At 62.9% G+C, this 43,879-nt stretch carries 39 protein-coding genes, 1 tRNA gene, 1 other RNA gene and 1 pseudogene; 28 read left to right on the forward strand and 14 right to left on the reverse strand.

The features are described from left to right. The coding region (locus tag E4Q23_RS13650; RefSeq protein ID WP_211203763.1) for a histidine phosphatase family protein at positions 1-127 on the reverse strand (127 nt) is incomplete at its 3' end. A 471-nt stretch (positions 128-598) separates the two neighbouring features. On the opposite strand from E4Q23_RS13650, the gene E4Q23_RS13655 reads away from it, so the two are divergent. From E4Q23_RS13655 to E4Q23_RS13665, 3 genes are all read left to right on the forward strand, one after another. Beyond that, positions 599-772 (forward strand): hypothetical protein, encoded by a 174-nt coding sequence (locus tag E4Q23_RS13655; protein ID WP_169067145.1) that lies wholly within the window; start codon positions 599-601, stop codon positions 770-772. Between the two features lie 2 nt (positions 773-774). Further along, a complete protein-coding gene (gene dsr1 / locus E4Q23_RS13660; RefSeq protein ID WP_169067146.1) occupies positions 775-4,584 on the forward strand; it encodes an anti-phage defense-associated sirtuin Dsr1 in 3,810 nt (1,269 codons plus the stop codon). Between the two features lie 61 nt (positions 4,585-4,645). After that, on the forward strand, positions 4,646-6,166 hold the full coding sequence (locus E4Q23_RS13665; protein WP_169067147.1) for an NYN domain-containing protein: 1,521 nt from the start codon (positions 4,646-4,648) through the stop codon (positions 6,164-6,166). Positions 6,167-6,601: 435 nt separating this feature from the next. Here E4Q23_RS13665 and E4Q23_RS13670 read toward each other — a convergent pair whose 3' ends face one another. After that, positions 6,602-7,642: a GSU2403 family nucleotidyltransferase fold protein gene (locus E4Q23_RS13670; protein WP_169067148.1), complete on the reverse strand. Its 1,041-nt coding sequence runs from the start codon at positions 7,640-7,642 to the stop codon at positions 6,602-6,604. A gap of 57 nt (positions 7,643-7,699) precedes the next feature. Further along, complete coding sequence (locus E4Q23_RS13675) at positions 7,700-8,983, reverse strand: DUF3422 family protein (RefSeq protein WP_169067149.1); 1,284 nt, start codon at positions 8,981-8,983, stop codon at positions 7,700-7,702. Positions 8,984-9,352: 369 nt separating this feature from the next. Here E4Q23_RS13675 and E4Q23_RS13680 point away from each other — a divergent pair, with 369 nt between their 5' ends. The 16 genes from E4Q23_RS13680 (at position 9,353) to E4Q23_RS13750 (ending at position 20,997) form a co-directional block, all read left to right on the forward strand. Continuing rightward, on the forward strand, positions 9,353-9,826 hold the full coding sequence (locus E4Q23_RS13680; RefSeq protein WP_169067150.1) for a 4Fe-4S dicluster domain-containing protein: 474 nt from the start codon (positions 9,353-9,355) through the stop codon (positions 9,824-9,826). Between the two features lie 12 nt (positions 9,827-9,838). Next, complete coding sequence (locus E4Q23_RS13685) at positions 9,839-11,686, forward strand: aldehyde ferredoxin oxidoreductase family protein (protein ID WP_169067151.1); 1,848 nt, start codon at positions 9,839-9,841, stop codon at positions 11,684-11,686. 4 nt (positions 11,687-11,690) lie between these two features. Continuing rightward, on the forward strand, positions 11,691-12,938 hold the full coding sequence (locus E4Q23_RS13690; protein WP_169067176.1) for an FAD-dependent oxidoreductase: 1,248 nt from the start codon (positions 11,691-11,693) through the stop codon (positions 12,936-12,938). Between the two features lie 35 nt (positions 12,939-12,973). Continuing rightward, positions 12,974-13,228, forward strand: a complete 255-nt coding sequence (gene thiS / locus E4Q23_RS13695) for a sulfur carrier protein ThiS (RefSeq protein WP_169067177.1) — start codon at positions 12,974-12,976, stop codon at positions 13,226-13,228. 15 nt (positions 13,229-13,243) lie between these two features. Continuing rightward, positions 13,244-13,525 carry a hypothetical protein gene (locus tag E4Q23_RS13700; RefSeq protein ID WP_169067152.1) on the forward strand — a complete coding sequence of 94 codons (282 nt, stop codon included), beginning with the start codon at positions 13,244-13,246 and terminating at the stop codon, positions 13,523-13,525. 18 nt (positions 13,526-13,543) lie between these two features. Then, an RNA gene (gene ffs, locus E4Q23_RS13705) (signal recognition particle sRNA small type) lies at positions 13,544-13,642 on the forward strand. Positions 13,643-13,840: 198 nt separating this feature from the next. Continuing rightward, on the forward strand, positions 13,841-15,409 hold the full coding sequence (gene dnaX / locus E4Q23_RS13710; protein ID WP_423753343.1) for a DNA polymerase III subunit gamma/tau: 1,569 nt from the start codon (positions 13,841-13,843) through the stop codon (positions 15,407-15,409). Further along, entirely contained in the window at positions 15,393-15,566 is a 174-nt protein-coding gene (locus E4Q23_RS25240; RefSeq protein ID WP_423753344.1) for a hypothetical protein, read from the forward strand. Before dnaX ends, E4Q23_RS25240 begins: the two co-directional genes overlap by 17 nt. A gap of 29 nt (positions 15,567-15,595) precedes the next feature. Then, entirely contained in the window at positions 15,596-15,919 is a 324-nt protein-coding gene (locus E4Q23_RS13715) for a YbaB/EbfC family nucleoid-associated protein (RefSeq protein ID WP_169067153.1), read from the forward strand. Further along, positions 15,919-16,521 (forward strand): recombination mediator RecR, encoded by a 603-nt coding sequence (gene recR, locus E4Q23_RS13720; RefSeq protein ID WP_169067154.1) that lies wholly within the window; start codon positions 15,919-15,921, stop codon positions 16,519-16,521. The genes E4Q23_RS13715 and recR overlap by 1 nt, the downstream gene beginning before the upstream one ends. A 122-nt stretch (positions 16,522-16,643) precedes the next feature. Next, complete coding sequence (locus E4Q23_RS13725; protein WP_169067155.1) at positions 16,644-17,075, forward strand: hypothetical protein; 432 nt, start codon at positions 16,644-16,646, stop codon at positions 17,073-17,075. Between the two features lie 59 nt (positions 17,076-17,134). Continuing rightward, on the forward strand, positions 17,135-17,731 hold the full coding sequence (petA, locus tag E4Q23_RS13730; RefSeq protein WP_169067156.1) for a ubiquinol-cytochrome c reductase iron-sulfur subunit: 597 nt from the start codon (positions 17,135-17,137) through the stop codon (positions 17,729-17,731). 3 nt (positions 17,732-17,734) lie between these two features. Further along, on the forward strand, positions 17,735-19,054 hold the full coding sequence (locus tag E4Q23_RS13735) for a cytochrome b (RefSeq protein ID WP_169067157.1): 1,320 nt from the start codon (positions 17,735-17,737) through the stop codon (positions 19,052-19,054). A 23-nt stretch (positions 19,055-19,077) separates the two neighbouring features. Further along, positions 19,078-19,779, forward strand: coding sequence for a cytochrome c1 (locus E4Q23_RS13740; protein ID WP_169067158.1), 702 nt, complete (start codon positions 19,078-19,080; stop codon positions 19,777-19,779). 101 nt (positions 19,780-19,880) lie between these two features. Beyond that, on the forward strand, positions 19,881-20,477 hold the full coding sequence (locus E4Q23_RS13745) for a glutathione S-transferase N-terminal domain-containing protein (protein WP_169067159.1): 597 nt from the start codon (positions 19,881-19,883) through the stop codon (positions 20,475-20,477). Positions 20,478-20,556: 79 nt separating this feature from the next. Continuing rightward, a complete protein-coding gene (locus tag E4Q23_RS13750) occupies positions 20,557-20,997 on the forward strand; it encodes a ClpXP protease specificity-enhancing factor (RefSeq protein ID WP_248595445.1) in 441 nt (146 codons plus the stop codon). A gap of 1,096 nt (positions 20,998-22,093) precedes the next feature. On the opposite strand, the gene E4Q23_RS13755 is transcribed toward E4Q23_RS13750, so the two are convergent. Continuing rightward, positions 22,094-22,167: transfer RNA gene (locus E4Q23_RS13755), tRNA-Thr, on the reverse strand. A gap of 257 nt (positions 22,168-22,424) precedes the next feature. Between E4Q23_RS13755 and E4Q23_RS13760 the strand changes: the two genes are divergently transcribed. Beyond that, entirely contained in the window at positions 22,425-24,236 is a 1,812-nt protein-coding gene (locus tag E4Q23_RS13760; RefSeq protein WP_169067160.1) for a GGDEF domain-containing protein, read from the forward strand. Positions 24,237-24,278: 42 nt separating this feature from the next. On the opposite strand, the gene tcdA is transcribed toward E4Q23_RS13760, so the two are convergent. Together tcdA and E4Q23_RS13770 are read right to left on the reverse strand one after the other, a co-directional pair. Next, positions 24,279-25,091: a tRNA cyclic N6-threonylcarbamoyladenosine(37) synthase TcdA gene (gene tcdA, locus E4Q23_RS13765; protein ID WP_169067161.1), complete on the reverse strand. Its 813-nt coding sequence runs from the start codon at positions 25,089-25,091 to the stop codon at positions 24,279-24,281. After that, positions 25,088-26,194: an HD domain-containing phosphohydrolase gene (locus E4Q23_RS13770; protein WP_169067162.1), complete on the reverse strand. Its 1,107-nt coding sequence runs from the start codon at positions 26,192-26,194 to the stop codon at positions 25,088-25,090. Before E4Q23_RS13770 ends, tcdA begins: the two co-directional genes overlap by 4 nt. Positions 26,195-26,428: 234 nt before the next feature. On the opposite strand from E4Q23_RS13770, the gene E4Q23_RS13775 reads away from it, so the two are divergent. The 3 genes from E4Q23_RS13775 to E4Q23_RS13785 all read left to right on the forward strand — a co-directional run bounded on the left by E4Q23_RS13775 (position 26,429) and on the right by E4Q23_RS13785 (position 28,280). Next, positions 26,429-26,773, forward strand: coding sequence for an FKBP-type peptidyl-prolyl cis-trans isomerase (locus E4Q23_RS13775; RefSeq protein WP_169067163.1), 345 nt, complete (start codon positions 26,429-26,431; stop codon positions 26,771-26,773). Positions 26,774-26,776: 3 nt separating this feature from the next. Beyond that, complete coding sequence (locus E4Q23_RS13780; RefSeq protein WP_248595446.1) at positions 26,777-27,766, forward strand: pseudouridine synthase; 990 nt, start codon at positions 26,777-26,779, stop codon at positions 27,764-27,766. Positions 27,767-27,872: 106 nt separating this feature from the next. Beyond that, positions 27,873-28,280: a hypothetical protein gene (locus E4Q23_RS13785; RefSeq protein WP_169067164.1), complete on the forward strand. Its 408-nt coding sequence runs from the start codon at positions 27,873-27,875 to the stop codon at positions 28,278-28,280. Between the two features lie 128 nt (positions 28,281-28,408). Here E4Q23_RS13785 and murB read toward each other — a convergent pair whose 3' ends face one another. Together murB and metH are read right to left on the reverse strand one after the other, a co-directional pair. After that, positions 28,409-29,467 (reverse strand): UDP-N-acetylmuramate dehydrogenase, encoded by a 1,059-nt coding sequence (gene murB, locus E4Q23_RS13790; RefSeq protein ID WP_169067165.1) that lies wholly within the window; start codon positions 29,465-29,467, stop codon positions 28,409-28,411. A 73-nt stretch (positions 29,468-29,540) separates the two neighbouring features. Beyond that, positions 29,541-33,248, reverse strand: a complete 3,708-nt coding sequence (metH, locus tag E4Q23_RS13795; RefSeq protein WP_169067166.1) for a methionine synthase — start codon at positions 33,246-33,248, stop codon at positions 29,541-29,543. A 374-nt stretch (positions 33,249-33,622) separates the two neighbouring features. Between metH and E4Q23_RS23280 the strand changes: the two genes are divergently transcribed. From E4Q23_RS23280 to E4Q23_RS13825, 5 genes are all read left to right on the forward strand, one after another. Beyond that, entirely contained in the window at positions 33,623-34,180 is a 558-nt protein-coding gene (locus E4Q23_RS23280; protein ID WP_211203761.1) for a hypothetical protein, read from the forward strand. Between the two features lie 277 nt (positions 34,181-34,457). Continuing rightward, complete coding sequence (locus E4Q23_RS13810; RefSeq protein WP_169067168.1) at positions 34,458-35,120, forward strand: PEP-CTERM sorting domain-containing protein; 663 nt, start codon at positions 34,458-34,460, stop codon at positions 35,118-35,120. 73 nt (positions 35,121-35,193) lie between these two features. Continuing rightward, positions 35,194-35,592: a transposase gene (locus E4Q23_RS13815; protein ID WP_169067169.1), complete on the forward strand. Its 399-nt coding sequence runs from the start codon at positions 35,194-35,196 to the stop codon at positions 35,590-35,592. Positions 35,593-35,664: 72 nt separating this feature from the next. Continuing rightward, entirely contained in the window at positions 35,665-36,126 is a 462-nt protein-coding gene (locus E4Q23_RS23915; protein WP_169067170.1) for a type II toxin-antitoxin system RatA family toxin, read from the forward strand. A 32-nt stretch (positions 36,127-36,158) separates the two neighbouring features. Continuing rightward, a complete protein-coding gene (locus tag E4Q23_RS13825) occupies positions 36,159-38,006 on the forward strand; it encodes a glutamine--tRNA ligase/YqeY domain fusion protein (RefSeq protein WP_169067171.1) in 1,848 nt (615 codons plus the stop codon). A 15-nt stretch (positions 38,007-38,021) separates the two neighbouring features. Here the strand turns inward: E4Q23_RS13825 and arsC are convergent, their stop codons facing one another. The 6 genes and pseudogenes from arsC to E4Q23_RS13855 form a co-directional block, all read right to left on the reverse strand. Then, positions 38,022-38,375, reverse strand: coding sequence for an arsenate reductase (glutaredoxin) (arsC, locus tag E4Q23_RS13830; protein WP_169067172.1), 354 nt, complete (start codon positions 38,373-38,375; stop codon positions 38,022-38,024). Positions 38,376-38,463: 88 nt separating this feature from the next. Then, a complete protein-coding gene (locus tag E4Q23_RS13835; RefSeq protein ID WP_211203762.1) occupies positions 38,464-39,669 on the reverse strand; it encodes an ABC transporter permease in 1,206 nt (401 codons plus the stop codon). Further along, complete coding sequence (locus E4Q23_RS13840) at positions 39,666-40,970, reverse strand: type II toxin-antitoxin system HipA family toxin (protein ID WP_169067173.1); 1,305 nt, start codon at positions 40,968-40,970, stop codon at positions 39,666-39,668. The genes E4Q23_RS13835 and E4Q23_RS13840 overlap by 4 nt, the downstream gene beginning before the upstream one ends. Then, positions 40,967-41,320: a helix-turn-helix transcriptional regulator gene (locus E4Q23_RS13845; RefSeq protein ID WP_169067174.1), complete on the reverse strand. Its 354-nt coding sequence runs from the start codon at positions 41,318-41,320 to the stop codon at positions 40,967-40,969. The genes E4Q23_RS13840 and E4Q23_RS13845 overlap by 4 nt, the downstream gene beginning before the upstream one ends. A 473-nt stretch (positions 41,321-41,793) precedes the next feature. Next, the gene (locus E4Q23_RS13850; protein ID WP_169067175.1) at positions 41,794-43,002 is read right to left on the reverse strand and encodes an ABC transporter permease; all 1,209 of its coding nucleotides are present in this window, start codon (positions 43,000-43,002) and stop codon (positions 41,794-41,796) included. Further along, positions 42,984-43,701: pseudogene (locus E4Q23_RS13855) on the reverse strand (ABC transporter ATP-binding protein). Before E4Q23_RS13855 ends, E4Q23_RS13850 begins: the two are co-directional and overlap by 19 nt. Between the last annotated feature and the right edge of the window lie 178 nt (positions 43,702-43,879).

The raw sequence follows: 43,879 nt of genomic DNA on the forward strand, positions 1-43,879 counted from the left end.
GCGCAGCGGCCTCCGCCTGCGCCAGCCCCGCCTCATTCAGGCCAACGTCGATATTCCCCTGAATTCGCTTTTCCGCGTTCCAGGATGTTTCGCCATGACGGACAAGGCAGATGCGGGTCGCTTCCATAAGATATTCATTCACGAGCAGAGTTGGCGACCGCCATCGGCCGAGGGACGATCCGGCCGTCGCCAGCGTGCAGCCTCGCTCAGCCAGATTCGCAAGAAGCAGATTCTAAGCCATTTGCAAGGACCGCTCCGCACCTCGCTAGAAATCAAAAGCCCCCCGCCCACCCGCCGCCTGCTCCCCTCCCCCCTCGCGGGGGAGGGGTTGGGGGAGAGGAGGAGCGGCGACACAGTTGCCGTGCTGTCCTTAAATCTGTACGCCGCGCCCCAGCGTTGATCGTCGTCACTGGCTGGGAAATCGCCTGCCCCGCTACCCTTCGGCTCGCACCGTTTAATCACCTGCGAGCGGCTTCCGGACTTACGACTTCGGCATTTGTGCGCTACCATCTGCTGAAAGAGAAAGTACCGCTTAAGGCGCGGGACATCTCTCCGGAAGGTTCCGGATGCTATCTGGCGCGGGAGCTTTAAAATACGCATGACAGTCAAAGTGCCCGTGCCACCTCTGAATATTCAGAACGGCTTCGGCCGGCTGCTGCTTTGGTTCGGCCCGCTCAAAGCCAAACATACCGCCATCCGTAAAGCCATCCGTAAAGCCAACACTGTTCTGCGGTCGGCCACCTTGGCACGTGCCTTCCCCACGCCGAGCTGATCATGCAGTTCGTCAAGCACGGCCCCCACGTTCCCGAGCAGCTGTTGCAGGCGCACGAGAAAGGCCGTGTGGTGTTCTTCTGTGGCGCTGGAATTTCCTATCCGGCGGGGTTGCCAGGTTTTCGTGGTCTGGTCGACGAAATCTATGCCGACTTGGGAACGCAGCGCAATGCCGTTGAGGAACAGGCTTACTCTAGGCAGCAATACGATGCCACGCTGGATTTGCTTGAACGGCGAACTCCTGGGCAGCGACGCGCGGTGCGAACGGCGCTGATGAAAGTCCTGCAGCCGAAGCTGCGACGCAAGGGAGCGATGGACAACCATCGCTCCCTGATCCAGCTTGCACGCGACCGCGACAACGCACTCCGCCTCGTTACCACCAACTTCGACCGCATTTTCGAGGGGCTCATCGCGCGCGCGCAGCCAGTCATTCCGGCGTATCCAGCACCCTTGCTGCCGATCCCAAAAGACAGTCGCTGGAACGGAATCGTCTATTTGCACGGGCTCCTCCCCAAGACTCCGGACGAGAACGCACTGAATCGCCTGGTGCTGACCAGTGGCGATTTTGGTCTGGCCTACCTGACCGAGCGCTGGGCCGCTCGTTTCGTCAGCGAGCTGTTCCGCAACTACGTCGTGTGCTTCGTCGGTTACAGCATCAATGACTCGGTACCGCGCTACATGATGGATGCGCTCGCGGCAGACCGCATGCTTGGTGAGGTGACACCCGACGCCTATGCATTTGCCGACTACGACGGCGCTCAGGCGGGCCAGGAAGACCAGCAAAAGATCGAGTGGAAAGCCAAAGGCGTCACGCCGATTCTCTACGAAGTGCTATCGGGCGGCACTGACCATTCAGCCCTGCATCGCACTCTGAGGGCATGGGCCGACACCTATCGCGACGGTGTGCTCGGCAAGGAGCGTATCGTCGTTGAGTACGCGATGACGCGGCCGCAGGCCAGCACGCGGCAAGATGATTTCGTCGGACGAATGCTCTGGGCGCTGTCCGATGAATCCGGCCAGCCTGCCAGACGCTTCGCCGACTTCGATCCGGCGCCGTCACTGGATTGGCTGGAAGCGCTGAGTGAGGAGCGCTACCGGCACGCGGACCTTGACCGCTTCGGCGTGGCACCTCAGCCAACGCGTGACGACAAACTGACCTTTAACTTGATGTGCCGCCCGGCGCCCTACACGCATGCGTCAAGGATGACCCTGGTCGATGGGAGCGGTTTCGCTAGCCATTGCGATAAGGTCATGATGCAGTTGGGGCGATGGTTGACCCGCCATTTGGACGATCCGGCGCTGGCATTGTGGGTTGCCAGGCACGGCGGGCAACTGAACGGCCATTTCGCTTCGGCACTCGACGATCGTTTGAGCGAACTGGCCAGGCTTGAGCGCGACGAGAATGTCGAGGAACTCCAACGTATCCTGACCAATGCGCCGAAGGCCGTCCCAAGCCCGATGATGCGAACCCTTTGGCGCCTTCTCCTCTCCGGACGCGCGAAGTCCCCAGGGGACCACTTCGACCTGCAGCGCTGGCAGAAGCGCTTAGCTCATGACGGACTCACGCTCAGCTTGCGCCTGGACTTGCGAGAAATGCTGGCACCGCGGATAGCGCTGCGTCAGCCCTTCCTTTGGGGTGAACCGCCTGCGCCTGCGGGCCGACCGGAGCGGGTAAGAGATCTGGTCGACTGGGAAATTGTTTTAGCCACCAAGCATGTTCACGCATCGCTAAAACGTCTGGCGCACTCGCCAGCCTGGCGAGCAGCACTGCCGCAGCTACTGGCAGACGTTCAAGGTCTGCTGCGTGACGCGCTGGACCTGATGCGCGAAATGGGTGACGCGAACGACCGGCGTGATCGATCCTTTGCCGGCCAGCCCTCGATTAGCCCGCACGCGCAGAACAGGGGTTTCCGTGGTTGGGTGTCGCTGATCGAGATCCTGCGCGATGCCTGGCTTGAGACACTGGAAAGCGATCCCGCCCGTGCCCACCGCGTGGCGGCAGATTGGTGGGAACAACCCTACCCAGCCTTTAAGCGCCTGGCTCTGTTTGCCGCGACTCATGACGGCGTGGCCACCGACGGCGAGTGGGTAGAGTGGCTACTGAAAGACGACGCTTGCTGGTTATGGTCCGCGGAGACATACCGCGAAACGATGCGCCTGCTGGTGTTGCGAGGCGCCGAGCTAGAGGCGCAGCCACTCGGCCGCCTGCAAGCAGGCATTTTGGCGGGACCGCCCGGCGCGGTGGTGGGCAGCGACTCTGATTCGTCGCGGCTGTTACTGAATGGAAAGGTATGGCTACGCTTGGCCAAGCTGGCATTCGGTGGCTGCGTCCTCTATGGCGACGCAAAGACGCGACTTGAAGCCTTGACGTTGGATCACCCGGATTGGCAGCTTGCAAAAAATGAAAGTGACGAGTTCTCGTTCTGGATGAGTGGCACGGGAGATCCCGGCGACGAAGATCGGCGTCAATTCGAAAGGCTGCCACGCCAGCGGCGCCACTTAGTGAAGTGTCTGCGGCTTCCACCGTCATCAAACAGCTGGCACGAGGACGACTGGAGCGAGATCTGCCGAGACAAGCTTTCGACCGCAGCGTGCGCTTTGTGCGCTCTCGCACATGAGGATACATGGCCTGCCAAGCGCTGGCGTGACGCGCTAGAAGCCTGGAGCGAGGGCAAGCTGCTGCGCCGTTCCTGGCGGTACCTGGCAGCTACTCTGCAACGCATGCCCGACGACACACTGCTCGTCGTCGGCCAAGCCGGAACTAGGTGGTTAAAGGCGGTGGCAAAGATCCTTGACCGGGACGAAGCGGTCTTCCTCGCGCTCTGTCACCGCTTTCTGGCGATGGATCACGAGGACGATGAGACCACAGAGGAACTTGTCACGCGAGCCGTCAATCACCCAGTGGGCCACATCACTCAAGCCTTGCTTGCTTACTGCTTCAGTCGTCAACCCGAGGATGGACAGCGTTTGCCAAACGGTCTGGCACAGCTATTCGACATGCTCTGCGATCCTGAGGTGGCTCAGTATCGTCACGCCCGCGTTCTGCTCGCAGCTAACGTGATCGCGCTATTCCGGGTGGACCAGGACTGGACGACAAGGTGCCTGCTACCCCTGTTCAACTGGCAGCGATCGGTGATCGAAGCGCGCGCGACTTGGGAAGGCTTCCTTTGGTCGCCACGCTTGTACCGGCCACTGCTTGCCGCCTTAAAGAATGACTTTCTCGATACCGCCCTTCATTACCGCGAGTTCGGTGAGTATGGTCGCGCGTATGCGGACCTCCTCACCTATGCCGCACTAGACTTTGCAGACGTTTTCTCCACGGACGAACTGCGCCAAGCTACGGCCGATTTGCCGCAGGAGGGCTTGGAGGAGGCCGCACAGGCGCTCGTGAACGCTCTCGAAGGCGCTGGCGACCAGCGCGAAAGCCATTGGAACAATCGTATCAAACCCTATTGGCATAGGATCTGGCCAAAGTTTCTTGAACTCGCCTCCGAGCACATTGCGGAGCGACTCGCATGCCTCGCCATAGCTTCCGATGCCGCCTTTCCTGTAGCGCTGCAGACCCTGCATGAGTGGTTGATGCCGTTGGAGTACCCGGACTATGTCGTTGACCCTCTGCACGAGTCAGGCCTGTGCGGCCAACACCCGCAAGCTTCCCTGCAGCTTCTCGATACGATCATCGCCGACCAAGCTTGGGCACCAGGTGGGCTTCACCATTGCCTGGATACGATAGCGAAAGCCTGGCCAGAGGCCAGCGACGACTCCCGCTATCAACGGCTGATGGCGTTTACGCGGCGTCACGGGCAGCAATGAGACCGGTGTGAGGGAGCCTCCCCGTGTGCAATAGCAACACCAATCGTAAGGACCTGCCCTCGTGAAAAGCGCGCTATTCGTCGACTTTGACAACGTTTACTCCGGGCTGAGAAAGCTCGACCAAGCCATCGCCGACCGCTTTGCGCACCAGCCGCTGAAATGGATGAACTGGGTCGTCGAGGCTCTGGAATTGCCCGACCACTCCCCTGTCAATGCGCGCCGCCGCGTCCTCGTGCGACGCTGTTACCTCAATCCGCAGGCGTATCAACGCTTCCGACCCTCCTTCAACCTGGCCGGCTTCCAGATCATCGACTGTCCCGCCCTGACGAGCGAGGGAAAGACAAGCACGGACATCCACATGGTGCTCGACATCGTCGATCTGTTGCAGCACGAGGTCCACTACGACGAGTTCATCGTGTTTTCAGCGGACGCTGACTTCACCCCGGTGCTGCGCAAGCTCCGCCGCTGGGACCGGCGCACGACGGTGTTGGCGATCGGATTTCCTTCGGCAGCCTACCGGGCGTCGGCCGACCTGCTCATTGATCAGGACAATTTCGTTCGCCATGCGCTCGGTTTCAAGGACGACGACGAATCTCCATCGCCTGAACTTCCGGCTGCGCCCGCGACCCGCACGGTCGACGACCGTGCGCTCGCTGCTGCTGCACGCATCCTCGTCGAGCAAACCGTTACGGAATCGCCGATGCCGGTCGCTATGGCCAAGCTTGCCGCAAAGATTCTCTCCACCGTCGACGGGATGGACGCCTCAACATGGGCTGGCCACGGCAGCTTTCGGGCTCTGCTCGCGTCGTGGAATCTAACGCCACTGATGATCACCACCGCCGGCGGTGGCACCATCTACGACCCACGTCGCCACACCGCGCCTTCGCTCACAACAGCGGTGCCGAAGGCTTCCATCGATACCGAGCTGACGCGTATTACTCGACTCATCGAGGAAGAGGTCGCCAAATCGGAAATGCCGGTCCCATGCAGCCGAATCGCCAGCCTAATCACCACCCAGAACGGCGCCATCGCGGCAGACTGGAATGGCAAGAGCTCGTTCAGAAAATTTCTGGAAACGCTCCACCTCGGCGTCCTTCGAGTCGACTGGAGCGCAGGAGGCGGCTGCATATTCGACTCTCGCCGACGAATCAGTGCGCCGGCGATGAGTAGCACGTCCCTCAACGCCAGCGCTCAGAATTGGGGGTGCGACCAGGAGCTGCTGCCGATCGCCACGCAGGTTCATGAAGTGTCCGGGATACCGCTGCTGCCGCCTGTCGTCTACCAGACGCTCTTCAGAAACATCGCCCAGGATGTGGCCGAGCAGCCCTTCGACTTGAAAGAGACTGGCAAGCGAGTGCGCGATCAAATTCGTGAGGTTGGCCATGGCGTTAGCCGATTCGATGTGAACTGGATTTTGCGCGGGCTCCTGTTGCATGGACACGTCTTTGGGCGAGGTGAGGACGATGCCCACTCGCTGGCCCGAATGACCGCAAACAACGTCCAGTCCTTGTGCCTGCGAGAGCAGATGTTTCTCGACGCGAGAACCGACGCCGCAATTACACGGTGGCTGGAAGGTCAGTAGCAAGCTTGCGTGGTGGCGCGGCCGAAAAGCTACGCAGTGAAGTCGGACAATGACGTCATTCCGTCCATAGCGCGCTCAAAGCCAAATCAAGCACACACTGATCGGCCTCGAATTCATCGCCGTGCAGGATGTCGTTGCCACGAGCATTGGCCGGCCTTCCTTTGAGGGTTTAGGTCTTTTCGTGTGGAGGCGCCCCGGGTGAGGCAGATGCCTCTCCGAGCCCTTCGGGCGCCCCCACCCCTGGCCCCGCTCCCGAGGGCCTTGGCGAACTTCCATCTCGGCGCGGGTAATCCTATCCGGCCGAGGCTGGAGAGTCACTACGCGCAGAAGATTTTTGGAACCGGGCGTAGCGCGAACGGGCGTATTGACTGGAAAATGCCATGTAACGGGCGCGCAAGGAGCTACAGGAGCGGGAGGCGACTGCTTGAGCGGCGACTATTCCGCGTTGATCTCTTCCCAGGCGCGAACGTGCTCTGGCTCCAGCAGGTGCCGTATCTGGGCAACGGCAGATCGCAGGCGAGCGAGGATGGACAGGGGGACTCGTCGCCATGCCTCCTCGATGGCCCCGGGATGCTTTTCCCCAAGCACGGCAAGAAGGACCGCGGCCTGGAAAAGGTCCTTTTCCGACTGGCTCCCCCGATTTGTGCGCAGCTGGGACACCATCAGCTTGTGCAGGGCAAAGCGCTCGGGCAAGGGCACGCGCACCATGCAGCAGCCTTCCCTCGCCATCAACAGACTCATTTGTGAATCGGCCAGAAGATAACCCAGGTAGGGCAAAGCCGTGGCGTGAGCTTGCAGTTCAGGCACCGCTACCACCTGAAAATCTTCCCCGGCGGACGGTACCAGCAGATCCACATGGAAACGGCTTCTGCCCCTTTCCTTAAACGAGGTGGACGGCTGCCGAGCATCCAGCTGCGGTACTTCGATGAAGGGAATCCCGGTGGACTGCAGCATCTCCAGGAAACTGGCTTCTGGAAGTGCGGGAAAGGCCAGTTTCTCCCGCCGGGCAATGTCTATGTCTTCCGTGGCATAGGGAGTACCAGCCACACCGAGCTGGTTCAGGAGCAGGCCGTAGGCATGCGAGCCGATGAGTACCCCTCCCGCCTGAAATACGCCGTGGTTGTACAGGCTGGCCAGGGTCGCGTAGGTCTTGGCATTGACCAGTGCAAAGCCTTCCCGCCCCAGAAGCCGCAGTGAGATCGTGGCGGCTTTGGTGTCGGTGATGGCCAGCCGCAGAGCCTGGGCCAGCGAATCTGCTGCGGAGCTTCCAACGGGGCCAGCGAGGTAACGCTCCCGCTTCTTGCCGTCGCCGTCGTAGAACTGGTGGGCGTAAAAGCGAAACCCATCAGCATTGCTACGCTCCAGTACGCTCCCGGCCGTGCCGACAAACACCCTGGACTGCGCGCGGGCGTGATTTTCCAAATCGGCGAAAAGCAGAGCCAGGGCGGGTAGATGGGTGCGGTACAGTGTGGGCATGGGAGGTTTGCCGAGTATCCGTCAACGCATAAGAGTAGTGGGTACAGAAAACGCCCGTCAAGTGATCGCGCGTTGCACCAGTTGGCGTATGTGCCGAACGCCCAGCGCTGCAACGACGACCACGATCGGAATCGCGATCCCGGTGACGATTTCCGGATTGACCGGCGCGCCTGCCGCCTTGACGGCCTTGGCCGCATAACCGACCAGGCCGACCACGTAGTAGCTGACCGCGGCCACCGACAATCCTTCCACCGTTTCCTGCAGACGCAACTGCAGTTTTGCGCGGTGCGCAGCGGTGCTGAGCAGCGCCTGGTTCTGCCGCTGCAAGGCGATGTCGACACGCGTACGCAACATTTCGCTGGCGCGACTGATCCGTTCCGAGAGGCTGTCCTGGAGCCTGGCCACTGTTTCGCAGGTGCTCATCGCCGGCCGCAGGCGGCGTTCGACAAACTCGCCGATGGGTTGCACGCCTTCCACACGCACTTCCCGCAGTTCGGCAAGGCGGCGTTCGACCAGGTCCTGGTAGGCACGTGCCGCGCAAATCCGGCCCAGGGTGGACGAAATGGTGCCCTCGACGACCGCGGCAAGCCGCGTCAGCCGGTCAAGGAGGGCGGGCTCGTCCTCACTTCTGACCTCAACCATCTCGTTGAGCAGCGCCGAGAGCTGGCGGTCAGCATCGGCCAGCACCGGCAAGGTGGCCCTGGCCACCGGGAGGGTGAGCAGAGCACGCATCAGATAGGTTTCCACTTCCAGCAAGCGCTGCACCATTCGTCCCGCCTGGCGCGGGGTGAGGCTGATGTCGTCGATCAGGAAGCGGCTGAAGCCGTCTGCGTGGATGCGGAAGTCGGCGCGCACGCTGGCGACGCCGTCGCCGACGCGGCCGCCGACGAGTGGGTTGCCGTCAAACAGGCTGGCCAGTTCCTCGCTGTCCGGCGTTGCCGCCGGTGCCTTGCGCAGCGCGACGTGCGCTGCCACCAGCACCTGCCCCGGCAGCTGGTCGAGCCAGGCCCGGGGGACGCTGGCTATTACCGGCTGGGCGAAGGGCTCGCCGGACTCGCCCTGGCGAAAGAAAGTGTAGCTGCTGCACTCGGCGCGCCGCTCCCACTTGAGTCGGAAAGTGCCCAGATCGACCTTGAAGTGATTAACTTCCGGTGCCGGCGCAGTGACGCCGTAGCGCGTGCATAGCTCGACGATGCTTTCGTACTCGGCTTGCCTGTTCTCTGGGTCGGTGGCCAGAGCGAGATACGAGGCCTGTTCGGGGATGCTCAGCGCTTCCGGGGGGCGGGCATGCAGCTCATAGTTGAGCGCAAAGCGCAGCGGGTGATTGTCGGGTTTCGTCACATGAGTCCTTTGTTTGTTCGTGGCGGGATGCATGGCGGATTTACACCAGTGCTCACTCTAACGTCTGGCGACGGCGTTCGTTGACCTTACCATGTTGCGACGCAGCAAAAAAGTGATGGCAGTCAGCGTGGTTTCTGCAGCAGCCTGTGGTGGGATTTGCGGAATGCGGTTGCTGCGGGCGCACATGCAATGCCCGCGCGCTGAGCAGTTGCTCGCCGAGCTTGTCAATCCGCGCCGCCTTGTCTTTGCTGCAGCGCAACTTTTACAAGTGTCGGCAATTGCCTATAGTGATCAGTCAGTCGCAGCGGGAAGAGAGGACTGCGGCGTCGTTCAGCAGAATCTCATTGATCTGTTCATGGAGGAGACGTCATGCAGAAATCCTTGCACATCGACCCGGGCAAATGCACCGGTTGCCTGCAGTGTGAAATGGCCTGCTCGTATGAGCACACCGGGGCTTTCAACCCGTCGCGGTCATTGATCAAGGTTTTCGATTTTCACCACGAAGGTCGCAAGGTTCCCTACACCTGCACCCAGTGCGCCGAAGCCTGGTGTCTCAACGCCTGTCCGGTCGAGGCGATCAAGATCGACGTCACGACCGGCGCCAAAGTGGTGCTGGACGCGGTCTGTGTCGGCTGCAAGGTGTGCACCATTGCCTGTCCATTCGGCACGATCAATTACAGCCACGAAACCGGCAAGGTCCAGAAGTGCGACCTCTGCGGCGGCGACCCGGCCTGCGCCGAAGCCTGTCCGACGGACGCCATCACCTATATCGACAGTGACTGGACCGGCCTCGAGCGGATGCGCAAGTGGGCGCAGAAGACCGATAGTGCGGCACGGGTTTGAGGAGAGACGACCATGGCATGGACTCGCAAGATTCTTCGCATCAACCTCACCCAGGGCAGCTGTGTCAGCGAAGCGCTGAACATGGAGTGGGCGGCGCAGTACCTCGGCCAACGTGGGCTGGCCAGCAAGTATCTGGTCAGTGAAATCGACCCCAAGGTCGATCCGCTGGCACCCGAAAACAAGATCATCTACGCCACCGGTCCGCTGACCGGAACCATGGCCTCGACCGGCGGCCGCTATTCGGTGGTCACCAAGGGACCCTTGACCGGGGTCATTGCCTGTTCGAACTCGGGCGGCTTCTTCGGGGCCGAGCTGAAGTTCGCCGGCTGGGACATGATCATCGTCGAAGGCAGGTCGCCGACGCCGGTCTATCTGCACATCGAGAACGATCTGGCCGAGCTGCTGCCGGCGGACGATCTCTGGGGAACGACCGTCTGGTCGACCGAGGCGACCCTCAAGAAGCGTCACCAGGATCCCCTGCTACGCGTTTCGAGCATCGGTCGTGCAGGCGAAAACCAGGTTCTCTTCGCGGCCATCGTCAACGATTTGCATCGCGCCGCCGGTCGCTCCGGCGTCGGTGCGGTGATGGGCTCGAAGAATCTCAAGGCGATTGCCGTGCGTGGCACGCGTGGTGTTGGCAACATCGCCGATGCCAAGGCGTTCATGGCGGCAACGACCGCCGGCAAGAAAGTGCTCGCCGAGAACGCGGTCACCGGCCAGGGCCTGCCGACCTACGGTACGCAGGTGCTGATGAACGTGATCAACGAAATGGGCGCCTTGCCGACGCGCAACCATCGTGACGTCGAGTTCGAAGGCGCACGCAAGATCTCCGCCGAAGCGATGCACGAGAAACGCGCCAGCGATGGCCGCGCGCATCTGGTCACCAATCAGGCGTGTTTTGGCTGCACCATCGCCTGTGGGCGGATTTCGCGTATCGACGAAAGCCATTTTTCCGTGGAAACCAGGCCCGAGTACTGGGGCGCCAACGGCGGTCTCGAGTACGAAGCCGCCTGGGCGCTCGGTAGCGCCAACGGCGTCGATGATCTCGAAGCGCTGCAATTCGCCAACCTGCTGTGCAACGAAGACGGCATGGACCCGATTTCCTTCGGGGCCACCGTCGGCGCGGTCATGGAGCTTTACGACCTGGGCATCCTGAGCAAGGAAGAAATCGGCCTCGAGGTGCCTTTCGGCTCCGCCGAAGCGCTGTGCAAACTGGCTGAAATGACGGCGCGTGGCGAAGGCTTCGGCAAAATCCTCGGGCAGGGGTCGAAGCGGGTGTGTGCCAGGTACGGCAAGCCCGAGCTGTCGATGACCGTCAAGGGGCAGGAGTTCCCGGCCTACGACGGACGCGCCTTGCAGGGCATGGGGCTGGCCTACGCGACCTCGAACCGCGGCGCCTGCCATCTGCGCGGCTATATGGTTTCCAGCGAAGTGTTCGGCATCCCGGTCAAGACCGACCCCAGGGAAACCGCCGGCAAGCCGGAAATGCTGAAGGCGTTCCAGGATGCGACCGCGGTCGTCGATTCGAGTGGCCTGTGCGTGTTCACCACCTTCGCGTGGACCATGAACGACATCCAGCCGCAGATTCAGGCGGCCTGTGAAGGTGATTGGTCGCAGGATTCGCTGTTGCAGATGGGCGAGCGCATCTGGAATCTCGAACGCGACTTCAATCTCGCTGCGGGAATCACCGGCAAGGACGATACCCTGCCGCCACGGCTGCTCAATGAACCGTGCAAGACCGGTGGTTCGAAAGGCATGGTCGCCGAAATCGGCAAGATGCTTCCCGAGTACTACAGCCTGCGCGGCTGGACCGCCGAGGGCGTGCCGACGGCGGCCACCCGCTCGCGCCTGGGTCTGTGAAGTGATCAGGCACCTGATCATCGGCAACGGCCCGGCCGGGGTCGTTGCCGCCGAGACGCTGCGTCGTGCCGATGCGCAGGCCGAAATCACCCTGATCGGCGACGAAGCGGAACCGCCCTACTCGCGGATGGCGATTCCCTACCTGCTGAGCGGCAAGATTGGCGAGCCCGGCACCTATCTGCGCAAGGATGCCGATCACTTCGAGCGCTTGCGCATCCAGTTGCTGCACGGGCGCGTTGCCGGACTCGACGCCGGGCAGCAGACGGTCACCCTGAGCGACGGCAGCACGCTTGCCTGGGACAAGCTGTTGATCGCCACCGGCGCGCATCCACTACGCCCGCCGATCCCCGGCATCGACCTGCCGCAGGTGCTGTCGTGCTGGACCCTGGCCGATGCGCGCCGCATTGCCGCGGCGGTTGCCCCGGGGGCGCGCGTTCTGCAGATGGGCGCCGGTTTCATCGGCTGCATCATCCTGGAGTCGCTGGCCGCGCGCGGCCCGCAACTGACGGTCGTCGAAATGGGCGAGCGCATGGTGCCGCGCATGATGGACGAGGTGGCCGGGGCGATGATTCGTCGCTGGTGCGCGGGAAAAGGTGTGCTGGTTAAAACCGGCCGGCGGGTGGTTTCCATCGAGCCGGCGGGCGAAGCCTTGCGAGTCACGCTCGACGATGGTGAATGTGTCGAGGTTGACGCGCTGATCAATGCCACCGGCGTCAAGCCGAACGTCGATTTCCTCGCCGGCAGCGGGGTCGCCGTCGATATCGGCATCCTTGTCGATGATTCGATGCAGACCAGTGTCGCCGGCATTTATGCCGCCGGCGATGTCGCCGAAGCGGTCGAGTTCGGCACCGGTCGCCGCGTCGTCAATGCCATTCAGCCCGACGCCGTCGAGCAGGCGCGCATCGCCGCCCTGAACATGGCCGGCCAGTCGGCAGCCCTGCCCGGCACCTTCGTGTTCAACGTCCTCGACACCATGGGCCTGATCTCCGCTTCCTTCGGGCAATGGCAGGAGTTTCCCGGTTGCAGCTCGGCGCAGTTGCTCGACGAAGCCGAGTACCGCTACCTGCGGCTGGTCTTCGACGGCGAGCAACTGGTCGGCGCCAACAGCATTGGTCACAGCGAGAACATCGGTGTCCTGCGCGGCCTGATTCAGGGGCGGGTTCGCCTTGGCGAATGGAAAGCGCGTTTGCTGGCCAACCCGCTGCTGCTCAGTGAAGCCTACCTCGCCAAGGGTTTGGCGGCGACGCAGTAATGCCCATTGCCATACCCACGCCCATACCCACCCCCATGCCGATCACCCTCAAGCTGTACGCTTTTCTTTCGGATTACCTGCCCGCGGACGCGCGGCGCACAAACGCGGTCGCCATCGATGTTCCCGAGCAGACCACCGTCGCTGCGCTGATCGCCACCTGGGCGCTGCCGCCGCGTCTGGTGCATCTGGTGCTTCTCAATGGCGAGTTCATTCCCCCGCCAGCGCGTGCTGAGCGCGCGCTGATCGCCGGCGATGTGCTGGCCATCTGGCCGCCGATCGCCGGCGGTTAGGCCTCGGGAGCGTTGGTGCTGCAATTCGCCATGACCCTGGCGCTGCCCGAGTTCAAGCGCCAGCTACAACCGCTGCTACCTGACTGGCGGGTGCAGCAGCCGGCCGACGGCTGTTGGCATCTGCAACAGGGCGAGCGCAGCGTCGACATCCGCTGCCGTCCTCTGCCGGCCCTGCAGGTCGGCATCCTGCGCTTGCCGCGTCTCGATGTGGCGATCGAATTCTCGGGAGGCAGTGCCGAACAGCGGGCCGCTTTCATCGACGACTTTCAGCGCCATTTCCGACGTGGCGGCGGCTGATGTGATAGCATTCTTCGTGGCGGGTCTCCCCGCATCGCAGGATGGTCAACCTGGTCAGGTCCGGAAGGAAGCAGCCACAGCCGTCTTATGTGAGTGCCGGGGGTAAGGCTCGCCACCTTCATTTCTGCCTGCCGCTTGTTCTGCCGCGTCTTTCGTTGCTGCTTCCGCCGGCGCTTCTGCAGCTTTTTCGGCTTCTTCCGCCTTTCCAGCTTCCGCAAGCTTCCGCTCATGCCCCCGTTTCTGCAGGTCGCAAATCGTCAGCTTCTGTCCATTGCTGCTGCCGGAGTCGTCAGTGCCATCTGCTAGAATCCGCTCATGAGTTACCAAGTCCTGGCGCGCAAATGGCGCCCACGAAGCTTTGCCAGCCTGGTTGGCCAGGAGCACGTGGTGCGGGCGCTGACGCACGCGCTGACCTCCCAGCGCTTGCACCACGCGTATCTTTTTACCGGTACCCGTGGCGTCGGCAAGACGACGCTGGCCAGGATCCTGGCCAAGGCCCTCAATTGTGAAACTGGCGTCAGCGCCACGCCCTGCGGCATCTGTTCGGCGTGCCAGGAAATCGACAGCGGGCGTTTTGTCGATCTGCTCGAAGTGGACGCGGCGACAAACACCAAGGTCGACGAGATGCGCGAGCTGCTCGAGAATGCGGTGTACGCGCCGACCCGTGGCCGCTTCAAGGTCTATGTCATCGACGAAGTGCACATGCTCTCGAATTCGGCGTTCAATGCCATGCTGAAGACGCTCGAAGAGCCGCCGGAGCACGTCAAGTTCATCCTGGCGACTACCGATCCCCAGAAAATTCCGGTGACCGTTCTGTCGCGCTGCCTGCAGTTCAACCTCAAGCAGATGACGCAGCCGCTGATTGCCGGCCACCTCAAGCAGGTTCTCGAAGCCGAGTCGATCAGCGCCGAAGCCGGAGCGCTGCAGTTGCTGGCCCGCTCGGCCGCAGGCAGTATGCGTGACGCGCTGTCGCTGCTCGATCAGGCGATCGCGCATGGTTCCGGCAAGGTCGAGGAGGTGCAGGTGCGCGAGATGCTCGGTGCCGTTGATCTCGATCACCTGTTGTCGATTGTCGACGCCTTGCTGGCCGGCGATGCCGCGGCGATGTTGCGGGTGGCCGACGAGATGGCAGCCCGCAGCCTGTCCTTCGACGCCGCCCTTCAGGAAATGGCCGCCCTGTTCACTCGCCTGCAGATCGCCCAGCTGGCACCGCAAGCGATTGCCGAGGACTTGCCCGAGCGTCTGCGCCTCGAGGAGCTGGCGGCCGCTCTCGACCCCGAGTTCGTGCAGCTTGCCTACCAGATTGCCATCCATGGTCGCCGCGAACTGCCTCTGGCGCCCGACGAGCAGGCCGGTTTTGTCATGACCCTGTTGCGCCTGCACGCTTTCCGCCCGGCCTTGGCCAGTGACGATTCCCCTGCTCACCCGCGCGCGAGCGCGAACGCGGCGACCATCGCTGAGCGTTCGCCAGCGAGCCCCTCGCCGGCGTCGGTATCGCGCGCCGTGCCACCCGCTGCGTCGCCCGCCTTGTCGTCCAGCGCCGCTGCGGTCGCCCGACCAGCCCCGGCGGCAGCAAGCGAAGCGCGGGCGGTCGTTGTGCCGGCTGCACCGATCGCAAAAGCTGCCGTGGCAGCCGTGCTGTCTCCGCCACTCACGTCAGCAGCCACCGGCGACTGGCACGAAATCCTGGCTACACTCAACGTCGGCGGGATGGCCCGCGAACTGGCCCAGCACTGTGAACTGCGCGAATTGCAGGCGGGGCGAATCGCCCTTCGTCTCGCCCCAGCACATCGCCACCTGCTCATGAAGCCCGCACAGGACAAGCTGCAGCAGTTACTGGCCGAGCGTTTTTGGCGGTCCCTTGCAGTTGGCGATCGAACTTGAAGCCACGACTGGCGAGACGCCGGCGGCGAGCGTGCAGCGCGATCGTCGTCAGCGCCAGGATCGCGCAATCGCGGCGGTGGAGCAGGACGGCTTTGTCCGCGAGGTGATCGAGATGTTCGACGCCACCCTGATCGAATCTTCCATAAAACCCGTTTAAACCCCCTACCCCAGAGCGAGGCAACAAAGATGATGAAAGGCGGAATCGCCGGCCTGATGAAACAGGCTCAGCAGATGCAGGAGAACATGAAAAAGGCGCAGGACGAGCTGGCCCAGCTTGAAGTCGAAGGCCAGTCCGGCGCCGGCATGGTCAAGATCTTGATGACCTGCAACCACAATGTCCGTCGGGTGAGCATCGATCCGTCGGTGATGGACGACAAGGAAATGCTCGAAGACCTGGTTGCGGCCGCGCTCAACGACGGCGTACGGCGCGCCGAGGAGCTCTCTCAGGAGCGCATGTCCGGCTTCTCGGCAGGGCTCAATCTGCCGCCCGGGATGAAACTGCCTTTCTGATGAACGCTCCGTCGAGTCTCGAAGCGCTGATCGAGGCTTTGCGTTGTTTGCCAGGCGTTGGTCCGAAGTCGGCGCAACGCATGGCCTACCACCTGTTGCAGAACGAGCGAGCCGGTGCCGGGCGCCTGGCCGATGCGCTGCAGCGGGCGCTTGGCGCCCTGCGCCACTGTCAGCGCTGTAACACGCTCACCGAGTCCGAAATTTGTGTCCGCTGCCTGTCGAGCAAGCGCGATGCCAGCCAGCTCTGTGTCGTCGAAACGCCGATCGACATGAACATGATGGAGCAGACGCACGCCTATGCGGGGCTGTACTACGTGCTCATGGGGCGCGTTTCGCCGCTCGACGGCATCGGCCCTGGCGAACTGCACCTCGAACGCCTGCTGGCGCGCGCCAGCGATGGCGTGGTGCGCGAAGTGATCATCGCCACCAATTTCACCAACGAAGGCGAAGCGACCGCCCACTACCTCTCGGAAATGCTCAAAAGCCGCGGCGTCAGCGTTTCGCGCATCGCGCGCGGGGTGCCGGTGGGCGGCGAACTCGAATACGTCGATGCGGGAACGCTGGCGCAGGCCCTGCGCGAGCGCCGCCCGCTTGTCTCGTAGGCGGCCGGGCGGCTCTGTCGCCGCCGGCTTGCGATCGTCCGTGCCAAGCCCGCTAGGTGCGTCGCGGCGAGGAACTCCGCACTGCGTCCGTCCAGCTCCCTCCTGCCGGCAGCGGAAGCGACGTGCTGACTCGAGAGGAAGGCGACGACCATGTCGGCGTCGCGATTGATATAGAATCCCTGCCCGTGAAGGCCGACGGCTGCGTACTCGCCTTGCTGTTCGTCGAGTATTCACCACATGTTCTTGTACGCGAGCCAGGCAGAGCCCTTATACCGTTCGTTGTGCTTCCTTTTCTCCTGGTCTTTGGCGATCCTGGACATGGTGCCGTTGCCGTCGACAACTCGATGAGGGCGCTGCCGCTGAGACATTGGTCGATCTGCTCGATCGTGCGAAGCTGTGCTTCGTTCATGTTGATCACCATCTTCAGGATGATCAACCCGTTTCGCCCTTCGCCAACATCTTCTTTCAGGCTCATGTTTGAGTGGAAACACGCCGCCTGTTCAGGCTCATACCACTTTGGACAAGGCTGCAAATTTTCTCTGCATCGACTTTAGCGTATAATGCCGCGGTTTAGTTCGTACCAACTTTCCATTACGTGCTAGGGATCAGCGCTATGAGCAATGAGAGCAAAGTGGACTGCGGAAGGCGGCGACTAGTCGTCGCGACCGCTGCCGTTGGCGGGGCGGGGGCGCTGGTCGCGCTAGTACCGTTCCTGTCCAGCATGCTGCCATCCGAGCGGGCCAAGGCAGCCGGTGCGCCGGTCGAAGTCGATGTCGGCAACCTCGAACTCGGTCAGATGATGACCGTCGAGTGGCGAGGCAAACCGGTGTGGATCATCAACCGCAACAAGCCGATGCTCGAGACGCTACCCGCGCTCAACGACCAGATGGCCGACCCCAAGTCCGAAAAGGACATGCAGCCAGAGTATTGCAAGAACGAAACTCGCTCGATAAAGCCCGAGTACATGGTCGTCGTCGGCATCTGTACTCACCTCGGTTGCTCGCCTTCGGCAAAATTCAAGCATGGTCCCGCAGATGGCATGGCTGCCGACTGGGTCGGCGGTTTCCTGTGTCCCTGCCACGGTTCCCACTTCGACTTTGCCGGCCGCGTCTACAAGAGCCAGCCGGCACCAACCAACCTTGAGGTGCCTCCGCACATGTATTTGTCGGACACGCGCATCCTCATTGGCGAACACAAGAAGGGAGCCTAAGCGATGGCATCGAATACCAATTTCGAGAAGTACAAGTCGGATGGTTCCCTGCAGGGCAATCTGCTGGAGTGGTTTGACGCCCGCTTCCCGGCGACGTCGATGTGGCGCGGCCACCTCTCCGAGTACTACGCACCGAAAAACTTCAACTTCTGGTACTTCTTCGGTTCGCTGGCGATGCTGGTGCTGGTCATTCAGATCGTTACCGGCATCTTCCTGGTCATGCACTACAAGCCGGACGCCTCGCTCAACGCCGATGGTATTCCGGTGGCTTTCGCCAGCGTCGAATACATCATGCGCGATGTGCCCTGGGGGTGGTTGGTCCGCTACATGCACTCGACCGGGGCCTCGGCCTTCTTCCTGGTTGTTTACCTGCACATGTTTCGTGGCATGCTCTACGGTTCCTATCGGCAGCCGCGCGAGCTGATCTGGGTCTTTGGCACGCTGCTCTTTCTGTGCCTGATGGCCGAAGCCTTCATGGGCTACCTGCTGCCCTGGGGGCAAATGTCCTTTTGGGGCGCACAGGTGATCGTCAACCTGTTCTCAGCCATCCCGCTGGTCGGCGAGCCCCTGTCGATCTGGATTCGCGGCGATTTCGTCGTCGGCGATGCCACGCTCAACCGCTTCTTCTCCTTCCACGTCATTGCCGTGCCCTTGGTCCTTCTCGGCCTCGTTGCCGCGCACATCCTGGCGCTGCATGAAGTCGGTTCGAACAACCCGGACGGCGTCGAAATCAAGAAGCGCACGACCCCCGAAGGCATTCCGCTCGACGGCATCCCCTTTCACCCCTACTACTCGGTGAAGGATATCGTCGGCGTGGTGGTCTTCCTGATGGTCTTCTCGATCATCGTTTTCTTCGCTCCCGAAGGCGGCGGCTACTTCCTCGAGTACAACAACTTCCTCCCCGCCGATCCGCTGAAGACGCCGGCGCACATCGCCCCGGTCTGGTACTTCACGCCTTACTACTCGCTCCTGCGGGCGATGGTTTGGCCGCTTTTCGGCATCGACGCCAAGTTCTGGGGTGTCGTGGCGATGGGTGGCGGTGTCGTGATCCTGGCTTTCCTGCCGTGGCTGGACCGTAGCCCGGTCAAGTCGATCCGTTATCGTGGTCCGATCTTCAAGACCCTGCTGACGATCTTCGTGATCTCCTTTTTCATCCTTGGCTTCCTTGGCACGAAAGCACCGTCCTACGCTTTCTTCGGCGTCATTCCCGGTGCTCCGGTGGCGCAGATTCTCAGCCTGTACTACTTCCTCTTCTTTTTGACCATGCCGTGGTGGTCGAAGATCGACAAGTACAAGCCGGAACCTGATCGCGTGACGATGTAAAGGAAAGCACAAAATGAAAAAAATTGCTCACTGCATTGCTCGTCGCTCCGGCCATTGCCTTTGCCAGCGGCGCCGCTCTTCATCTTGAAAAGGCACCGGAAGTGCAGCGCGACAATGCCGCCCTGCAAAGCGGCGCCAGGACCTTCGTCAACTACTGTATGAACTGCCACGGCTTGAGCTTCGTCCGCTACAACCGCCTGACCGAGATCGGCCTTTCCGAGCAGGAGATCAAGGATCACCTCTTGTTTACGGCTGACAAGATCGGCGAGAAGATGCGCGTTGCCGCCCGCCCTGCCGAGCAGAAAATCTGGTTCGGAGCGACGCCGCCCGATCTGTCTCTGGTCGCCCGTGCGCGTGCTTCCGAGGACGGTAGCGGTGCCGACTGGTTGTACACCTATCTGCGCTCGTTCTACCGCGACGAAAAGCGGCCGACCGGTTGGAACAACCTGGTTTTCGAGAACGTTGGCATGCCGCACGCTCTTTGGCAGTTGCAGGGGATACAGGTTCTGAACAGCGATCACCATCTCGAACTGGCCACTCCCGGCACGCAAACGCCCGCCGAGTACGACAAGACCGTTGGCGATCTGGTCGGCTTCCTGGTCTGGGCGGCGGAGCCGGATGCCGGCTTCCGCAAGCAACTCGGTGCCGGTGTCCTGGCCTATCTCCTGGTTCTCTTCGGCTTCGCCTACAAGATGAAGAAGAATTACTGGAAAGACATCAAGTAACTGAAGCATAACGCCGCGTTTCGGGCTACGGCATCGCCGGCGAGGGCGCGACAAGCGCTCGCTCCCGCCGCGGTGCCGATTCGTTTTTGAGGGTATTGATCATGATGAATCTCTATTCGGGAAGCACCTGCCCGTTCAGTCACCGTTGCCGTATTGTGCTCTACGAAAAAGGCATGGATTTCCAGGTGATTGATGTCGATCTCTTCGCCAAAGCCGAAGAGATTGCCATCATCAACCCCTACGGCCGTGTGCCGGTCCTTGTCGAGCGGGACCTCATCCTCTACGAGCCGAACATCATCAACGAGTACATCGATGAGCGCTTCCCACATCCGCAGTTGATGCCCGCCGATCCCATCATGCGGGCGCGGGCGCGGCAACTGCTGATCACCATGGAGCGCGAAGTTTTCGCTTATATCGAGCCTCTCGAGAAAAATGGCAAGACAGCCGACCGCGCTCGCCAGCAGATCCGTGACCGTCTCACCGAGATGTCGCCGGTATTCGTCAAGCAGAAGCACATGCTCGGCGAAGAGTTCTCGATGCTCGACGTGGCCATCGCGCCGCTGCTCTGGCGGCTCGACCACTACGGCATCGAACTCTCGAAGACCGCCTTGCCGCTTTTGAAGTACGGCGAGCGCATTTTCAGCCGTCAGGGCTTCATCGACGCGCTTACGCCCTCCGAAAAAGCGATGCGCAAGTAGCGCGCAGCACAGGCTGCACAGGGCGTCGCCGTTCGCCGGTGGCGTCCGCCGCCGCCCTGCCGATTGTCGATCACTTTGCATGGGAACGAACTTGGATCTGCCGTCGACCAAACCCTATCTGATTCGCGCCATCCACCAATGGTGCACCGACAACGGCTTCACCCCCTACCTCGCGGTGAGCGTAGACGCGCGCACGCGCGTGCCGATGGAACATGTTCGCGATGGCCAGATCGTCCTCAATCTCGACTACGAAGCGACCGGACGCCTCGAGATCGGCAACGACGTCATCACCTTTCAGGCCCGCTTCGGCGGCGTCGCACGCGACCTGCTGGTGCCGATCGGCAACGTTGCCGCCATCTACGCCCGTGAAAACGGTGGCGGCATGGCCTTCGAGCCGGAGCCCGCAGGGGCGGTCGCTGAAGCGGAAGGCAGCACCCCTGTTCCCGGCCAGGATGGCGAGCCCGAGCCGCCGAAGATTCCGCCACCTGCCGGTCGGCCGAAGCTGCAGCGCGTCAAGTAGGCGCCATTTCCACTACTGTTCTCGGCGCCAGGTTGGTGATTGACGCTGATTGATGCAGGCTCATACGCTCGCGAAGCTTGCTTTGGGTCGCGTATCCAGCGACAAGCCATGCGACAGCCGGTCGCCACAATGGATTGCGACCGGGCTCTGGTTTGGCCTGGCTGGCCCCCTGGGCTTTCCTGTCGGCCGACCAGATTTCCAACGCCATTGGCAACAGCATCACCATGGATCAGCCGCGGACGTTCGGTGTGCCCCTGCTGCTTTCGTTGGTGAAGCAACAAGCAGATCGCTTGCCCCCAGAACGCAGCACTACCCTGGCCAGGGCAAGGCTCCTGGATAGCATGGCCTTGCCATCTCCTGCGCCGACTGCACACAGAATCCGTCTGCCGAAAAGCCTTCCACAAGAGCCGTGGAAAGCGGCGCAGCGCCATCGGGCCAGATTACGCAAACGCACCACCTGTACTAATACTGGCGGCTGCCGGTGCCACAGCACCTGCTCACTCGCGGCATGGGGGCGGCGCATAGCGATGTAACAACGAGCGCCTACTGAGGCGGCATGCGATAGAATTCAACACTATTAATAGTCCGGTTATCGCCAACGATCAGGAGACAAGCATGCCCGACCTCTACACCACTATCAGGGCTGCTGTCATCGACGCCGCCGGGATCAGCGTCAATGCGACAAGGCGGCCGACGGCCGCGTGTCGACGGTCGAAGGTCACATCTTGCCCTTCGGGGTGAGCTTCGTTGAAGGGACCTCATGGCGCGCAGCTGCTCCACTGTTGCCGCCGTCGGATCTCGCCCTTCGGGGCTGGCTTCTCCAGTTAGCCGCCAAGGGCCGGGGCAGAACGTCTGGCCACGTCATTGCGCGATTGACGGCTCGGGTCGCCTCGGCACCATCGACGGCCACGCACCCAAGCCGGCAGGAAACGTCACCCCGCAAGGCCTGCGCCAATCAGGCACCGAGCCGGCCCAGCGTCGGGTTTTTCTTTGGCGGGATAGATTCGGAATGCTCGAATCCGCCTGCTATGCGCCTACTTTTCTGCAGACGACAAAAAGCCCGGCCTTGTGATCCGGGCTAACTACTTGTTTTTAATGGTGCCTCCGGTCGGAATCGAACCAACACCTGATGATTACAAATCAACTGCACGACCTTCATGCTACGGAGGCGGGTAATTCTGTCGAGGCGCTGATTATAGCCGAATCGCAATCCTGGGGTAGCCACGGAAGCGCCTGCACGCGGGCTGACTGGGGTCGACGTGCTGGCCCGATGGCTTGCCGGCCGATGGCCCGCGCAGCCAGGGAGGGCTCCTGCTCGTCGTCGCCAGGTGTTTGATCTATCGTGACTTCCGCTGTGCGGCATGCTTTCTCCCCGGTGGGCACGCTGTTAGAATGCCGCGATCCGTATGTCTTGTTGATGGAAGCTCATGCCAACTCTCACGAATCCGTCAGAAATTGCCCGCGAAGCCTTTCGCCTGTTGGCTAGCAGGCGCATGTCGCCGTCACCCGAGAACTATCAGGCGCTCTACCATGAGATTGCGGGTATTTCAGCCGCCGCCGCGACGCCGTTTCCGGAGCGTGAGCTGAAGGCTCTGCTCAATGCGCTACCAAGAGAAAAGCCGGCGCAGCAGCGCTTGCTGAAGCGTTTCGAGCAGGCCTTCAAGGGCAAGACCTGGGAGGAACTCAAGCGCGGCCTGGGCGAGCTTTTCGCGCAGCTTGGCAAGGAACAGGATCTACCCTGGAGTGAGCTGTTCGGCGACTTTCTGCGGCAGTGGGAGGGCAAGCAGGCGGGCCTTACCGTCGCCCGCAAGCGCGAGGCATTCGAGCGCCTGCTGGCCGGCGCCGCTGGCAACAGCGAGCTGCTTTTCACACGTCTGCAGAGCTTGCTCCGCTCGTGGTCGCTGAATGCGCCGATGGCTGACGAAATCCCCCTCGTCGAGGACGAGAAAGCGACGCCTGCGCTGGTGGCCAAGTCGTCGTCGTCGCCGGCGGACCTTGCTGCGGCTAAGAAAGCGCTGCAGAGCAGTGATCTGGCTGCCCAGTTGTCGGCCGAACTGAGCGAAATCTTCGCATACACGCTAGCGGTGCTCGTTCCCTCACTGCTGCAGGACGAGCCGGAGTTGGTGGCCGACGCGACAGCCCTGGCGCACAAGCTGCGCACGGCCACCTCGCGTGCAGCGATGGAGGGCTTTCAGGCAGGCATCAAGCGTTTTGCTTTCCGCCTTGAGCTGCTCGCCGAAGATCGCGTCGAGCTGCGCGCTGGTCTGCTCAATCTGCTGCAGTTGCTGATCGAGAACGTCGGCGAGCTGGTCGTCGAGGACCGTTGGCTTGCTGGACAGATCGCGATCGTTAGGGAAATTGTTGCCGGCCCGTTGAGCCTGCGCTCGATCGGTGACGCCGAGAATCGGCTCAGGGAAGTGATTTTCAAGCAGGGGCAGTTGAAGCACAGCCTCAACGAAGCGCGCGAAAACCTTAAGCAGATGCTGGCCGGTTTCGTCGATCACCTGGCCGAGTTTGCCGATTCGACTTCGGAGTATCACGACAAGATCGAAATCTGCGCTGACCGCATCAGCGCGGCCGAAGACATCTCCGAGCTGGAAGACGTACTCGCGGAAGTGATTCGCGAGACGAAAATCATCCAGCTTAACGCTCAGCGCTCGCGTGATGAGCTGCGGAGTGCCAAACAGAGTGTCGACGAAGCCGAGCAGCGTATCGGCGAATTGCAGGTCGAACTCGACAAAGCCAGCACCCTGGTTCGTCACGACCAGCTCACCGGGGCGCTCAACCGCCGCGGTCTTGAAGAAGCTTTCGAGAAGGAGACGGCGCGCGCGCAGCGCCGCCAATCGACCCTCTGCGTCGCCTTGCTCGACATCGACAACTTCAAGAAGCTCAACGACACACTCGGGCACGACGCCGGTGATGCAGCGCTGATCCATTTGACCACGGTCATTCGCGAGACCATTCGGCCGCAGGACACGGTGGCTCGTTTTGGCGGCGAGGAGTTCATCATCCTGCTGCCGGACACGCAGCTCGAGGACGCGCAGACGGCGCTGGTTCGCCTGCAACGTGAGCTCACCCGGCGCATCTTCCTGCACGACAACAACCGACAGCTGATCACCTTCAGCGCTGGCCTCAGCGAGTTGCGCGCCGGTGATACCCAGGCTTCGGTCAGCAAACGTGCCGACGAGGCGATGTTCGCGGCCAAGCAGGCCGGCAAGAATCGGGTCGTGATCGGCTGACCGGCGGCCCGTTGCCGGGCTGCCGTCAGCAAAGACCCGGCCTTAGGCTTGCGCGCAGCCCCGGTCGGGCACGGCACCAGCGGTGCTGGCCAGGACCCTGAGCACTTCCCCGGCGGCCAGCAGGCCAAAGGTGGCGGTGACGCAGACCGATGAACCGTAGCCGGCACAGCTCAGGCCACTGAGCACCGGCGCTTGATCACAGGTCGTGGCGGCTTCCGGATAGCGTAGCGCTTCGCTCGAGAAGACCGCCGCGATGCCAAACTTCTTCTTTGCCTCCCTGGTGAACGCGTAGTCCTTGCGCAATAGCGCGCGCAGCCTGGCGAGCAAGGGATCCTGGATGGTCAAAGCCAGGTCGGCGATCTGGATTCGTGTCGGGTCAATCTGGCCGCCGGCACCACCGGCGGTGATCAGCGGCAGCGCGCAACGTCGGGCATAGGCGATCATCGCCGCCTTGGTGCGCACCTGGTCGATGGCGTCGATCAGACAATCAAAGGGGCCAGCGAGGAGCGTATCGACGTTTTCCGGGGTTACGAAATCCTCGACTTCCTTGACCACGCAGGCCGGATTGATGGCCTGGATGCGCTGTGCCATGGCGCTGACCTTGGCCTTGCCGAACTCGCCGTCGAGGGCGTGCACCTGGCGGTTGACGTTGGATTCGGCGACCATGTCCAGATCAATCAGCGTGATCCTGCCGATTGCCGAGCGTGCCAGTGCTTCGGCAGCCCAGGAACCGACGCCGCCGACGCCGACGACGGCGATATGCGCGCGCTGAAAGCGCTGCAGCGCGGCCGTCCCGTACAAGCGGGCGATACCCGCGAAGCGACGCTCCAGGTCGGCTGTTGCTAAATCAGTCATCGGCTTTCAGCGGCACGTCGTATCACCTGGTTGAAGGGCTCGATCCATTCCGGCGCAAACTGCTGGTCGCAGGCGTTGACTTCGGCGATGGCCCGCAACAGCGAACGCTTGCGGCCGCGCTCGGTGTGCTTCAACATCACCGCCTCGAAGGCATCGACAATGGCCAGGACCTTGGCACCAGGGCAGATTTGTTCCCCCGTAAGCGCGCCCGGGTAACCCTTGCCGAAGGGCGTTTCATGGTGTTGGGCGACCATCGCGGCGGCGGCCGCCCAGCTCTCCATGCGCGACAGCAGGCCGGCGGCATACTCGGGGTGTGCGCGCATGATGCGTTGCTCTGCGGGGGTCAGTGCGCTGGCCCTGAGCCACACCGATTCGGGAAGAAACATCATCCCGACGTCGTGCATGTAGATGGCGGCTTCCAGCTGCACCGGGTCAATCGGATTGCCGGCCATTTGATTGGTTTCCAGCGCCAGGCGCAGGATGCGCATGGTACGGCCGGCGAAACGCGGCGAGCGCATTTCGAACTGATTGGCCAGCGTCAGGAAGAAAAGCAGGTCGTCGGCCGTTTGTGATCGGGAAGCGTCGCCCGGCTTGCGTTGCGCTGCGGGGGCCTTGACCGCAACCGTGACTGGGCGCTTGCCGGTAACCGCTTCGATGAGGTCGGCGACACAGGCGTCCAGTTCCGATGGCGTTGCCGCGGCCAGCTTTTCCAAGCCCTCGATCAGGAGTTGCAGCTGCAGTCCAGCGAGTGTTTGCTCCGAGGATAGCCGTTCAACTGCCAGTTCCAGGCGGTCGATGGTCAATAGTGTGGCTTCGGCAATGGCATTGGTGAACGGTAGATCACCGTTTCGTACCCGCACCAGAACCGATTCCATCGGGTGAACGATGGCCACTGCCACTTCTACCCTGCACAGTGCTGCGTCGCCTTTTATGTTGTGCAGAGTGCGGAACAGGTTGCCAACGACCGCGTGTTCGGTGGGATGGTTCTTGAGGCGAGCGACATCGCGTTCGATCGTCGGCGTGTATTCCCACAGGATGTCGATGAACTCCTGCAGGGCTTCCCGGTCGGTAACGACCGGCTCACTGAGCGATGATGCATGCATTGTTCGTGTTCCTTGCCCTAGTTTTTTCCCATCTTACCGGATCGCACACCGAGCGGGCGAGGGTATCCATTAGTTTGATATGGCTTCGCGGCCCTGCTCCGGCTGCCAGGAACGAATATGCCAAAAAGCTACCCCCCTGGCGCCCGGTGGAGACCTGGCAAAATGCGCGAAAATGGCCCTTTTCGTGGCTTGCTGGGCTAAACTGCGGTTTTTTTTCGTTCACAAGGATCTCACATGCCCATCGTCACCACCCCCAGCGGCCTGCAGTTCGAGGACATCATTGCCGGCAGTGGCCCTGTTGCGTGTTCCGGCCAGCACGTTATCGTGCATTACACGGGCTGGCTTGCCGACGGTACGAAGTTCGACTCGAGCGTCGATCGCAACGAGCCCTTCCGTTTTCCGCTCGACGGAAAACATGTGATTGCCGGTTGGGACGAAGGCGTCCCGGGGATGTGCGTAGGTGGCGTTCGTCGGCTCACCATCCCTGCCGATCTAGCTTACGGGGCACGCGGTGCCGGCAACCTGATTCCGCCGCACGCCAAGATCGTTTTCGAAATCGAGTTGCTGGACATCGCCTGATTGATGGCCGATCGGCCACGCAAGACCCCCAGCGGAGCACCGGGCACTCGGGCGGCGGCAAGTCGCCGCGGCGGCGGTTCGAGTAAACCGCCAGCGGCAGCCGCGGAGGCGTCGCGCGCGCCAGCAGCGGCCGACGTCAAGGCGCCGCCAAAAGTGCGCCGGATTCCGGCGCGCTTGCCATCGGCTGTAGCGTCGAACGGGGCGGCACTGCCGGCCCGCATTCCGGCGCCAGCGAAGCCTGCCGCGGTAGCGAGCAGCGCTCCCCAGACGGGTGTCCGGATCTCCAAGCTGATGGCCGAGCGTGGTCTCTGTTCGCGCCGCAACGCCGACGACTATATCGTGCGCGGCTGGGTGTTCGTCGATGGCCGTCGGGTCAGCGAACTCGGCACTCGCGCTGATCCGGCGGCGGTAATCGTTCTCGACAAGGAGGCGCAGGCGCAGCAGCAAAGCCGAATGACGATCCTGCTGCACAAGCCGATGGGCTATGTTTCCGGGCAGCCGGAGCCCGGCTTCACGCCAGCGGTTACCCTGGTTCAACCCGAAAATCAGCGCTGCACGCCGGACACGCCAGTATTCCATCCTTCATGCTTGAAGGGCCTGGCACCGGCCGGCCGCCTGGATATCGATTCGACCGGCTTGCTGGTGCTGACTCAGGATGGGCGCGTGGCGCGCCAGCTGATCGGTCAGGAGAGCTGCATCGACAAGGAGTATCTGGTTCGTGTCGAAGGTCAGCTTGACGACAAAGGCCTGGCGCTGTTGAATCACGGCCTCAGCCTTGACGACCGCCAGCTGAAGCCGGCCAAGGTCGAATGGCTGAACGATGATCAGCTGCGCTTCGTGCTCCGCGAGGGGCGAAAACGCCAGATCCGGCGCATGTGCGAGCTCGTCGGCCTGCGTGTCTGCGGCCTCAAGCGAGTCCGCATCGGTGCGGTCCGACTGGCTGACTTGCCGCTTGGGCAATGGCGCTTCCTGCGGCCGGACGAGGCATTTTGATGCCCCTAATACCCGGCGAGCGGCTTCTCATTCAGCGGACGCTGCTGTCACCCCCGGCAATTGCCGCGATTCACTCTGTATGCCTGTTTAGCACGGAGCAAAAGCCATGTTCGATCTTTTCAAATCAGCACCGTTCCGCGATCCACAGCTTGGCGAGCTCTTGCGCTCCCGCGGCCATTGGCGCGGATCGATCAGCCTCGGCAGCGATGAAAACGTCCCGCTGGCGATCTCCGGCACGCGCAGCGAGCCCGACGCGCCGGCCTTGCAGGCGGCACGCGAAGTCGCCACGCAGTTTGCCGGTTGGCGGCCAAGCATCGAACAGGCGCTATTGGAGCATTACGGCCCGTATGCGGAGTCCCTGGCCAGGGGTGAGCTGAGCGAAGCCGGCGCCGCATTTCCCAAGCTGGTGGACGCCAGTGAAGTCTGGGGGGCGGTGATCGCTGGTGTCCGTGTCGCTTGCTTTTGTGGATGGAAAAGTGAGCACCGAATTGGCCTACACGACGCTCTGGGATGAAGAGCACACCGTTGGCGCCTGTTTTCAGGACGGCGAGTTCATCGAGCTTTGTGGCAGTGTCGTGCCGGTCTGAGCGCAGGGTCCTCCACAGGCGGACTGTCGAAGGCCTTCGGCCCGGCATTCAGCATTCAGAGAAAAACCGGCTCGGGCAAGAGCTCGACGGCGAAGCGTTCGCGGACATCCGCCTGCACGGCTTGCGCCAACGCCATCACCTCGGCGCCGCACGCCGCGCCGCGATTGACCAGTACCAGCGCCTGCTTCTCGTACATCCCGACGCGGCCCAGATCCCGACCTTTCCAGCCGCTGCGCTCGATCAACCAGCCGGCGGCCAGTTTGATGCGGCCGTCGGGCTGCGGATAGCGCGGCAGACCCGGATGTGCAATCGCCAATTGTTCGGCGAGCGAGGCGCCGACCACCGGGTTGTGGAAGAAGCTGCCGGCGTTCGGCAGCGTTGCCGGGTCGGGCAGCTTGCGGCTGCGGACGCGGATCACCGCCTCGGCGATTTGCCAGGCAGTGGCCTGGCTGTCCGCTTGGCCCTGCGGGTGGCCGTTCGGATGGCTGTCCGGCCGAGTGTTCGGCGAGTCGTTCGCGTCGCTGCTCCGCTGCCCTTCGAGTTCGGTGGCGAGATCGCTGTAGCCGAGTAGTGGCTGCCAGGCTTTCGGCAGGCGGAAGGTCACCCGCGTGATCACCCGTTGCCCATCCAGATGCCAGCCTTCCTGCTTGAAGACGCTGTCACGGTAGGCGAAACGGCAGTCGGCGTGAGCGAGTCGCAGCGTTCTGCCGGTCTGCATGTCGATGGCTTCGAGGGCATGCAGGCGCTCGCCGACTTCCAGTCCGTAGGCGCCGATGTTCTGGATCGGCGCGGCGCCGACCGTGCCCGGAATCAGCGCCAGATTTTCGAGCCCGGGCCAGCCCTGCGCCAGTGTCCACAGCACCAGTTGATGCCAATTTTCGCCGGCACCGGCACGGACGTACCAGGCGTCGTCGTCTTCACCGATCAGCTCGCGACCGCGAATCGCCATTTGCAGCAGCAGGCCATCGAAGTCGCCGGTGAGTACCAGATTGCTGCCGGCGCCGAGAACGAAGCGACGCCATCGGTGGTTGCCGGCAAGCATTGCCAGTTGCGTGCTGGTGTGGATTTCCGCGTGCAAGGCAGCCCGGCCCGGCAAGCGCAGCGTCGTGCGCATGCCAAGGTCGACGTCACGTGCGACGAAGTCGGGCAGCCTGGTGCGCTCATCGCTGCCCCCTCCCGCTCGTCGCCTAGAGCAGAGGTGCCAGCCAGCGTTGGGCTTCGCTGACGCTGAAGCCGGCGCGCTCGGCCCAGTCTTCGAGCTGGTCACGGGCAATCTTGCTGACCGCGAAGTAGCGCGCCTGCGGGTGCGCCAGATAGAAGCCGGCAACTGCCGCCGCTGGCGTCATCGCGAAATTCTCGGTCAAGCCCATGCCGGTGTTGGCGGGCGCGTCGAGCAGCGCGAAGAGGGCGCGCTTGGCAGTATGGTCGGGGCAGGCCGGGTAGCCGGGAGCCGGCCGGGTGCCGCGATAGTCCTCGCGGATCAGTGCCGCGCAGTCCAGTGTCTCGTCGCTGGCGTAGCCCCAGTAATCGCGGCGCACCTGCGCGTGCAAGTACTCGGCACAGGCTTCGGCGAGGCGGTCGGCGAGCGCTTTCAGGAGGATCGCGCGGTAGTCGTCGTGGGCGGCGGCAAACTCGGCGAGCTTGGCTTCGATACCAAAGCCGGCGCCGACGGCAAAGGCGCCCAGCCAGTCCGGCGTACCCCGCGCAGCGACAAAATCGCTCAGACAGTAGTGCGGCTTGCCCGCGGGGCGCTCCTGTTGCTGGCGAAGGTTGTGCCAGCTCATCAAGCGTTCGTTACGCGCTTCGTCGGCATAAATCTCGATGTCGTCGCCGACGGCGTTGGCCGGGAAGAGCCCGAAGACAGCGTTGGCGCTCAGCCATTTTTCCTCGATGATCGTCTGCAGCATCTTCTGTGCGTCGGCATAGACTTCGCGCGCCGTCTCGCCGACCAGCGCGTCATCGAGAATTTTCGGAAAGCTGCCGGCCAGATCCCAGGTCTGGAAAAACGGTCCCCAGTCGATGAACTCGGCCAGCGTCGCCAGGTCGATGTCGCGCAGGACGTGCAGGCCGGGCTTATTCGGTGCGACAGGTTTGTAGGCCGCCTCGGCGTCATCCGAAAAACGGTTGTCGCGCGCTGCGGCAAGGGTCACCAGCTGGATGCCCTTCTTGTTCGCGTGCTGCGCGCGCAGCTTTTCGTAGTCGGCAGCGACTTCGGCCTTGTAGCTGGTGGCGCGGTCGATCGACAGCAGTTGGGTGACGACGCCGACGGCGCGCGAGGCGTCAGGGACGTAGATCACCGGTCCGCTGTAGTTCGGCGCGATCTTGATCGCCGTATGCGCGCGGCTGGTCGTCGCGCCGCCGATCAGCAGCGGCACGGCAGGGCCGCCATCAACGCCGTCGGCAAAGCCCAGGCGCTGCATTTCGCTGGCGACGTGACTCATCTCCTCGAGCGACGGAGTGATCAGGCCCGACAGGCCGACTGCCTGTGCGCCGTGTTCGCGGGCGGCGTGCAGGATCTTGTCGCAGGAGACCATCACCCCGAGGTCGACAACGTCGTAGCCATTGCAGCCGAGGACGACGCCGACGATATTCTTGCCGATGTCGTGCACGTCGCCCTTGACCGTGGCGACGACGATCTTGCCTTTGCTGCTGACCCCGGTGCGCAGCTTCTCGGCTTCGATATAGGGAATCAGGTGGGCGACTGCCTGCTTCATCACCCGTGCCGATTTGACCACCTGCGGCAGGAACATCTTGCCGGCGCCGAAGAGGTCGCCGACGACGTTCATGCCGTTCATCAAGGGCCCCTCGATGACCGACAGCGGTGGTTTCCCGGCGGCTTCCAGCGCCGCGCGACACTCTTCGGTGTCGCCCACCACGAAGTTGTTGATGCCCTTGACCAGCGCATGCGTCAGGCGCTCCTCGACCGGCAGCTCGCGCCAGCTCAAATCGGGACCGCTGTCTCTGGCCTTGCCCTCCTTTACCGTCAGCGCAAACTCGACCAGCGCTTCGCCGGCCTCGGGGCTGCGGTTGAGCACCACGTCTTCGACCTTGTCGCGCAGCACCGGGTCGAGGTCATCGTAGACCCCGAGCATGCCGGCATTGACGATGCCCATCGACAGGCCGGCCTTGACCGCGTGATACAGGAAGACGGTGTGGATCGCTTCGCGCACCGCGTCGTTGCCGCGGAACGAGAAGGAGACGTTGGAAACGCCACCCGAGAGCTGCGCACCCGGCAGCGTGGCGCGAATCCACTTGCAGGCCTCGATGAAGTCGACGGCGTAGTTGTTGTGCTCTTCGATGCCGGTGGCGATGGCGAAAATGTTCGGGTCGAAGATGATGTCCTCGGGCGGGAAGCCTGCCTGCTCGGTGAGCAGCTGGTAGGCACGGGCGCAGATTTCGGTCTTGCGCGCGTAGGTGTCGGCCTGTCCGCTTTCGTCGAAAGCCATCACCACCACCGCCGCGCCGTAGCGCCGCGCCAGCCGCGCCTGGCGCAGGAATTCGGCCTCCCCCTCCTTCATCGAGATCGAGTTGACGATGCCCTTGCCCTGGATGCATTTGAGGCCGGCTTCGATGACTTCCCACTTCGACGAGTCGATCATGATCGGCACGCGCGAGATGTCCGGCTCGCTGGCAATAAGCTTCAGGAAGCGCTCCATCGCCGCCTTCGAGTCGAGCATTGCCTCGTCCATGTTGATGTCGATCACTTGCGCGCCGTTCTCGACCTGCTGGCGGGCGACCGCCAGGGCGTCGTCGAAACGGCCTTCGAGAATCATCCGCGCGAAGGCTTTCGAGCCGGTGACATTGGTGCGCTCGCCGACATTGACGAACAGCGAGTCCTTGCCGACGTTGAAGGGCTCGAGGCCCGAGAGCCGCAGCTTCTGCTCGACTTGCGGCAGGCGCCGCGGCCTGACCCCGGCGACGCCCTTGCTGAGCGCGGCGATGTGTTCGGGTGAGGTGCCGCAGCAGCCGCCGACGATGTTTACAAAACCCTGCCTGGCCCAGTCGGAAACTTCCGCGGCGAGCTGCTCCGGCGTCTCGTCGTAACCGCCAAAAGCGTTCGGCAGGCCGGCGTTGGGGTAGGCCGAAACAAAACAATCGCAAATCCGCGACAACTCTTCGACGTACTGGCGCAATTCGGCGGCGCCGAGCGCGCAGTTGAGGCCGAAGCTCAGCGGCCGAATGTGGCTCAGCGAGTTCCAGAACGCTTCCGCGGTCTGCCCGGAAAGCGTCCGCCCGGAGGCGTCGGTGATGGTTCCCGAGATCATCACCGGCCAACGCCGTCCCACCTGTTCGAAGTACTGCTCGACCGCAAAGAGCGCGGCTTTGGCGTTCAGCGTGTCGAACACGGTTTCGACCAGGATCAGGTCGACGCCGCCTTCGCACAGTCCGCGCACGGCTTCGCTGTAGGTGGCGACGAGTTCGTCGAAGCTGGTGTTGCGGTAACCCGGATCGTTGACGTCGGGTGAGATTGACGCCGTGCGCGAGGTCGGTCCGAGGCCGCCGGCGACGAAGCGCGGCCGGCTCGGGTCGCGCGCGGTGAACTCGTCGCACACCGCGCGCGCCAGTTGGGCGCCGGCGACGTTCAGCTCGTGCACGATCGCTTCGAGGTGGTAGTCGGCCTGCGAGACGCTGGTCGAATTGAAGGTGTTGGTTTCGATAATGTCCGCGCCAGCCGACAAGTACTCGGCGTGAATCGAGCGGATCAGATCGGGCTGGGTCAGCACCAGGAGGTCGTTGTTGCCTTTCAGGTCGTGGGGATGCGCGGCGAAGCGGCTACCGCGGTAATCCGCCTCCTGCAGCCGATGACGCTGGATCATCGTGCCCATGGCGCCGTCGAGAACGAGAATTTTCCTTTCGAGGCAGGCTTTGAGTTCGGCGGTACGGTCCGGCTGCATGGCTATCCCTTGTGTACGGTTGCGGCGCTACAAAACAAAAAACCCGTCGGCGAAAAGCTCAACGGGTCTTGGTGCGGGCCTCGCTTCAATGTGAAAGTCGCGTACGCGAATCGCCAATCGCGAATCACGAATCTCCCTTCTCCCACCGTACGAGAAGAGCCCGGGGAAGAGGGGCGATTATGACTTTCATGAGTTGGGGTCTCTCGACAGGTCATGACCGGTAGCGGGATTTTTAACGCGCCCGCAATTTTTAACGCGCCCGCAATCTGTTTACGTCAAATCGGCGAAAACCCGGCATGCTGACGCGGGCAGGAGGCGAATCTACCCGCCAGGGAAATGCTTGTCAAGGCGGCAGCTTTTTCACGGCGATGTCGATGCACCTCTACTTCGACGCCGACCTGACGGCGTTTCGCACCACCTTCCGCATGGACGGCCAATCGCAGATGCAGAACCCGATCGCCCCGGCCAAGGGAGGCCAACACGCTCTCGCCCTGCATCCAACTCACCGCGCGCTGAGCGAGTCGCGAACCCTCTCGGGGCCGTCGTGCCCGCCGTGGTTCTCGATTCCCTTCTCCCCCCTCTGTTTTCCGCAGGAGACGTCCATGCAGACCAACACCAAGGGCAGCGAAACACTGTCGATTCTCGCCACCATCGACCCCGCCTGCCAGGCCGCCGGTACTGTCACCGCCGCCTGGGGGTCGGTCGCCAACTTCCATGCGTTTCTGGCGGTGGTCGAGACCGGCGTCCTTGGCGCTGCTGCGACGCTGGACAAGATCCAGCAGGCGGCGATCAAGCTGAGGCTCGCGAACCTCGACAGCAACAACGGCTTCGCCTTCCTGCGTTTGTCGCTGACCGTCGAGCTTGCCGCCAGCATCGTCGCCGGCAAGCTCATCGGTGTGCATCCGCGCCACGCCACGGCGGCGGTCTGCTGAATCCGTTTTAGTGAACGAAAAAGGTCAGGTTTCGTGAGCGCCGAGGCATTGGGTCTCATTTGCGCCGGTGTGTTGTGGGGCCGCCACGCGTGTCGGGATTTTTTACACATCCGGAACGTCCGGCTGACCATACTTCATCAGGTCATTGTTTACATGATAAAAGCACTATCTGGCACGATTTTTGCATATTGAGTTGCGGCTATCCGTGGAAAGATATTGACCAATTCATCACAAATCCGTCGCAGCCGTTCAATCCAAACTTGCTAGGAGAATAATCATGCTGAAAGAACTTCTCGGGGCTGCCCATAAACTGGCTGCTATAGCGGCTATAGCAGCCTCCCTTTCGTCGCCCGCGAATGCCGGTTTGCTATTGTTTGACAACCTTGCCGGTAACCCGTCCGAGCCTTCCGAAGGGTTCGACGAGACGCGCTCTGCAAACTCCGGCATTCTCGCGCGCATCGATGTTGGCGCAGCACCGGTCAGCATCGACCAGTTCGGCGTCTTCGGGCAACTGCAAAATGCTGGCGATCTGAACTTCGCAATCTTTTCGCTAGGCGGAACACGACTCTATCAATCTGGGCTTCAAGCGACGAGCGCCGGAGGTGAATTACAGTGGTACGACTCGCCACTATTCTCCTTGGCGCTGACTGCAAACACCACCTACTACTTCGGTGTAATATCCGACGAAGAGTTCACCTATCACTGGCTGTACCCCGGTACGACGGTGACGCAAAACGGCCTGACCAGCCTGGGCGGTGGCCTGGCCGGTAACAACGGCAACTTTATCGACGCCAGCGATCCGATCTTGAGTGACACTTGCTGCTTTGTACAACAAGGGACGCGGATCTACGGAGATGATGCTAAGGTGCCGGAACCCGCCATGCTTGCACTTCTTGGCCTGGGCCTTGTCGGAATCAGGGTGTCGCGGCGCAAGCACTGAACAATTCTGTGCCTGGGCAATCCCCGCGCCAGCGGGGTTTGTTTTTTCTTGCGCGACTTTCACATTAACGGTCATGACTTTCATCATCCGGGGTATCTCGACTGTCATGATCGTTGGTAAGCCCATTCCCGTGGAACCGGGCGCACCGGCGCCCTTTGACGTCGAATATCAACGCAATGGCGTTCGCGACCTGATGATGATATCCAAGCCAGCACGCGGCTGGCGCGAGGTGTTGATCACCGAACGCCGAACCAAGATCGATTTTGCGCACGCCATGAAGCACTTGGTTGCCCCCTTTCCCGTGGCGAAAAGCATTCGCGTGGTGCTCGATAACCTGAACACCCACAAACCGGCTTCACTCTATGACGTGTTCCCGGCAGACGAGGCCCGGGCTATCGCCAAGAAACTCGCTTTCCAGATCACTGCTGTTATGCGTGCGGGGTGTCGTCAGGCAGCCGTGCCCAGCTCGTGATGCTGTGCCCTGCGCTGCCCGGCTCCGAGCACGCAAGCGCGCAGTGAAACGGAAAACAGGAGGCAGCAGCCCATGGCAACCCACCGTGAAAGCCGCGCTATTGCGCTCGCCGCCGAGTACCTGTTCGATGTCGTCGCCGATGTCGAAAGCTATCCCCAGTTCGTGCCGCTGATCGCCGATGCGAAGATCGTTCGCCGCGAAGAAGCGGCCTACGAAACCGAGCAGAGCCTGGCGCTCGGGCTACTGTTGCATCGCTTCCGCACGCGCACCGAGCTCGATCGCCCGCACAAGATCAGCATACGTTCCAACGACCGCTCGTTCGCGCACTTCGACATCCGCTGGGCCTTCACGCCGTTCGGCGATGATCGCTGCCACGTCGACTTTGCGCTTGACTGCGAGACACGTTCGTTTCTGCTGATGCCGGTGATTCAGCTGCTGGTCATGCCGATGGCTGCCGGCATGGTCAGCGCCTTCGAAGCGCGTGCGCGTGCGCAGGCTGCGAAAAGCGGCGGTGCTGCCAGCCCGGACGGGTAAAATGCAAGGCTTCTCGAATCAAGGACCGCCCCGTGAGCCAGGAGCCCAGCAGTAGTGCGGCGAGCACCTCAGCAGTCGCCAGCAGCAACTTTATCCGTAACCTCATCGAAGCCGATCTCGCCGCCGGCAAGCATGCGGCGCGCAGATGGTCGGGCCAGCCCGGGCCGGCCGCACAGCAACTTGCCGGTGCGCTCGACGCGGCGAAAATCCGCACGCGCTTTCCGCCGGAGCCGAACGGCTATTTGCACTTTGGCCACGCCAAGTCGATCTGCCTGAACTTCGGGCTGGCGCAGGACTACGGTGGTCGCTGCCACCTGCGCTTCGACGACACCAACCCGGAGAAGGAAGAGCAGGAATACGTCGATTCGATCGTCGATGCCGTGCATTGGCTCGGCTTTTCCTGGCAAGGTCCGCTCGCCGAAGAGTCGACAGACAGCGAGTGCAATCTCTATTTTGCGTCCAACTACTTCGACTGGATGGTCGAGTTTGCCGAATACCTGATCAGCAGCGGCCACGCCTACGTCGATAGCCAGAGCGCCGAGGAGATGCGTGCCAGCCGCGGGACGCTCACCGAGGCGGGTGCCAATTCGCCGTTTCGCCAGCGTAGCGTCGCGGCAAGCATGGACCTCTTCAAACGCATGCAGCAGGGCGAGTTTCCGGACGGCGCGCACATCCTGCGGGCGCGCATCGACATGGCCGCCGGCAACATCAATCTGCGTGATCCGGCGATCTACCGTATCCGCCACGCCAGCCACCACAACACCGGCGACCGCTGGTGCGTCTATCCGATGTACACCTATGCGCACCCGATCGAAGACGCCCTCGAGAACATCAGCCACTCGATCTGTACCCTCGAATTTGCCGACCAGCGCCCTTTCTACGACTGGCTGCTCGAGCGGCTGGCCGAAGGCGGCCTGTTGCAGCGGCCGCTACCGCAGCAGATCGAGTTCTCGCGACTGAACCTCACTTACATCGTCCTCTCGAAGCGCATGCTGATCCAGCTGGTCGAGGAAAAGCACGTGAGCGGCTGGGACGACCCGCGTCTGCCGACGCTGGTCGGCGCGCGCCGCCGTGGCTACCCGGCGGCAGGGTTTCGCCTCTTTGCCGAGCGTGTCGGCGTCTCGAAATCGGACTCGCTGATCGAGTACTCGTTGCTCGAAGACTGCATGCGCGAAATCCTCAACGATGCCGCCGAACGCCGCGTCGCGGTACTCGATCCGCTCAAGCTGATCATCGACAACTACCCGATCGGCGAAAGCGAGGAGTGCTTTGCGCCCAACCATCCGTTGAAGCCGGAAGCCGGCAAGCGCGCCATGCCCTTTGGCCGTGAGCTGTGGATCGAACGCGAAGACTTCATGGTGCAACCAAGCAAGGGCTACCATCGCCTCTATCCCGGCAATATGGCCCGTCTGCGTTATGGCTATGTCGTCAAGTGCACCGCTTTCGACCTTGACGACAGCGGTGCCGTGAGCGCCGTTCATTGCGAATACTTCGCCGATTCGAAGAGCGGTACGCCCGGTGCCGACGACTACAAGGTCAAGGGTAACCTGCACTGGATCTCGGTTGCCGAGGCCTGCCCTGCCGAAGTGCGCCTCTACGACCGGCTGTTCTCCGTCCCCTCACCTGGCGCCCGGCGCGAAGGCGACCCGGAGGGCGTCGAACGCGATTTCCGCGACGACATCAATCCCGACAGCATGCGCGTCATCCAGGCCTGGCTCGAGCCCTCGCTGAAGGCGGTCGAGGCGGAAGAATGCTTCCAGTTCGAACGGCATGGCTACTTCGTCGCCGATCGCGTCGATTCGCAGCCCGGCGCGCCGGTCTTCAATCGCACGGTGACGCTCCGGGATTCGTGGTCGGTGAAGGGCGGCGCGCGCAAGTGAAGCGCTGACCGCAGCCTAGAGCAACTCCAGCACCTTCTCCGGCGGCCTGCCGAGAACCGCCCGCTCGCCGCGTACGGCGATCGGGCGTTCGATCAGGATCGGGTGTGTGGCCAGGGCATCCAGCCACTCGTCGTCGCTCAGCGAACGTCCGGCGTAGTTTTCCTTGAAAACGGCTTCGCTGCGGCGCACGAGATCCGCCGCTTTCATGCCCAGCATCGCCAGCAGCGCACGCAGTTCTTCGCGGGTCGGTGGCGTCTTGAGGTAGTCGACGATCTCCGCTTCGACGCCTTTCTCGGCGATCAATTGGCAGGCGGCGCGGCTTTTCGAGCAGCGCTGGTTGTGATAAATGCGCAGGGGAATGTTGCTCATCGTTGGTCCTTGTAGAAAGAAGAAGTTGGGAAGGGATAGGATCGGGTAGCCGCAGCGCAGTTCGTTGCCGCCAGCGAGCCGTGTCGCCTCATTCGGCGCGCAGCGCGTCCACGGCGTTCAGCCGTGCCGCACGCCGGGCCGGCAGCACCCCGGCCAACAGGCCGATGAGCACGGCGATGAGTTCGGCCAGGGCGACGAAGCTGAGCGGCGTGTGCACCGGTAGGGCCGGCACCAGCAGGTGGATCAACTGCGCGAGCCCGAAGCCGAGCAGCAGGCCCAGCAATCCGCCGAGTGCCGAGAGGGCGACCGCTTCGCCGAGAAAGAGCCCGAGAATGGTCCGCCGCGGCGCGCCGAGGGCGACCAGCAGGCCGATTTCGCCCGTCCGTTCGGTGACCGCGATGGTCATGATGGTGACGATGCCGACGCCGCCGACGAGCAGCGAGATGCTGCCCAGCGCACCGACGGCCATGGTCAGCACGTCGAGGATGTTCGACAGGGTGCGCAGCATGTCTTCCTGGGTGGTGATCGTGAAATCCTCGCGGCCGTGGCGCGCCGTCAGCGTCGCCTTGACGCGCGCGCTGACGCCGGCGGCGCGCACGCCTTCCTCGTACGACAGATCGATCTTCATGATCCCGTCGCGGTTGTACAACTCCAGCGCCCGCGCGGTCGGAATGTAGGCGGCGTCGTCGAGATCGATACCCAGGAACTGACCCTTGGCTTCGAGGACGCCGATGACGCGAAACTGCATGCCACCGGCGCTGACGCGGGCACCAAGCGGGTTGGCGCTACCGAACAACTCCTCCTTGAGGCGTGCGCCCAGGACCATGAAGGCGCGCGCACTGTCGGCGTCCTCGGCGGGCAGAAACTGACCGCTGCGCACCTTGATGCTGAACACCTTGAGCATGTCGGGGCTGACGCCATTGACCGTCGTGCGCCGCAGGCGGCCATTGGCATTGACTTCGGTGTTGCCCCAGACGGTCGCCGTCATGCCGGTGATGTGTGGCAGGCGGGCCAGGGCGCGTGCGTCGTCGAGGGTCAGCGGCCGCACCGAGGTCGGAATGCCGCTCGGCGCGTGCCCGGCGGTCTTCGTCCGGCCCGGCGCGACGCTGATCACATTGGTGCCGAACTGGGTGAATTCGGCAAGCACGAAGCGATGGATGCCTTCGCCGATCGAGGTCAGCAGGATCACCGCCGCGACGCCGACGGCAATGCCCAGCAGGGTCAGGAAGCTGCGCAGGCGGTGCGCGGTGATCGCGCGCAGGGCGAGGTGCAGGGAGTCGCGGGGGCGGATCATTTTTCTGGAAAAGACAGCCGGTGGGTTTTTTGAATCGCTTCGCGCCATTCATCGGCGAGGCGTGCCTGAGCGGCAAACTCCGGCCAGCGCTGCACGGCCGCCTGCACTTTCGCGATGATTGTCGCTGCGCGGCCCTGTTTCATCAGCGCCGCCTTCGCGCAGGCCTTGAAATCCGCCAGCGTGAAGCCGTCCCGTTTCCCATTCAGCGTCATCTGGTGCGTGGCCGTCCAGGAACCCGACGGATTGTAGCTGTAGGTGAGGTCGAAGGCCGGGGCGAGCGACCACGCGCCCTCCTTGTTCATCAGGAAGGCGATGTTCTTCACATGGTCGTCCTGATTGCGCGCCACGATGTTGAACACCATCCGCCGGAACTGCTCCTCCACCGCGGCCATCGGCAGTTGCAATTGGCGGATGATCAGCAGCGCCTGCTCGTAGGCGTAGGCTCCCGCCTGATTGAAATCGAAATGCGCTAGCGCACCCAGCGACTGCATGTGCAGCTTCTCCCCGCCAGGCAAGCGATCGAAGCGGCGGGTCATGAAGTGCCGCCGCCCGTCTTCCTCCAGCAGCCGGCAGGCGCTCATCGTGATGCCCGCCGCCTTGGCCATCAGGTGATAGGCAAACTCGATGGTCCCGTATCCCTGCGGGTCTTCCAGCTCCTTGTCCCTGTTGCCGGAAACACCGTCGAACTTCAGCAGCCAGTATTCGAAACCCTCGCCGGCCGCGATTTGCCCCGAACGCACTTCGTTGCTGGCCGGGTTCCAGGCGATCACCGCCTTGGCCCGGGCTCCGCCGGCGGATGTGCCGACGCTCAGTATGGCGCGCAGCGCCTTCTCTCTACCCGTGTCGTGGAAATGTCCCTGGAGATCGTTTCGGTGCGTCAACACCTCGCCGGCCAGTCGCACCAACGCGTCGATTTCAATTTTCGTCGTCTTGCGCTCGCTCGGCCCCAGCACCGGAGCAAACTCCAGCGCACCCATGCCGCGCTTGCCGGTGTAGCAAAGGCGCTCGACGGCGTTGAAGCTGTCTGGCGTGCGGCCCTGCGTGGCCAGCCAGGCATCGATCAAGGCGTTTCCGAAGCGGTCCGGCAGCGAGTCCGCGAGCAGCCCCGGCAGACCGTGGAAGGTCTCGCGCGGCAGCGCCGGGAATTGATGCACCCGCTCGCTCAAGGGCATGCTCAGCGGCGAAATCTCGATCCCGCTGCGCGCGAACTCCGTGTCGTATTGAAACGTGGCCACCTCCCGCCTTTCCGCGAGCGAGACGGCACCGATCGTGCGGCCCCAGAGCTGGACTTTGGCGATCATGTCGGCTCACCCCAGGTCCACTTCTTCTTCTCTCCGGGTTCCGCTTTCCCGCCCGAGGCCCGTTGCCGCGTCCGGCCTTGCTGCCGCAACTGTGCCATCGGGCCGGGCTCCGGCTCCGGCAGCAGAGTCTCGAAGCGCTCCAGCAAACCGAGCACCCGGCATATCCTCAGAAAACCCGAAAGCCGCGTCGCCACCTCGCCCGACTCCAGACGTTCGACCGTCCGCTTGGCCACCCCCGCCTGCTCGGCCAGGGCCGCCTGCGTGAGCCTGCGCTCGATACGGGCAGCCGCGAGACGCCCGCCAAGTTCCTCCAGAATGGCTTGATCGGTCAGGTTGTTGGAAATCTTCATAATGCGTCACATGTGGCGAATAATACGATTCTAGGACATTTAATCGTCGCATGTGACGATTAAACACCATTTTCCGTCATATGGTCGCATCGAGCTTGTAGAACCGCATTACGTAGTTTTTCCCGTCTGCGGCAGTAGTAAAGGATTCCTTTACTACTGAATCCTTGACCAACTCACCCTCGGCGAAGGCGTTCTTTAATGTGAAAGTCTAATGTGAAAGTCGCGTATGCGACTCACGAAACTCCCTTCTCCCGTTGCGGGAGAAGGGGCAGGGGAAGGAGGGGGGGCGGTCCTGACTTTCATGATCAGGGGTGTCTCGACATGTCATGACCGTTAGGCGCTGCCCGATGTTCTGGTGAGAAGATGGAGCTGGATTGCTCCGTCGGCTGCGCCTCCTCGCAAAGACGTGCGAGCTGGTGAGGCGCTTGCCATTCCCGCTTCCCGACGAGACTTTCGGCGCGCCCTTCCGGGACTCAACGCCTGGACAGCGACAGCACCGGATCGAGCCGCGCGGCCTGGCTGGCGGGCAGGACGCCGAAGAGCACGCCGGTGACGAGTGCCGTGCCGAGCGCGGCGAGGACGGCCCAGTCCGGTGGGAAGGCGGGGTACACCGGGTACAGCTGGCGGATGAGCGCCGCGCCCGCCTGCCCCAACACGAAACCAAGGACGGCGCCGGCGACCGAGAGCATCGCCGCTTCGGTCAGGAAGGCATTGCGGATCGTCGCGCCGGTGGCGCCGAGCGCCTTGAGCAGGCCGATCTCGGCGCTGCGCTGGGCGACGGAGACGAGCATCACGTTCATCACCAGGATGCCGGCGACGGCCAGGCTGATCGCCGCGATGCCGGCGACGGCGAGGGTCATCGTGCCGAGCAGGCGGTCGAAGGTGGCGAGCACGGCGTCCTGGGTGATGATCGTCACGTCCTCTTCGCCGTCGTGGCGCTGCTTGATGATCTCGGTGACCTGCACCTTGGCCGGTTCGATGGCTTCGCGACTGCTCGCTTCGACGAGAATCCGGAACAGGGTGTTGCTGTTGAACATCGCCTGCGCCAGCGCCACCGGCACGATGACCAGTTCGTCGGTGTTCATCCCCAGCCCCTGGCCGCTGGAGGCGAGGACGCCAACGATGCGAAAACGGCGGTCGCCGACGCGTACCAGTTGCCCGAGCGCCGACTCGTGGCCGAACATTTCGTCGCGCACCTTGGCGCCAATGACTGCTTCGGAGACGCCACGACGCCAGTCGCCGGTCGGCAGGAAGCGCCCCTGCGCCAGCGTCAGGCGGCGCACGTCGATGAACTCGGCTGTGGTGCCGACGACCATCACTTCGCGGAGTTTGCCGGCAAAACTGATTTCCGAAGTGCCGACGGCGAGCGGTGCGGCGCGGTGCACGGCGTTGGCGCGCAACAGCGCCTGCGCGTCGTCGATAGTCAGGTCGCGCGGCGTGCTGGTGACGGCGTTGCCGGGGTTGAAGCCGCCGGTCTGCGAGCGTCCGGGCAGGACGATGACCAGGTTGCTGCCGATCGACGAGAATTCATTGAGTACGTAGCGGCGGGCGCCGTCGCCGAGCGCGGTGAGGACGACGACCGCCGCGACGCCGATGGCCATTGCCAGCACCAGCAGGAAAGTGCGCAGGGGATTGCCGGTCGCCGCGTCGCGGGCGAAGCGGATCAGGTCGGGAGTGCGCACGTGCTGGTGTCTGCTTCAGGGCGTGCGCTGTCATGTTGCAGGGCGCCGTCTTCCATCAGCAACTGACGCCGGGCGCGGGCGCCCAGGGCGCCGTCGTGGGTGACCACGATCAGCGTCACGCCCTGGCCGTTGAGCGTTTCGAGCAGGCGCATGACTTCCTCGCCGGTGGCTCGATCGAGGTTGCCGGTCGGCTCGTCGGCGAGAATCACCGCCGGCTGCATGATCGTTGCGCGGGCGATGGCCACGCGCTGGCGCTGTCCGCCCGAGAGCTGGTCCGGGCGGTGGTCGGCGCGGTTTTCGAGGCCGTAGTCGCGCAGGGTCCGCGCCACGCGCTCGGCGCGTTGGGTGGGCGCGACGCCGGCGAGAATCATCGGCAGGGCGACGTTCTCGGCGGCGGTCAGGCGTGGCACCAGGTGGAAGCTCTGGAAGACGAAACCGATGCGCTCGCTGCGTACCCGCGCCTGCTCTTCCGCCGAGAGGGTGGTAACGTCGCGGCCCTCCAGATGATAGGTGCCGGCGTTGGGCCGGTCGAGCAGGCCGAGGAGGTTGAGCAGCGTTGATTTTCCCGAGCCCGACGGGCCCATGACGGCGACGTACTCGCCGGCGGTGATGCTCAGGTCAAGGCAGCGCAGCGCGTGCACCTCGCTGTCACCGAGCTGAAAAAACGCGCTCGATGCCGGCCAGTTCGATCAGTGCCACACTCATCGCTTAATGTGAAAGTCGCGCAAGCGACTCACGAAACTCCCTTCTCCCTTGCGGGAGAAGGGGCAGGGGGAAGAGGGGAAACGGTCATGACTTTCATGATTTGGGGTGTCTTCCACGTTGTCATGACCCGTTTAATGGTGAAAAGTCGCGCAAGCGACTCAACGAAAACTCC

Origin of the sequence: Candidatus Accumulibacter phosphatis (assembly GCF_012939955.1) — a bacterium.
GTDB classification, from domain to species: domain Bacteria; phylum Pseudomonadota; class Gammaproteobacteria; order Burkholderiales; family Rhodocyclaceae; genus Accumulibacter; species Accumulibacter delftensis.

Bases quoted from the DNA above. Each gene is read 5' to 3' on its own strand.
- E4Q23_RS13815 (WP_169067169.1), top strand. From the start codon at position 35,194: ATGACTTTCATCATCCGGGGTATCTCGACTGTCATGATCGTTGGTAAG.
- murB (WP_169067165.1), bottom strand. From the start codon at position 29,467: ATGCGCACGACGCTGCGCTTGCCGGGCCGGGCTGCCTTGCACGCGGAA.
- E4Q23_RS13770 (WP_169067162.1), bottom strand. From the start codon at position 26,194: ATGCATGCATCATCGCTCAGTGAGCCGGTCGTTACCGACCGGGAAGCC.
- tcdA (WP_169067161.1), bottom strand. From the start codon at position 25,091: ATGACTGATTTAGCAACAGCCGACCTGGAGCGTCGCTTCGCGGGTATC.
- E4Q23_RS13735 (WP_169067157.1), top strand. From the start codon at position 17,735: ATGGCATCGAATACCAATTTCGAGAAGTACAAGTCGGATGGTTCCCTG.
- E4Q23_RS13760 (WP_169067160.1), top strand. From the start codon at position 22,425: ATGCCAACTCTCACGAATCCGTCAGAAATTGCCCGCGAAGCCTTTCGC.
- E4Q23_RS13685 (WP_169067151.1), top strand. From the start codon at position 9,839: ATGGCATGGACTCGCAAGATTCTTCGCATCAACCTCACCCAGGGCAGC.
- E4Q23_RS13780 (WP_248595446.1), top strand. From the start codon at position 26,777: ATGGCCGATCGGCCACGCAAGACCCCCAGCGGAGCACCGGGCACTCGG.
- dsr1 (WP_169067146.1), top strand. From the start codon at position 775: ATGCAGTTCGTCAAGCACGGCCCCCACGTTCCCGAGCAGCTGTTGCAG.
- E4Q23_RS13655 (WP_169067145.1), top strand. From the start codon at position 599: ATGACAGTCAAAGTGCCCGTGCCACCTCTGAATATTCAGAACGGCTTC.
- E4Q23_RS13745 (WP_169067159.1), top strand. From the start codon at position 19,881: ATGATGAATCTCTATTCGGGAAGCACCTGCCCGTTCAGTCACCGTTGC.
- E4Q23_RS13810 (WP_169067168.1), top strand. From the start codon at position 34,458: ATGCTGAAAGAACTTCTCGGGGCTGCCCATAAACTGGCTGCTATAGCG.
- E4Q23_RS23915 (WP_169067170.1), top strand. From the start codon at position 35,665: ATGGCAACCCACCGTGAAAGCCGCGCTATTGCGCTCGCCGCCGAGTAC.
- recR (WP_169067154.1), top strand. From the start codon at position 15,919: ATGAACGCTCCGTCGAGTCTCGAAGCGCTGATCGAGGCTTTGCGTTGT.
- E4Q23_RS13840 (WP_169067173.1), bottom strand. From the start codon at position 40,970: ATGATCGCCAAAGTCCAGCTCTGGGGCCGCACGATCGGTGCCGTCTCG.
- E4Q23_RS13750 (WP_248595445.1), top strand. From the start codon at position 20,557: ATGGGAACGAACTTGGATCTGCCGTCGACCAAACCCTATCTGATTCGC.
- E4Q23_RS13670 (WP_169067148.1), bottom strand. From the start codon at position 7,642: ATGCCCACACTGTACCGCACCCATCTACCCGCCCTGGCTCTGCTTTTC.
- E4Q23_RS13785 (WP_169067164.1), top strand. From the start codon at position 27,873: ATGTTCGATCTTTTCAAATCAGCACCGTTCCGCGATCCACAGCTTGGC.
- E4Q23_RS23280 (WP_211203761.1), top strand. From the start codon at position 33,623: ATGCACCTCTACTTCGACGCCGACCTGACGGCGTTTCGCACCACCTTC.
- E4Q23_RS13835 (WP_211203762.1), bottom strand. From the start codon at position 39,669: ATGATCCGCCCCCGCGACTCCCTGCACCTCGCCCTGCGCGCGATCACC.
- petA (WP_169067156.1), top strand. From the start codon at position 17,135: ATGAGCAATGAGAGCAAAGTGGACTGCGGAAGGCGGCGACTAGTCGTC.
- thiS (WP_169067177.1), top strand. From the start codon at position 12,974: ATGCCGATCACCCTCAAGCTGTACGCTTTTCTTTCGGATTACCTGCCC.
- arsC (WP_169067172.1), bottom strand. From the start codon at position 38,375: ATGAGCAACATTCCCCTGCGCATTTATCACAACCAGCGCTGCTCGAAA.
- E4Q23_RS13775 (WP_169067163.1), top strand. From the start codon at position 26,429: ATGCCCATCGTCACCACCCCCAGCGGCCTGCAGTTCGAGGACATCATT.
- E4Q23_RS13680 (WP_169067150.1), top strand. From the start codon at position 9,353: ATGCAGAAATCCTTGCACATCGACCCGGGCAAATGCACCGGTTGCCTG.
- dnaX (WP_423753343.1), top strand. From the start codon at position 13,841: ATGAGTTACCAAGTCCTGGCGCGCAAATGGCGCCCACGAAGCTTTGCC.
- metH (WP_169067166.1), bottom strand. From the start codon at position 33,248: ATGCAGCCGGACCGTACCGCCGAACTCAAAGCCTGCCTCGAAAGGAAA.
- E4Q23_RS13845 (WP_169067174.1), bottom strand. From the start codon at position 41,320: ATGAAGATTTCCAACAACCTGACCGATCAAGCCATTCTGGAGGAACTT.
- E4Q23_RS13715 (WP_169067153.1), top strand. From the start codon at position 15,596: ATGATGAAAGGCGGAATCGCCGGCCTGATGAAACAGGCTCAGCAGATG.